Here is a 57,671-nt window from a genome sequence, read left to right as displayed (position 1 = left end):
CTAACGGTGTACATGCTGTAAATGTAAACATTAAAGGCTTGAGTTGAAAAAATACAGAAAACAACCCCTTGTTTATTTATAATTGTGAAACTGAATTTATGAAGAAAATTTATAGTGTAGGTTTATTGTTTGGAGTGGTACTATCCACGGTTGTTGGCAATAAGGCAGTATTTGCGCAAGAGGTCATCACCATTCAGGATGCCATTGATAAAACCCTCAAAAATAACCTGCAGGTTAAACAGGCTCAATTTAGTGCGGCTTTAAGCGATGAGAATTTTAAGCAATCGAAAAATGCCATATTGCCTTCATTAAATGCTAGTGCTAGTGGCAATAGAAATTTCGGACGTAGTATTGACCCTTCTACCAACCAGTACATTAGTCAGCAATTTAATTCGGCAAGTGGTAACCTTTCGGCCAGTGTTGACCTGTTTTCAGGATGGCAAAAGGTAAACCAAATTAAACAGAATAAGTTGTTGTTGGATGCCGATAAAACCAATATTGATAAAGTTAAAAACGACCTGATACTACAGGTGGTAACGGCCTACATGCAGATTTTGTTTAATAAAGATCTGCTGAAAGCGGCAGAAGCCCAGTTGGTGGTGGCAAAACAACAACTTAACCAACAACAGCAATTGCTAGAAGTGGGAAATAAAACATTGGCCGACGTTTCACAGGCTAAATCGCAGGTGGCAAGCTCAGAGTTGGAAGTAACCAATGCGCAAAATAATTTGACCATCTCTTATTTAACACTTAACCAATTGATGGAACTACCTTCAGACAACAGTTTTGAGGTGCAAGTACCACCGGTTGATGCTTTAACGGTAACAAAAAATAATTATACCGCTTCTGAGGTAGTATCTTCGGCAATGAATGCTTTTCCTGATATTAAATTGGCTTCATTAAGAACCCAAGCTGCTGAAAAAGGTATTGATGTAGCTAAAGGAACTTATTACCCACGTTTGTCTTTTGGTGGAGGTTTAGGTACAAACTATTCTAGCGGTCGTCAATATGTGGAGTCTATTGTGCCTAATGGTGTAAGGGAAATCGGTCGTACAGCTACTACCAATGAAAAGGTGGTTACCGATGCTTTTTTGACTACTTATGCCAACCAAAAGTTTTCATCGCAAATTAAGGATAACTTTAACCAATTTGTGGGTTTTAACCTCTCCATTCCTTTGTTCAACGGGTTTAATGCTCGTTCCAATGTAAGAAGGGCAAAAATCAATTACCAGAATACGCAAGTACAAGAGCAGCTTTCTAAAAATAATCTTAATAAAGTTATTTTTCAGGCGGTTGCTGATCTGAGAGCTGCCGAAAGCAAATATCAATCTACCCAAAATGCTTTTGCCGCCCAAAAAGATGCATTTTATGTTATTGAACAACGCTATAATGTAGGTTTGGCCAATTCGGTAGAATATAGCACTGCCTTAACCAATAAAAATAGGGCCGAAATAGATATGATACAGGCCAAGTATGATTTGTTGTTCAAATCAAAAGTGATTGATTATTATTTAGGAAAACAAATCGCATTTTAAAGAAATAAGAAATAAAGGCTAACGATTTTCGGTTCGTAGTTCTCGACTTTACAATATCCAACTTTTGAACCTTTCAACAATTTAACAATACAACAATTCGAAATATGAAGTTAAAACACATTTTAATAGGCGCCGGAGCAATTATCGCATTACTGATCATATTAAAATTGACAGGTGTAATTGGTAAGGAGAAGATAGAGAAAGTGACCGTGGAAAAAGCTGGGGAAAGAACAGTAATTGAAACCGTTACCGCTAGTGGTAAGATACAGCCGGAAACCGAAGTTAAACTAAGTTCCGAAGTATCGGGCGAGGTGACAGAGCTTTTGGTAAAAGAAGGCGATGTGGTAAAAAAAGGGCAATTGCTTTGTAAGGTGCGTCCAGATATTTTGCAATCGGGTTATGAAAGAGCTGTAGCTTCATATAACTCACAAAAAGCCAGCGTTGCGTCATCACAGCAGCAACTGGTGCAATCGCAAGCTAATTTTGTGAATGCCGAAGCCACCTACAAACGTAATGTGGAGCTTTATAACAAAAAGGTAATATCGGCTGCAGAGTTTGATAATGCAAAAGCAGCTTATTTAACGGCAAAATCTACTTTGGAAAGTTCTAAGGAAAATGTAACTGGCGCCAAATTCGGGCTAGAGCAATCGGCAGCAAACGTGAAGGAGGCAGGTGCAAACTTGGCCAGGACTACCATTTATGCGCCTGTTGATGGTGTGGTTTCTAAACTGTCTATTGAGCTTGGTGACCGTATTTTAGGAACTTCGCAAATGGCTGGTACCGAAATCATGCGTATTTCTAACTTGAGCAACATGGAGGTTAACGTAGATGTAAATGAAAATGACATTAACCGTGTAACCTTGGGCGATAGCGCTACCGTAGAAGTGGACGCTTTCTCGGGTAAAAAATTCAGAGGCGTAGTTACTGAAATCGCCAGTTCTTCTACCAACGTTGGAGCAGCAACTACAGCATCTGTAGATCAGGTAACCAACTTCTCTGTAAAAGTAAGGTTGTTGGCCGAATCATACAGCACGGTTAAAGGTGGCGCAAAAGATCTTCCATCGCCTTTCAGACCAGGCCTTTCGGCTACGGTTGATATTGAAAGCGAAACGGTGAAAGGTTTGGCAGTTCCTATCCAAGCTGTTTTTACCGATAACAAAAACGATAGTGGAAGTGGGGGCGGTAGTGAGGATGCCGAAAAACAAAAAAATAAATTGAACGATAAGCAGATTAAACAATATGTATACCTTTTTGATGCCAAAACTTCAACGGTTAAGAAAGCAGAGGTGAATACAGGTATCCAAAATGATCAGTATATCATTGTTAAAAAAGGATTGAAAGCAGGTGAGCAAATTGTTTCTGGACCTTATTCGGCTATCCAAAATAAATTGAAAGACGGCACCAAAGTGGAGCAAACGACTAAGGATAAGTTGTTTACTACAGGAAGTAAAAAGTAGTCGTAGCAAATCATAATATTTAGTTATTTTTGTAAAGGTTTAAGGAAGTGCGTATCGCATTTTCTTAAACCTTTTGTTTTTAGCCGATGTTTAGGCGGTAATACAACAAGACTAACAAATTGATATGAGCAGACCGAATATAGCCATGATTGGCGGAGGAAGTTGGGCAACAGCCATTATTAAAATGCTTTCTGATAATGAATCAGAAAAAGAGATTTTTTGGTGGATGCGGAACGAAGAAGCCATTAGTCATATCAGGGACTATAAGCATAACCCTAGTTATTTAAGCGCAGTTGAAATTAAGCTGAAACCCGAAAATGTTTCTTCGGATATTGAATATGTTATTTCTCAGGCTGATTATGTAATACTCAATGTGCCCGCCGCTTTTTTAAGCGATACCCTAAAGGATATTAGGCCAGCTCATTTGAAAGGCAAAAAACTGATTTCGGCGATTAAAGGTATTGTGCCCGAAGAAAACCTGATTATTGGTGATTATTTACATCAAAAGTTTGGTTTGCCTTATAAAGATATTGTAGTGATCAGCGGGCCTTGTCATGCAGAAGAAGTGGCGTTAGAAAAGCTTTCTTATTTAACCATAGCATCTACGGATGTGGCCCTGGCCGAAAATTTTGCCAATCATTTAAATACCAGATACATCAAAACCAATATCTCTGATGATATTTTCGGTACCGAATATGCTGCGGTGCTAAAGAACATATATGCTGTAGCCAGCGGTATTTGCCATGCAGTAGGTTATGGTGACAACTTTCAGGCGGTACTTATTTCAAATGCCATCCGAGAAATAGAACGTTTTGTGGGCGTAGTTCATCCTATTGAGCGAGATATCAAAGAGTCTGCCTATCTGGGTGATTTGATGGTAACTGCCTATTCCCAATTCAGTAGAAACCGTACTTTTGGTAATATGATAGGAAAGGGCTATACTGTAAAATCAGCACAATTGGAAATGGCCATGATTGCCGAAGGTTATTACGCCGCAAATTCCATGCACCATATCAATGAGAAATATGGAGTTGACATGCCAATTTCGGAGGCGGTTTATCAAATCCTATACGAAAGAAAATCTGCCCATGCTGAGATGAAAGCATTGACGGAGAAACTAAGTTAGATCTAAATCAAATCGGCTTTTAAATCTTTTTTTCATATCGATGGATGAAACATTCCCGTCATTTCGAGCGAAGAGAAACGTAGTCGAGAAATCTTTGGATTAGTATAATGAAGTTCAAAAACGTCTCTGTTGTCTTTTGCTGGTGGCAAGACTAAGCGCAAGTTTAACAAGGTATTCTGCGAGGAGTTAGATTTAACTTCGTTGATTTTCAATTCTCACATGCGTTCGAAATGACGGGAGGACTGTACGCAACTCGCAATGAAGAATAACTGCCTAATTAAAAACCTATGAGGTTTGCCCTATCTCGCCATTTTGGCGCTACGGAGACCGCGAAGCAGCTACGAGTAAAATCTGTAAAATTGGTTTTGTTGATCATATGAATAAATTGGCACTTGCTTATTTCTGAACAAGTAACAAGTGTCCCTTAAAACCAAACCATTCCCTTATTTGTTGTCCCCTCATAAAAACCAAAAGAAAATGAAAAAGGGATATATCATAGGCCTGTTTGCTGTAGCAGCATTAGGCTTGTTTTCATTGAATGTTAACGCTCAAGAAAAAAAAGAAAAGAAAACAGAGGTAGGAAAGGCACTACAGAAAACGGGTAAGGCTGTAGAAAAAGGTGCCACTGCTGTGGGAAATAAAACCGCTGAAGTTGCCGTAAAAGGTACGGCCAAGGTTGCTGATGAGACTTATAAAGGTAAAATGGCTCCAGATGGTTCCAATGTTTACATCGATGGTAAAAACCGCAAGTATTATGTAAATAAAAAAGGAGCAAAGATTTACCTAAAAGCCAGTCAGATCAGAAATAAGCCAGTTCAGTAGTTGGCAGTTTCCAATGTTTAATCGCTAAGCTGAAAATGAAATAAAAAAGCCCTAACAAACTTGTTAGGGCTTTTTTTATTATTTGTGAACTTAAAACTAAGATCTGCGTCTTCTGTCGCTTCCGCCATTTCCACCATCGCGTCTTCCGTTTCCAGCACTTCTTTCTTCACGACTACGTCCAGAGAAATCTCTGAAACCGCCTTCGCTTCCGCCATTAGAACGTCTTCCGCTTCCTCCGCCACTTCTTCTATCTCCGCCTCTGTAGCCACCGCCACCTTCGCGTCTTCTGTCTCCGCCAAATCCGCCGCGGTCACCGCCACGTCTTCCTTCTCCACGACCACCACTACGAGCAGGCTCGCCACTCACTTCAATTCTAACTTCTCTGCCGTTATATTGTACATCTTTAAAGTTAGCCAAAAGTGTTTCGGCAGTAGCGCTTTCTACTTCAACAAAAGAGAAAACACCTTTCAGGTCAATCTTACCAACAGCTTTTCCGCTAATGCGACCATGATTACAAACAAAGCTCAATAAATCACCTCTGGTGAAATCATCTACTGAACCCACATTGATGAACAAACGAGCATATCCAGCCTCAGCACCTCTACCGCCACGCTCACCACGTTCTCTTCTGTCTCCACGCTCACCTCTTTCACGCTCATCAGCACTGATGTTAAGGTCTGGAGCATTTTGATAATATTCTAAGAAACGGTTGAATTCTAACGAAGCAAATTTCTTGATTACTTCCTCTTTGCTCAAGTCAGCAAACTCATCGTTGATGCGAGACATATATTTGTCAATTTGCTCTTCGTTAACTTCCACGTTATGTACGCGGTGAATCAAACCGAACAATTGTTTTTCGCAAACATCAAAGCCAGTTGGCAAGTCAGCTTTGGTAAATTTCTTGCCAATAATTTTTTCAATTTGACGGATTTTGCCAAGCTCTTTAGAATTGATGATACAGATAGAAGTTCCAGTTTTACCAGCTCTCGCGGTACGGCCACTTCTGTGCGTGTAACTTTCAATCTCATCAGGTAAAGCAAAGTTGATTACGTGGGTAACGTCGTTTACGTCAATACCACGGGCCGCAACGTCAGTAGCAATCAATAACTGCATACTTCTTTCGCGGAAACGTTTCATTACCTTGTCACGTTGTTGCTGAGAAAGGTCACCATGTAAAGCATCGGCATTGTAGCCATCTTTAATCAAATGCTCTGCAACATCTTGGGTATCCATTTTGGTTTTGCAGAAAACTACACCGAAAATATCAGGGTTATAATCTACAATACGTTTTAGGGCAGCATACTTATCACGAGCACGCACTACATAGTATTCGTGTTCAATATTAGCATTGCCGGTGTTCTTGGTGCCCATGGTCAACTCAACAGGGTTATCCATATAGTTTTTCGCTATGCGGCGCACCTCAGGTGGCATGGTAGCAGAAAACAACCAAGTTTTTTTATCGTCTGGAGTAGTAGAAAGGATGTCGTTGATGTCTTCTTGGAAACCCATGTTCAACATTTCATCCGCCTCATCTAAAACTACATAGTTTACATTAGAGAAATCAATGGCTTTACGTCCAATGATGTCTAACATACGGCCGGGCGTGGCCACAACAATCTGCACTCCGTTTCTAATTTCGCGGAGTTGCTGCATGATGTTAGCGCCACCGTAAACGGCAACAATGCTAGCACCAGGCGTGTTCTTTGAGAAATTTCTGATGTCGTTTGCAATCTGCAAACAAAGCTCACGAGTAGGGCACAATATAAGTGCCTGTGGCTTATTGCTCTTAAAGTCGATTAATTCTAACAACGGCAAACCAAATGCGGCTGTTTTTCCTGTTCCTGTTTGGGCCAAACCAACAAAGTCGTTACTACCCTCTAACAGTACAGGAATGGCTTGCTCCTGAATAGGCGTAGGATTTTCAAATCCTAGCTCTTTAACGGCATTAACAACGTCATCACTTATCCCCAATTTACTAAATGGGTTTATCATTATAACATTTTTAAATTAAGGCGCAAAGGTACGGTTAATAATTGGTAATTTATAGTGTTAGCGTGAATTAGTTTTTTGTGTAATAAATTGTAAATAAGAAAGTTAAAAGAGTGTTCTCTCTGTTAATGCCTTTTTATATAGCCTTGGAGCGTATTTATAGGGCAATTCACGGGGGAAAGTCCCGCTTTTTGTTTCAATCTTTTTGTGATTGTGGTGCTAAACCTCGTAGGTTTTTAAAACCTACGAGGTTAGCGCATTGCCCACAACAAAAAGTATTTCCACTACAATCGGGGCTATTACAAGTTGGTCTACCTCTACTTTGTAAATTTCATTTGCATCAAGCCATTGATGAGGGGCAACCCTTCGAATAAAGGAAAGCCAGTTCATAAGGAACTGGCTTCTGTATTTTTATGGACTTGCGAAATATTTAAATTTCGAAGCCTAAAATGCTTTATTGAATAAACTTCTGAGTAACTGTTTCGGTTGCTGTGGTTAACGACGCCACATGTAGGCCGTTGGCGCCACTAAAAGGCACAGAGACATTGGTATAGCCCTTGCTTAAATTCAATTGCTGTTCCGTCAATTTGCGGCCATTTAAATCATAAATCTTAAACGAGCCCTTGCCTTCATTGGCAGCAAAAATGGTGAGTTTAACTATGCCCTCCTGTTTATTGGCAAATACCCTAAAATTACTGGCCGCTACATTGGATTTTACGGCAATAACTTCAGAATCAGAACTTTTTCCATCTGCATCAAACTGTTTTAGTTGGTAATAACTTACTCCAGGCAATGCATCTTTATCGGTAAAGGCATAGTTTTTTGCTGTACTGCTATTGCCCGCACCTTTCACTTCGCCAATTTTTGAAAATGTTTTGCCATCTCCAGAACGTAAAATGTCAAAATGGGAGTTGTCCTTTTCTGAGGCAGTGTTCCATGCTAAGTCAACGTTTTGTTGGTTGGCCTTGGCAGTGAAAGAGGTTAGGGAAACGGGGAGAACAGATGCATTGGGAGTGAATATAACATCATCTATTGCTAAGCCGTGGTCATTATTACTATCGTCAATATCTGTCCATCTAATAAAAATTTGCTCGTTAGGACCTATCAGGACGTTGAAACTAGCTGTTATAGAAGTTCTGTTGGCAGATGCGTTTCCATCAAGTGCACCAGCTGTTGAAGAATTTATTTTGCTGTCAAATTTTAGTGATGGAACAGAAGTCCAGGTTCCCGTAGTTATATCACTTAAGCTAGTGCCTAGTTGATATTGAAATGTAAGTGATTGCAGTGTAGAATTAGTTCCTCCAGACCTCCACTGTTCTCCGTTATAGCTAATAGTAACACTTTTTATCTCATTGCCGGTATTGTTAGTTAGTAACCAGCCATAATAAATAGTTCCAATAGTTCCAGCTGCTAATCCGCCAAGGGCTCTATCGGTCGAATTTGATGAACCGTAATTATACAGTGCTCCAACATTACTAGAACCTGTGTTAATCGTTAAATCTGTTTTATTACTATACCAACCAGATATTGTGGTGTTGTTTGTCCAAGTTTGATTTGAAGTGTTTGACAAGCCGTTAAAGTCCTGTTGAATTGGGCTTAAATTAGTTATGATTGTTTGCGACAAAGTTTTAGCAACAAATCCACTAATAAATAATAAAGAAAGTAAAAATTTTTTCATATAAAGGGGTTTGAGGTGAACTATTGTGATAAAGTTAACAAAAAGCTCACATTTAGTCAATTACATGAAAATATTAATTTTTTTAACGCAATCTGTCGGCAGAACGGATGAGCTTTTCGTCTTTTTTAATGCCCCTAATGGCCAGCAACGTAAAAATAATAGCGATTAACGGAAGATATATCCCCGGTTCAAAGTTAAGTACGGATACTCCGCTTATACCTTTTACAATTTGGAAAAACCATGTCGATAAAGCCAATATCAATATAATATTCAATAAGGCAATACGTATCTGTAGTTTTCTATTTCTGAAATTGAAAATGTTCATTAAACTGATCAATCCTGCGAAAGCAGTGCTGGTCAACAAAGGGATATTGGTCGGCGAATTGCCCCCCGTTGTTTTTAGACCAGAGCCATATAGTACATGGTATCCTGAGCTTGACTCAACACCAATAATAGGAATAAACAATAAACAAAAAGCGGTAAGTGCAGCGAGTAAAAACCAAATAGATTGAATTCTCTGAATCATAATGAGATGAAATTTTTTACAAACTTAACTTTTTGGGGATAAAAGAACAAAGACTGATATAGACTTTAAATTGTCTGGCAATTTGTTTTTGCACTTTGGTTCTGCGTATAATCTTTATTCATTTTTCTTTATTCCCTGTTCTTTCCTTTATTTTTGCAGCTTGGAAACAAAACGTTATTTCGTAGAGCTTAGCTATAACGGCACCGATTATCATGGCTGGCAAATACAACCTAATGGAATTACCGTACAGGAATGTCTGGATAAGGCGCTAAGTACTTATTTCAGACAGGAAATCGTTTCTTTAGGGTGCGGACGTACAGATACTGGTGTGCATGCTACGCAATTTTATGCTCATATTGATTTGGCCGATGTAAGCCCTAAGCAACTTACCAATGCTATTACAGGATTAAATGCACTACTGCCATATAGCATTGCCGTACATCGTATTTTTGAAGTTGCTGCAGATGCCCATGCTCGTTTTGATGCTACTGCTAGAGAATACAAATACTATCTTCATTTCCAAAAAGACCCATTTAAGTTGAATCGGTCATGGTTGTACAAAGGAGAATTGGATGTAGAGAAAATGAACCAGGCAGCAAAATTGTTATTGCAATACACTGATTTTTCTTGTTTCAGCAAATCGAATACCCAAACATTTACCAATAACTGTAAAATTAGCCATGCAGTGTTTGAATTACAGCCAAACGGAATTATTTTTACCATTAAAGCCGATAGGTTTTTGCGTAATATGGTAAGGGCCATTATGGGTACTTTGGTGATGGTGGGTCGTGGTGATATTGAGACGCAGGACGTTTCAAAAATCGTGGAAAGTAAAAACCGTGGCAATGCAGGCCAATCTGTGCCGGCTTGCGGACTTTATTTGGTGGCGGTAGAATATCCTTATATTAAAAATGATAAAATGAAGAAATGATAAAATGGCTGAATATGCCCCTGTGGTTTATCAATATTCAATCATTCAAAATTTAAAACATGTCAAAAGTAACAGGTGACGCATTTAATTTTAGCTTATTAAAAAGGGTAATGGCCTATGTAAGGCCTTATCGGGCTATTTTTATCTGGTCGGTGTTGCTTACTATTTTATTGGCAGCCATTGCACCTGCCAGACCACTTTTAGTGGGTTATACGCTGGATAAGCATATTCTTAAAGGCGATTATTATGGCTTGCTGAATATTACCATTTTAATGCTGGTGTTGCTGGCCTTGCAAACTATTTTTCAGTATGCGCATACACTGCTCACCAACAAATTGGGACAGTCGGCTATTAGGGATCTGCGGATTAATGTGTTTAACCACATCAGTAAGTTGCGGCTGAAATTTTTCGATAAAACTCCCATTGGTCAGCTGATTACCCGTACGGTTTCAGATTTAGAAACCATTGCAGATATCTTCTCTGAAGGATTAATTGCTATGATTGGAGATATGCTGCAGGTAATTGTGCTCATGACCATTATGTTTTGGATGGATTGGAAACTTACCTTAGCCGTCTTAATTCCAATGCCATTTTTGATCATCGCCACTAGGATTTTCCAGAAGGCCATTAAAGTGGCTTTCCAGGAAGTGAGGGCAGAGGTGTCTAACCTAAATACCTTTTTACAAGAACACATTAGCGGTATTGCCATCATTCAATATTTTGCTAGGGAAGATCAGGAATATAAGAAATTCGAAAAAATCAATTCCCGTTATCGCGATGCCAACATCCGTTCCAATTGGTATTATTCTATCTTCTTTCCGGTAGTAGAATTGATTTCGGCCATGTCATTGGGGCTACTGATTTGGTACGGTGCAAAAACCGTATTGGCCAAACCAGATTTGGATCCAGGAATCATTACCACCTTCATCATGTTCATCAACATGTTGTTTAGGCCAATTAGGGAGCTGGCAGATAAGTTTAATACCCTTCAAATGGGAATGGTAGGTGCCGAACGTGTTTTTAAAGTATTGGATACCCAAGAAGTCACCCTTAATTCGGGGACTTTGGCTCCGAAAAAATTAGAAGGAAACATTGCTTTTAAAGAGGTGTGGTTCAGCTATGATCAAGATGGCGAAGAAGATCCGAAATATGTATTGAAGGACATTTCTTTTGAAGTAAAAGCTGGGCAAACCATTGCGTTGGTGGGAGCTACGGGAGCAGGTAAATCTTCAACCATCAATATCCTAAACCGTTTTTACGAAATCCAAAAAGGAAGCATCACTATTGATCAGCAAAATATTCAGGATTACGACCTGTATTATTTACGCAGGAATATAGCGACGGTTTTGCAGGATGTTTTTCTCTTTTCAGATACTATCTTTAACAATATCACTTTAAATAATCCCGATATTGGATATGATGAAGTAGTAGAAGCTGCAAAAAAAGTAGGTGCACATGATTTCATCGAACGTTTACCAGGGGGCTATCATTATAATGTGATGGAAAGGGGGGCGACACTTTCTGCAGGACAAGCTCAGTTGATTTCTTTTATTCGAGCCTTGGTTTACAAACCAGCTATTTTAGTGTTGGATGAGGCAACTTCTTCGGTAGATACCGAAACAGAAATGCTGATACAAAATGCGATTGACAAGTTAATGCAGGATAGGACTTCCATAGTCATTGCCCATCGTTTATCAACCATCCAAAAAGCAGATTTGATCATCGTATTGGATAGGGGCGAAATCAAAGAAAAAGGAACACATCAGCAACTACTTAAATTAGATGGTTATTATAAACGCTTGTACGACTTACAGTTTTCCTCTGTAGGTATTGCGAAAGATTGATATTATTAGTTAAATTTGACTAAAATAGTAGTCTTTCTTGAAAAACAGCTGGGTAGATATTGATGATTTTGCACTTTTCTCACTTTTAAAGCAGGGGGACGAACAGGCTTTTGAGGTGATTTATAGAAGGCATTGGAAAGTGTTATTTGATGCAGCCTACAGAAGATTGCCAGTGAAAGAGAAATGTCAAGATATTATCCAGAATATCTTTGTTGATTTGTGGCATAGAAGAGATACCTTGGAAATTGAGAAGCCAATGGCATATCTGCACGGTGCAGTTCGTTTTCAGGTACTAAAGAGTTTAAGTAAAGAGCATTTAAATGCCAGTTTCTACACTTCTTTTGAAAATGATATCGTCTCTCCCCTAAATGCGGATGAAGCTGTTTTAACTAAAGAAGCAAAATATTTGCTGCAATTGTTTTTGGCTACCTTATCCAAAAAGCGAAGAAAGATATTTACCATGTATCATTTTGAAGGCTTAAAATCTTCAGATATTGCTGTCGCACTAAATATTTCAGAAAAGACAGTGAGAAATCAATTGTCGGAAGCTGGAAGATTATTGAAGCTTAGAATTACACAGCTTTTTCTGTTGTTTTTGGTGCTTATTTTTCTGTTTTAAAAAAAAATCAAAAAAAATCGGGATTATTTCGGTTTTGTTGTACTGTAATAAAAAGGAAGTACAATGATCCCTAAGATTCAATACCCTAAAGCACTCCGTAAATTAGTTGAAAAATACTTAAAGGGCTCTGCTTCTAAGGAAGAAGCAAATTTTATAGAACAATATTATCATTCTTTTGATAGTAAAGAAGGTTTCTTATCTAGCCTTAGCCAATCCGAACAAAATGAATTAGAGGAAGATGGTTTAAATGCTATCAAATCTAAATTATCCTCAGCAAAACCTAGGAGTTATCAACTGTATTACAAATTTGCAGCTGCCGCGGCTGTTTTGACTTTGGCAATAGGAACATTTTTTTATCTACAACAAAGGTCTGCTAAAAAAGAAACTATGGTAAACCCATTAGTTGCCATTGAAGGGAAACTAGACGTTTTGCCAGGAGTAAATCGGGCAACACTTACGTTAGCCGATGGTTCAAAGGTAATTCTGGGTGACAAGAAAAGTGAGGATATTTTATTGGAGGCCGGTTTAAAAGTGGCAGTAAATGCTAATGGAGAATTGATTTACCAAGTAGATCGTCAAGGTACTGCGAAAGAAGCAAAGTACCATACGTTGGAGACGACTAAAGGTAATCAGTTTCAGATTATTCTTTCTGATGGAACTAAAGTATGGTTAAATGCATTGTCTTCTCTTCATTTTCCAGAAACTTTCGGAAGCCGTCGAATTGTAGAGTTAAGCGGGGAAGGATATTTTGAAGTCGCTAAAGACGCTTCTCATCCATTTATTGTGAAAACCGATAAAAATGGAATCAAACAAGAAGTAGAGGTGCTGGGCACGAGCTTCAATATCAATAGTTATTTGGACGAGCTTGTGATTAAGACCACTTTGATTGAAGGCAGTGTGAAAATAGCTAATCAATCTGCCTCTGCCATTTTGAAACCTATGCTGCAAGCTAAGGTAAATGACCGCCAGATTTCCATGGGCCAAGTAGATCTTGATAGTGAAATAGCGTGGAAAAATGGCCTTTTCAGTTTTAACAATGCTTCTCTAAAAACCATTCTTAGTCAAATAGGGAGATGGTACAATATTGACATTGATCCTGCTAAAATTCCCCAAAAGAGATTCAATGGAGTGATTTCTAGAAATGTAAATCTTTCTGAAGTGCTACGTATGCTGTCGTTAACTGGAAATATTAGAATAGAACTTAAACAAGATAGAACGCTTTCCGTATATGAGAACTAACCACCTATAAAATAATTAATAACCTAAACACAAACTAATGTTGAAATTCTACTTAACAAACCGTAGCCCCCAAGCAAGGCAAAAGCCCTTGTCTTGCGATGCAGGTAAAACTGTGCGGAAAAAAATGATGAAAACAGCAAAACTGACGGTGATTCTAATCGCTGTCTTTTGCTTGCAGTTAAATGCTTCAGCGTTTTCGCAGAAAGTAACCATTTCTAAGAGAAACATTTCTCTGGAGCAGCTGATCAAAGAAATTAAAAGGCAAACAGGCTATTTCTTTCTCTATGATCTTGATTTGTTGCAGCAAAAATCTAAGCCTATTAGTTTATCCGTTAAGGAAGCCGAAGTGAAAGATGTGTTAACTTTAGCGCTGCAAACCCAGCCCTTTAGTTTTGAAATCAAGGAAAATACCATCCTGATCAAACCAATAGCTGCTGCAAATTTTGTCAATATTGAGGTGAATGGTGTGGTAAGAGACGAAAATAATTTGCCTTTAATTGGTGCTTCAGTAAAGGTGAAGGGAACATCCGTGGTTACTATTACAGATGTGAACGGGCGATTTTCACTTAAAAATATAGAAGAAGGCGCCATATTGGTGATTTCATATATTGGATATGCCGATCGAGAAATTAAAGCAAGCACTCAAATTGATGTAAAGTTAGTGGCTTCTTTAAATACTTTAAGCGATGTGGTAATTACAGGCTACACCAATTATTCTAGGTCGCAATCAGCCACGGCGTTATCAACTGTTAGTGCCGATAAAATTAACCAAGTTCCTGGCCTAACGATAGACCAAATCTTACAAGGAAGGGTGCCGGGAATGAGTGTAATATCCACTTCTGGACAACCAGGTAATAGTGCTTCGGTGGTAATTAGGGGGATTGGTAGCGTGAGTGGTACTACTACGCCATTATATATATTGGATGGAGTGCCCATTGAAGGCAATTATTTCCAAACAATAAACCCCGAAGATATTGAGAGTGCAACCGTTTTAAAAGACGCTTCTGCAAAAGCACTTTATGGATCAAGAGGTTCTAGTGGGGTTATTTTGTTAACTACCAAAAAAGGAAAGGCAGGTCGTTTATCTATCAATTATAATTCGCAATATGGTTTTTCTAACCTGAGCCGTCCTAATTTCGAAATGATGAACACCGCTCAACGTCTTCAATTTGAAGAAGAAATTGGGGTGGCATTTGGAAGGACTTTGGGGCCAGGTTGGACTTATTCTCCTAAAAATCCTACCTATGCTGCGGGTACTGCGGCATCACGTGCTAGGGCTGATTTTATTTTGGATAGTCTAAGCAAAATCAATGTAGATTGGAGAGACCAGTTTTTCCAAACTGGTAAATTTCAGGAACAACAAGTGGGTATTAGCGGAGGTAATGAAAAAATGCGCTATTACAACTCTTTAAATTATTACAAGCAAGAGGGAGTTGCTAAACGTACAGGCTTAGATAGGTACGCTTTGCGCAGTAACCTCGATTTCAATGATGGTAAATTCTCTGGAAATGTTAATATCTCCCTAGGTTATTCGCAATCTAGTTTTACCGAAGGTGAAGGAGGAACGGGAGCAGGTACAGCAATGGCTTCTGTTTATTATGCTTTGCCTTATGAATATCCTTATGCACCAGATGGAACGCTGATTCATCAGGGAAATAAATCTCAATATAACATTCTGGATCAACGTGAAGGAAGCCAAGGTTTGGAACGATTGTTTAATTCCTCTGATAAAACTGAACAGCTAAAATCAATCATTAGTACTTCATTTGCTTATCAAATATTGCCCAGCTTAAAAATTACCACACGTGCGGGTATCGATTATCGTAATTCTACAGACCAAGTTTTCATCAATCCAGATTCCTACTACGGTTCAAGAAGCGTTACCAATACATTGGGTGGCAAGGGCAGGTTGAGCGATATGAGCAGAAGGAACTTCAATATTGTATCTACCTCAGGTATAACTTTCAATAAAGTGTTTTCGAAAGTGCACGATTTTGAAGTGGCTGGATACTATGAGTACATTTATAATAATTACAATTCTTTTGGTTTCAACGCTTACGGTATCGATGGTCGTTTACCGGAAACACCTGCAGGTGTAACTTCAAGTGCCACGTTCTTGCCTGGCATTTTAGGGAGTAAAACTAAAAGTGCCCTGGCCTCTATTATTGGGGTGGCTAGATATACTTACGACAACAAATACACCGTGAATGCAAGTTATCGTTATGATGGTTCAACCAAGGTTGCTCCTCAAAATAAGTGGAAAGGCTTTTATTCTGTAGGTGCTAGCTGGAATGCTAAGGCAGAAGATTTCTTAAAAGATGTAAGCTTAATCTCTGATTTGAAATTTAGAACCAGTTATGGTAAAACAGCTAGTCAGTTTACTGGAGATTTTACTTACTTGCCTACGTTTTTAAGTGGTGCTAGCTATAGTGCGCTTACAGGTATTATTCCCAATAATTTAGGTAACGCAGATTACGATTGGGAATATGTAGATGAGTTTAACCTTGGTTTTGATCTGGACCTCTTTAAATCCAAAAGATTAAGATTGGTAGTGGATTATTATAATCGCAAAACCTACAATATGTTTTTTGACCAACCGGTGTCAGCTGTTGTAGGGGCAGGGGTAGGAGGTACCTTGCCAATAAGTACAGGTAAGATGCGAAATAGAGGGATAGAGTTTGAATTAAATGGCGATATCATCAGGAATAAAGATTTTACTTGGAGCTTGGGCGTAAACGCAGGATATAACAAAAACAAAATACTTTATTTAACACCATTGTCTAATCAGCTGCCTGATGGAGATACCAGGGTTTTTAAAGTTGGGTATCCAATAGGAACTTATTATGCGCCAAATTGGGCGGGTGTGAATCCGCAAACGGGAGAAGCCCAATATTATAATCCTGACGGAACGATTACCACCACTTATAATGCCGCATTGCAAAATGCCACCAACTCAGGTAGTTTGTACCCAACTTTTACGGGTGGCTTCAATACCGCATTAAGCTATAAAGGCTTTTCGTTATCGGCATTGTTCTCTTTTGTATCCAACGTGAAACGCTGGAACAACGAGGATTTTTATAACGAAAATCAACGTTACGCTACGAGTAACCAATCGGTTAGAATGTTAGAAGATAGATGGAAGAAACCGGGCGATGTGGCTACCTTGCAAAGGTTTGATATTCCGAGAAACTTCACCTCAAAAGATATACAGGATGCATCATTTTTAAGATTGAGAAATGTTAATCTTGCTTATAGTGTACCAGCTAAAGCTTTAACAAAAATTGGATTTATTAAAGGTGTTAAGGTATTTGTGCAGGGGCAAAATCTATTGACATGGACTAGCTGGAGAGGCTTAGATCCAGAAAATAATGCAGTTTATGGTAGATTCCAGTATCCAAATACGAGAACCTACACTGCTGGTCTTAATGTTAATTTTTAATGATACTGAAGATGAAAAATATATTTTATACCATCATATGCGCAGTGTTGATTTTAACATCTTCATGTGCCAAACTAGATTTGTCACCTACAGATACCATTTCGCCCGACAAGGCTTATCGTAACCTTAATGATATTAACATGGGGCTCCTTGGGGCTTATGCCGCTGTAGACTATACCCCGATGAGCATCGTCTCAACAGTATCTGATGAGGCTACTTTCCCTGTAGAAAATACAGTAGGAAATAGCGATGCCTTTAGATGGCTTTATGACCCAAGTTATGGATCGGTTACCAATTTATACTATGATTACTTTAGGGGAATTGATCGTGTGAACCGAGCACTTGCGGGTTTAAATACCATCAGTTTTTCGACATCAGAAACTGCCTTGGCGAATAGATATAGAGCAGAATTACTTGGATTGAGGGCTTTTTTCCATTTTGAATTGCTGCGAAATTACGCATCGAAATATGAAAATGGAGCTATGGGCATTCCTTACATGAAAACTTCGGAAATTGCTTACCCTGCAAGGTTAAGCTTTGAACAGGTGATTGCTGAAATCAAAAATGATTTAAGCGACGCAAAAAATCTAATGCCTGCTTCTTTTACGGATAAAACCAGAATCACCAAAACGGCCATTTCGGCCATACAGGCTAGAGCGGCATTATATGAGAAAAATTGGGCAGATGCCATTACGTATGCTACCGAAGTAATCAATGCCTCTCCATTGGCCACAAAAGCTCAGTTTCCAGGATTATGGACTGATGCCAATGACAGTGAGGTGATTTGGAAAGCAAAGAGAGTTGGAACTACAAATTCGCGCCTAGGGGATTTCTATTACAGGCAAACGGGGGGCATTGTGCTTTATGCCCCTGCAGCTAAGCTAATCAATACTTTCGACGCGGTTAATGATTTGCGTTATACGGCCTATATCAAATTTGATGCAACTAGAACTGGGACCAAATCACAGTATCTGGTGAACAAATATATTGGAGGAACAAGTTCAGCGCCAGGCTTGGTTGATTTAAAAATGTTTAGAACCGGGGAGATGTACCTCATCAGAGCTGAAGCAAGAGCCGAATCTACTGGAGATGCTGCTGGAGACATCAATACTTTGAGGGCGGCAAGAATTAACAATTACGTAAATGCCAGTTTTGCTGATAAGCCTGCGTTGGTTGATGCTATTCTGTTAGAAAGATATAAGGAGTTGGCTTTTGAGGGCCATCGTTTTTACGACTTAAGAAGAAGAAACCTACCTGTGCAACGTTTAGCCGCCGATGCGGCTAATGCTTCTGGAGCGGTATTGTTACCAGTAACTGCTGCACAATATACTTTTCCAATTCCTTTGACAGAAATCCAAATCAATAAAAACACCAAACAAAATCCAAATTATTAATCTAATCCCGAAGCGCTTTCGAGTGCTTCGGGATTTAAGTTTTTTATAAAATGAGGTATTTACTACTCGTGTTATTCATTCTTAACAGTGTCGCGTACGGCTGTGGGAAATCTGCAGACAATCCAACGGCTACCAATCCAGGTCTAAACGGCGGAGGTCAAACCGTTAAACGTAGACCAGCATCCATAGGCATTATTGGCGATACCGCAAACACCGTGAAAAGTACTACAGGTGGTTTAGTATTGATGGGTGGCAGTACTGATGTTGCTTCGGCATTTAAATGGATGATTGGCAAAAGTGGTGGAGGTGATGCGGTGGTGATCAGGGCGTCCGGAACGGATGCCTATAATAGCTATATCAATGGACTCGGTAGCCTCAATTCTGTCGAAACATTGTTGATCAATAGCAGGGAACTGGCCAATAATGATACGGTAGCCTATATCATTCGAAATGCAGAGATGGTATTTATTGCTGGCGGTGATCAATCAGACTATATGAGGTATTGGAAAGGCACTAAAGTAGATCAAGCCCTGAATTATTTGTTAAAAGAGAAAAAAGCACCAGTTGGAGGAACAAGTGCAGGCTGTGCTATTCTTGGTGGGTTTTACTATAGCGGTGAAACTGGAGGAGTAACTTCAGTGGAAGCTTTGGAGAATCCTTACAATGCTAACGTTACGCTTTATAAAAAGGATTTTTTGGAAGCCCCTTTTTTGGAGCACGTCATTACCGATCAGCATTATTTAGCTAGAAACAGAGAAGGTCGGTCCCTTGTATTTTTAGGGAGAATTTTAAAAGACTGGAACATTGAAGCAAAGGCAATAGCCGTTGATGAGCGTGTGGCCGTATGTATTGATGAAAATGGTTTGGCAAAAGTCCACGCAGATTATTCGGCCACGAGACCTTACAGCTATGCTTATTTTATCGTTGCCGATAAAAATAAGCAGCCGGAAATTTTTACCGCGAACACCAAGGTGACTTGGAGCCATCAAGAAAAAGCACTTGATGTTTACGAAATCATGGGTAAGGAAAATGGTAATGGCGAGTTCAATGTGGCCACTTTCAATATCAGTTCAGCTAAAGATGGCAACCGTTTTTGGTGGTCAATAAATAATGGTGTAGTAGTTAAAAAAGCACAATAAGCATGAAATTGAAAAATATAGCTGGTTTGCTCATTTTGTTGGTTTTCGCATCAGGCCCATTAAAGGCTCAGCAAGCAAAAGGAAAATTATTTATTATAGGCGGTGGAAGTAGGTCTGATGCATTGATTAAAGACCTGGTGACTACTTCGGGTTTAAAACCAACGGATTATGTGGTTGTGTTGCCAATGGCCAGCGAGGAGCCAGATACCGGTTTTAAGTATATTGATCTTCAAATCAAAAAACATACCCAGGCAAAAGTGAGGAACTTTGATTTTGCCAAGTTTGGAATAGGACAAAAGGGATGGGTTGATTCTTTACAAAATGCAAAGCTGATTTACATATTAGGCGGTGACCAAAATAGGTTCATGAAATCAGTTTTAAATACACCTATTTATCAAGCGATACATCAAGCCTATCAAAAAGGTGCCACTATTGCTGGAACTAGTGCAGGTGCAGCGGTAATGAGCAAGTACATGATTACTGGAAAGCAACTTTTAGTAAAGGATTATAAAGAGACCTTTAATCAGCTTTTAGATAAAAATATAGAACTAGCTGAAGGTTTAGGCCTTTTGACCCATACTGTTGTTGATCAACATTTTATTAAAAGGAATAGATATAACAGGTTGTTGTCTGCGTTAGCACTTCACCCTGAAATGGTAATGGTTGGGATAGATGAAAGTACAGCTATTGTAATACAAGGTAACAAGGCAAGGGTTACAGGGGATAGTCAAGTGGTGAGAATGGCCAAGCCTGAAAAATTAGCCACTACATCTACCGGTTTAATTAAAAGCACAAATATTCAATTTGGCTTGTTTGCCCACGGAGATGTGTTTGAGATAAAACCGTAAGCTTACTTTCTGAAATCTCTTTCAATCACGTGCGAAATTTCGTTAGAGCCAACCTTTTCTTTTCGGGTATAAACTAGTTTAAAGTAGCCCGTTCTTAAGTATTCGATATGCCAAGTGCTGTCTGGGGTGGAAGAGAATTTGATGTTTTCGCCAGTTGAATCAACTGCAAAATTTACGGAGGTTCCTCTTCTGATAAATCTGAAGTCGCTGGTAAATGAAGTAGTATCTGCAGGCGTAAAAGTAGTCGTGTCTCTACGACCCGAAGTATCGTTTGTAATCGTGCTTTTGATTTCCGCCCTCAATGGCCAATTTCCTTGAAGATAGCGCTCTACAAAAAGTTTACTGTCTACGGGTTCCTTTTTACAGGCATAACCTATTGCTCCAACTGTAAGCAAACCCATTAAAACAAACTTTAGTTTACGCATCGCCATTTGTGTATTTTATAGCAAATATACAAAAACTAAAGTTTTTAATTGGGGGTAATAGAGCGCATTAAATGGATAAAGGAGTATTGATACATATTCGAAATATGTTATTATCTTTCCAGCTTCAAACCGATACTAAACATGAAGAAAATTGTTTCCAACCTAACTTTTCAGGTCCTTGTGGCCATTTCGTTAGGTATCTTAGTGGGCGTAGTCTATCCAGGTTTTGCCCCGCATGCCGAACTCATCAGTAAGAGTTTTATAAACATGATCAGTATGCTGATCGCTCCCATCATCTTTTTCACCATTGTGCTTGGTATTGCCCATATGGGCGATATGAAAAAAGTAGGGATTGTTGGAGGTAAAGCGCTGCTTTATTTTGAAATTGTAACCACCATTGCTATTGTAATTGGTTTGGTTGTGGCCAACGTATTGAAGCCGGGAGTAGGGGTAGAAGTGCCTGCTGGCGATGTGGCCAAAATGGATGCCTATGCCAAGCAGGCGGGCTCTATCAACTGGTTAGAATTTATTGCGCATATCTTTCCTAAGAATATCTTCGAAGCCTTTTCAAAAGGCGAGATTTTACAAATACTTGTGTTCGCCATTTTGTTTGGTTACGGACTAAGCAAAATGGGGCAAACTGGACAATCGTTATTAATCACTTTTGATAAAATAGCCAAAGTGTTATTTAACATGATGAAAGTGATCATGCGTTTGGCACCGTTAGGCGCTTTTGGTGGAATGGCATACAGCGTGGGCAAGTTTGGTTTGCATACCCTATTGCCAATGGCGAAATTGATGGGAGCGGTATATTTAACCTGTTTCTTGTTTATTTTTGTGGTGCTTAATGCTATTTGCCGTTACTATAAATTCAGCTTATGGAAATACCTGAAGTTTATCCGCCAGGAAATTTTGATCGTACTGGGTACCTCATCCTCGGAATCAGTGTTGCCAAGTATGATGAAGAAAATGGAAGATATTGGCTGTAACAAATCCGTAGTAGGTTTGGTTATTCCAACGGGATATTCCTTTAACCTTGATGGAACTTCTATTTATTTGGCGATGGCAGTGATTTTTTTGACTCAGGTGTTTAAAATTGATTTAAGCATTGGCGAACAGGTTTCTATCATGATGGTGCTTATGGTAACCAGTAAAGGAGCCGCAGGGGTTACAGGAAGTGGTTTTATTGTATTGGCTAGTACACTTACGGCCTTAAAAATTATGCCGGTAGAACATATTGCTATTTTACTTGGAGTGGATAGGTTTATGAGCGAGGCCAGAGCCATTACGAACATGATTGGAAATGGTATTGCTTCCATAGTGATTGCCAAAAGTGAAAATGAATTTGATGAGGTAAAATACCTCAAAGCAACCAGTCCGGCAGCTATTGAAATGGCCGAAGAAGAGAATATTATGAAAGAATAATCAAGCGATAATTGGGTTTGGCAAGTTGATTTGGTCGATGAGCTAAACCCAATTCCATAATATCAGTTCCTTTTGATCTAAAGCCGTGGCAATGCTAGCCACATAATTTTCGCCAATGGTGAAGGTTCGCATTTTAAAAATCTCTTCGTCCCAGCGAAGCTGTTCACCCAAGCATTCTATTAAATGAAGATTATCGCTTACCCCTTCACCGCTGGCCTTTAGCAAAGCTTCTTTTCTGGTCCACATCACATAAAAGTTTTTAGCGTCTACCCGTTTCTCTCCTATGAAAGCAATTTCATTTTTAGAAAAAGTAATGTCTAAAATCGATTTGAAATCGAACTCTTCGTTTAAAAATTCAATATCAATACCTACAGCTTTTGGACTAATGGCAATCAGCACATAATCGCCAGTATGACTAATGTTAAATTCTATCCCTTTAACCGTTGGCTTCCTGAATTCGTGGAAAATGAATTCAATTTCTTGAGGACTTGTGTTTAGACAGAGAGATAAGATACTACGTAGACAGAATTTGCTAACCACATAACGTTCTTTGTCCTTTTGGGTAAACATTCTGCTGGCTTTTTCCTGTTCGCGTTCAGAAAGTACATCTGCTAGTTCTTTCTTGATTTTTTGAAAGTGATTATTGATGTCAATCTTGAAAACGTGGGTTTTGTCTGTATCTAGCGATTGTCCAGTGGAATAAGATTTCCAAGCATAATCGTAGCTCAGCAGCGTATCTATCATTTTTAATGTTTTTATAAGTTAGTCTTAGCTCAAGAACTTATGAGTAAATATCGTTAAATTTCTTTTTCGGGAGAATTTGTTGTGGGAATTTTACAAAATATCTTTTTTACGTTCGCTAATTAGCGTTGAAATGAAGCGGGGATAGTATTTAGTCGGTTTTATCTTTTAAAAACAGCAAATATTTATTGATATATAGCTGCTTTTCTCTCGATTTGTATTGTTGAATAAATCGTGGATGTTCTAATATGGTTAATTTTTCAAATAACTTTTCTTTTCGATTGATTTTTTGGATGAAATCGGCATTTTTCTTGCCTAAGATAAAAACTTCGGAAGTGTCTAAGCCCAGGCTGATATGCTTTTTTAGAGAGGAAATCATAAAGTCTTTCACTATATCGAACAGCTTGGGGTCATCGTAGTAATTAGCATTAAGCCATTTGCCATCTTTCGCCTTGCGGATAATGGCCAAAGGAAATGGGGAGTTGATGTAGAAATTTTGATAAAAGGATGTAGCTCCTCCATAAGCTTCAATCATGTCGTACATAAATACCGAAGAAATTTCGTGCGTATGGGCCGACTGCATTTTGATTCCACAAACACTTTCCAATCGTTTAGTGTCTGTGAACGGAACTCCTGTTACTCCTGCACCATGACGACTTGGGTTGATGCCTATTATAAATTTTCTTTGGGCAAAATCATCGTAATATTTGTAGTAAAACTGTTGCATCACAACCATGGTCTCAGGATTGTCCATATAGGGATTCATCACCTGAAAATCATCAGGTAATTTGCCATCGTAATGTAGGTGACGGTTGAAATCGATAACCTGGTCTGCAAAAGTTTTTTTCATGAAAGAAATAGTGCCTAAAAATAAATCGTTTTTCGTCAGATATCAATATCATACCTGTATGATTTGTAAAGAAATAACTAGATATGAAATAATATACTTTTTAGAGTTGACATTCCGTAGCATTTAACTTAAGTTTGCACAAAAAAATAGATACAATGAGTGTTTTAGTAAATAAAGATTCTAAAGTAATTGTTCAGGGTTTTACCGGAAACGAAGGTACTTACCATGCTGAGCAAATGATAGCTTACGGTACAAACGTTGTTGGTGGGGTAACCCCAGGCAAGGGCGGTCAGGAACATTTAGGCAGACCTGTTTTTAACACAGTTAAAGATGCGGTTGATAAAGCTGGCGCTGATGTATCTATTATTTTTGTACCTCCTCCATTTGCTGCTGATGCGATTATGGAAGCTGCTGAAGCTGGTATTAAAGTGATTGTTTGTATCACTGAAGGTATTCCAACTAAAGACATGATTGCGGTAAAATCTTACCTTTCTGATAAAGATTCTCGTTTAATTGGCCCTAACTGTCCAGGTGTAATTACTGCTGATGAAGCTAAAATTGGTATTATGCCAGGCTTTATCTTCAAAAAAGGTAATGTTGGCGTTGTTTCTAAATCTGGTACTTTAACTTATGAGGCAGTTGACCAAGTAGTTAAAGCTGGTTTAGGTATCACTACAGCTATCGGTATTGGTGGAGACCCAATTATTGGTACGCCTACAAAAGAAGCGGTTGAATTATTGATGAACGATCCGGAAACTGAAGGTATTATCATGATTGGTGAAATTGGTGGTGGCATGGAAGCAGAAGCTGCCCGTTGGATTAAAGAAAACGGTACTAAACCAGTAGTAGGTTTCATCGCTGGTCAAACTGCTCCTGCAGGGCGTAGAATGGGACACGCTGGTGCTATTGTTGGTGGTGCTGATGACACTGCCGCTGCTAAAATGAAAATCATGCGTGAGTGTGGTATCACTGTAGTAGAAAGTCCTGCAGAAATTGGTGCTGCAATGGCTGCATTGTTGAAAAAATAGTCTCGACAAATATATTTTTTAAAGGCGTCCCAATTTTTGGGGCGCTTTTTCTTTTTATCAGCAGCGTAAAACTTACTTCGCTATGAAAATCAACAAACGATTAATGCTTATTTTTGTTTAAGGGCATAAGCCAATAACAAATATAAACAGCCATGAAATCAATTTTTAACCGTATCACACTAATTGGCTTACTTGCATTGAGCACAGGTTTTGTGGCTTGTGCCCAACAAAAGGAAGAAAAAAAGGAAACCCCATCAAAAACTACTAAGAAAATGGAATGGAATAAGTTAACACCCGAAGAAGAGAGAATAATTGTAAATAAAGGCACTGAATATCCGGGAACGGGCAAATACGACCAGTTTTTTGAAAAGGGAACTTATATCTGCAAAAGATGTAACGCACCATTGTACAAATCAGATTCGAAATTTGATGCACACTGTGGTTGGCCAGCATTTGATGATGAAATTAAAGGCGCCGTAAAACGCATTCCTGATGCTGATGGACAACGCACCGAAATTGTATGCGCCAATTGTGATGCACATTTAGGACATGTATTTGTGGGTGAATTTTTAACGGCCAAAAACACTCGCCATTGCGTAAACTCTGTTTCCATGACTTTTGTGCCTGATAAAAAAGAATGAACGAATGATTAAATTTTGAATGAGTGAATGATGATTTGCCATTCTCTCATTCATTCACTCATTTTACATTTCTAAACCTTCTGATCAACCAATAGGCAAAAAATGATCCACTTAATGCCATGGCCGCACCAACTAGCGAAGGGTAATTGTAGCTTAGGCCATAAACTAGTGGAAAACCGCCAAATAGTGCACCTAAAGCATTGCCTATGTTAAAACTTGCTTGACTGGCTGAAGCTGCAATCATTTCTGAACCTTTTGCAGTTTTGATCATCAACATTTGAATTGGTGCTGCACAGGCAAAGGCGATGGCACCAGTTAAAAAAGTAGTAATTAATGCTAAGGTTGGGTTAGAGGAAACAAAGAAAACAATCACTAAAATGGTGCACATAGCAAGTAGTAGTGCTACGCAGGCCTTCGCAGGTGAAAACCTATCGGCCAAATAGCCACCAGCAAAATTGCCCAACAACATGCCCAACCCAGCCAACATCAAAATATAGGTTACACTGCTTTCTGCATAGCCGGCAACTTCGGTCATCAACGGCGCAATATAGCTGATCCAGCAAAACAAACCACCAGTGCCTATAGAAATCATCAAGATAATGATCCAAGCTTCACGCTTGGCAAAAAAGCTAAGTTCGCTTTTGATGTCACGGTTTTTAACTGCAGGTAAATAGGGCAACCAATATTTAAGACTAAACAAAGTGATGATGCCCACTATAGCAACAATAGCAAAAGAGTATCGCCATGAAAAGTTATGGCCGATATAAGTGCCCAATGGAACACCGAACAAATTGGCTATGGTAAGCCCCGCAAACATTAATGAAACAGCTTGAGCTTCCTTTCCTTTAGGAGCAATGCGGCTGGCTACTACAGAACCCACACCAAAAAAAGCGCCATGTGGTAAGCCAGAAAATAATCTGGCGATGAACAGTGTTGTATAACTAGGTGCAAAAGCAGATAGCGCATTAAAAACCGTAAATAATCCCATTAATGCAATTAAAATATATTTAGGTGGGTATTTGCCTGCAATAATGGCCAATAAAGGCGCGCCAATTACTACCCCTAAGGCATAGGCCGAAATTAAATGGCCTGCTTCCGGAATAGTAATAGAAAGATCTTTGGCAATATCGGGCAGTAGCCCCATCATTACAAACTCTGTAATGCCTATTCCTAAACCACCAAATGTAAGGGGAATGAGTTTTTTGTTCAATAGCATCTACTTAGTGTTTTATTTACACTAAGCAAAGGTAGCCGTTTTTATGGTAGGTTTTTGTCAGCTAGGAGTTAATTGTTGTACCTATAAAAAAAGGCCAGCATTTGCCGGCCTTTGTACTAACGCTTTTTAGCGTATTTTAAAATCTTAGCTATCGTTTCCTCTGACGGTTCTCTGTACAGCTCATCTAATTTAGGTTTAATGGCCTCGTATAATTTTTGGTCAGGGTTGTCGTCTTGTTCTAAGGTTGAGGGTTTTGATAGGTTTTTAAATCGAGTTGGAGTAAAGGTTTTTGTCATACGCATTTATATATCTTTTGTTTAGAAATTAAACGCCGACTAACAACCTTTATTTTACAGTTATGGTATTAAAATCAAAATAGTTTAGAAGTGTTTATTAAAATGGAGCTAAACCTTTGTTAAAATGGTAATAGAGGAGCTTGCCTGTCTAAAATCATTCCGCAACATTATTGTTACTTAGCCCTTGCTGATACTCACCTCTTTAATGTTCATCATTTTGCGCAAATTACTCAATGCGTAGCGCATGCGTCCCAATGCAGTATTAATGCTTACATCGGTAAGCTCAGCAATCTCCTTAAAGCTCAAATCCGCATAGTGGCGCATGATCAGTACTTCTTTTTGCTCATCGGGCAAATGATGGATCATTTTGCGCAAGTCGGTATGCGTTTGCTCTCTTAACATGCGCTCCTCAGCACTTTCTTCATGAATTTGGATAAGATTGAGTACATCTGTACCATCTGAACTGGTAATTGTAGGCGTGCGCTTTTCTTTTCGGAAATAATCGATTACTAAATTGTGGGCAATACGCATTACCCAAGGTAAAAACTTGCCTTCTTCGTTGTAACGACCAGATCGCAGCGTATTGATTACCTTGATAAAAGCATCTTGGAATATGTCTTCTGCCAAATATTGATCTTTTACCAATAAGTAAATAGAGGTGAAAATTTTGGATTTGTGCCTACGCAGAAGCTCTTCAATAACGGCTTCGTCACCACCGATATATAACTTCACCAAATCCTGATCACTAACCTGTTGTAACCTCATAGGAGTGTGTTTGATTAAACCCATCTTTATTAAATAATAAACACGTAAAAGTTTTAATCTATAGTTTTTCTCCTTTAATTTTTTGTTGGTGAATAATGAATATTAATGTGTTACAATTTCAAAAGAAACATTTTTTTGCGAGATTCAAAGAATTAAATTGTTAAAAGTTGTAAAAACACCGAATAAACATTGAAATCTCATGCTCCTTGCCAATGGTCAAATTCATTTGTCTCGTTTAAATGCGTCTAATAGATTTTCTTTATTCTGTCAAATTCTATACCAATTGTAAATTAATGATTTGGCCATCGGATTACATAAGCACTCATTAGCGCAGTTTGGAGTTAAATAAGCAAAGAAAACAACAAGAATATGGCTTAATTTTACCACTTGTTTGGATAGTTACTTTAGACTTTCGGCTCATAATTTTCAACTTAATAAGTTATCTTTGTAAATTACAGCGACGAGGTAATTCATGAGCAAGGAACTAGAGAAAGATCCACATCAACATATTCTTATTAAAGGGGCTAGGGTGCACAATTTAAAAAATATTGACGTAGCCATTCCCAAAAACAAATTTGTAGTCATTACAGGAATGTCGGGTTCAGGCAAGTCATCATTGGCCTTCGATACGCTGTATGCCGAAGGTCAACGGAGATATGTAGAAAGCTTGTCAGCTTATGCACGCCAATTTATGGGCCGTATGAATAAACCTGATGTTGATTACATTAAAGGTATTGCACCTGCTATTGCCATTGAGCAAAAAGTAATTACCTCAAACCCTAGGTCAACCGTTGGAACTTCGACAGAAATATACGATTACCTTAAGCTTCTTTATTCTCGAATTGGTAGAACCTATTCCCCAATTTCGGGTAATGAAGTAAAAAAAGATACGGTAAGTACCGTTGTTGATTTTGTGTCGGCATTGGCCGATGATGAAGTTGTGACTATTTTTTGTCCGCTACATCCCCAAAACAAAAGAACAATCAAAGAGGAATTAGCCATTTTATTACAAAAGGGCTTTTTGAGAGTTTCCTTTCAGGGGGCTATTAAAAAGATTGAAGATGTTTTAGGGGACGATGCTGTACAGGATAGAGAGTTGGAAGAAAACGATCAGGTTTTTATCTTAATCGACCGTATCGTGGTATCACATGACGATGAAACCCTAAGCCGTATTGCAGATTCGGTACAAACTGCTTTTTTTGAAGGCAAGGGCGATTGCTATGTAGAGCATAATGGTAAACAAAACTTCTTTTGTGATAGGTTTGAACTGGATGATATGAAGTTTGAGGAGCCGACACCAAACTTTTTCAGTTTCAATAATCCTTATGGGGCTTGTAAACGATGCGAAGGTTATGGTAATATTATCGGCATTGATGAGGATTTGGTGATTCCTGATAAAAGTAAGAGCGTTTATGATAATGCCATTGCCCCTTGGCGTGGCGAAAAAATGGGTGATTGGCTAAAGCAATTTGTTAAAAATGCGGATAAGTTCGATTTCCCTATTCATAGGTCTTACAGTGAGCTTACCGAAGCGCAGCAACAATTGCTGTGGACCGGAAATAAATATTTTAGAGGCCTGGATGAATTCTTTAGAGAACTGGAAGAACAGACCTATAAAATACAGTATCGAGTTATGTTATCGCGTTACCGTGGTAAAACTACTTGTCCTGATTGTAAAGGCACACGCTTGCGTAAAGACGCTTCTTATGTAAAAATAGGAGATAAATCTATTTTAGAATTGGTGTTAATGCCACTCTCTACTATTCTGCCATTTTTTGATGCCTTAGATTTAACTGTCAATGAGCAAAAAATTTCTAAGCGTTTGCTTTCGGAAATCAGCAGTCGCATTTTATATCTCAATAATGTTGGTTTAGGATACTTAACCCTTAACCGTTTGTCAAATACCCTTTCGGGAGGTGAAAGCCAACGTATTAACTTGGCGACTTCGTTAGGCAGTAGCTTGGTAGGCTCGGTGTATGTATTAGATGAACCTAGTATTGGTCTGCATCCCCGTGATACACACCGATTGATTGGCGTACTCGAGTCATTAAGAAATGTGGGGAATACCGTTTTGGTGGTGGAGCACGAAGAAGAAGTGATGAAAGCTGCCGACCACTTGATCGATATTGGCCCAGAAGCTGGTACCCAGGGTGGAAATTTGGTATTCAGTGGTACTTACGATCAGATTATTAAAGATAAAAAATCATTAACAGGGAAATATTTGTCTGGGAAGGAAAATATTGAAGTGCCTAAAAAACGTAGAAATTGGCACGACCATATTCTCATTAAAGGAGCCAGGGAAAATAATCTTAAAAACATCAACGTAAAATTTCCATTGGGAGTTTTTACCTGCGTAACAGGTGTTTCGGGATCGGGAAAAACAAGTTTGGTCAAACGGATTTTATACCCAGCCCTACAAAAAGCTATTGGTAATTATGCCGGTGAGCAAACAGGCTCTTATGACGGTATCTTTGGAAATATTGATCTGGTACAGCAAGTTGAGATGGTGGATCAAAATCCAATTGGTAGATCTTCACGTTCCAACCCGGTAACCTACGTGAAAGCTTGGGACGACATCCGGACGCTGTATTCTTCACAGGCCTCGGCTAAAGCAGCAGGATTAAAGCCCTCTGCATTTTCTTTCAACGTAGAAGGAGGTCGTTGTGATGTTTGCCAAGGAGAGGGTGAAGTGAAGATAGAAATGCAGTTTATGGCTGATATTTACCTGCCTTGCGAAACTTGTAACGGAAAAAGGTTTAAGCAGCAGGTATTGGATGTAACATATCAGGACAAAAATGTGTCTGATGTATTGGATATGACCATTGATGAAGCCGTGGCATTTTTTGCAAAAGAAACAAAGATCATGGCTAAGCTGCAACCTTTGGTTGAAGTAGGCTTGGGCTATGTGCATTTGGGGCAATCATCAAATACATTATCGGGAGGTGAGGCACAACGTATCAAGTTGGCATCGTTCCTTATTAAAGGTAATAATGCGCAAAAGGCAGTTTTTATTTTTGATGAGCCAACTACCGGATTGCATTTCCACGATATTAAAAAATTATTAAAAGCATTAAATACTTTGATAGAGCAGGGCAGTACCGTAATTGTAATTGAGCACAATATGGATATGATTAAAAGTGCCGATTGGGTGATTGATATTGGTCCAGAAGGAGGTGACAAAGGCGGGAACGTGGTTTTTGAGGGCAAACCAGAAGATTTGGTTGATGTCGAAAACTCTTACACCGGACAGTTTTTAAAAACACACCTTAAATAGTAACTTCGTAACCTATGCTTTTGCTCGAATTTCTAATTGGCGTTGCTCTTAATGCGATGGGGTATATTCCGCCAGGGAACATTAACCTTACTTTAGCCCGATTGACCATCAATAGGGGAATGCGCCAAGCTTGGGGCTTTATCCTCGCTTTTTCTTGCGTAGAGGTGTTTTTCACCTTTGGAATGATGCGTTTTGCTCGCTGGGTTTCTAGTGATGTAGATATTGAAGCTATTAAAGTAGGTCATTTTAAACTCAGCTTTTTGGTTGATGTTTTTATGATTGTCCTGTTATTGGTGATGGCGACATTGGCTTGGAAAAATAGAGACAAGGTTCATCAACCAAAAGAAAAGGAGGAGAGCAGAAGAGGTAGCGTAATCTATGGTTTGGTTTTAGGGGTACTCAATCCGGTTCAAATCCCATTTTGGCTGTTTTTTGGCAATTATATTATCCTTCACGAGTGGGTTACTATTGATTATCTTTCTTTGGTGATTTTCAGTATAGGTTCAGGTGTTGGTTCGGGGTTAGCGCTTTATGGTTACGCCTACTTCGCAAAATATATCCAAGAAAAATTTACATTAAGTAGTCGCCTTATCAATAAAGGTATCGCTATTTTTCTTTACTGCTTGGCACTTTATCTGATCGTCAAACAATTAATCGCTTACTGGTCGTAAAATTTTTGAAAAGTAAATGCCGCTTCCATCGGATGTGGTAGCCCTGCTGTACGCTATTATCTTTTTGTTGTCGTAACTACCTTTCCTATCTGTCATCATGAGCATAGCGAAGGATCTCTTGGCAAAAACGCTTCGACAGGCTCAGCGTGACAAACAAAAAGGATATTCGCTGCCATCAGGTTTAGTTACAACGTCGGGATTATTTTTAAACCTCGAAGGTTTCGAAAACCTACGAGGTTTAGTTTTTTGAGGAGTAACTGTTCTGATAAATCGGAAGAGTGAGAGCGTTTTCGATACATCCCATCTGTCTGCTGTACGGGATTTCTCCCCAAAAAGTAGAGAAAAGCAGGTATTTACGTTTTATTTGGGAATTGATTAGTAGTTAAACCTATGAGGTGATGTGGAAATCTTAAGCTATACCTTTTCCAATTTAAAAAGCCTCATCCCAAAAATTAGTAGTAGTAGAAATTTGATCCCCTCAGCAATGGCAAAATATAAATGCAGGGATGAGGGAGCGACGGGTTTCGCTTCCATATAAAGCTGTGCTCTTGCATCCAGTGCAGGTAATAGCCAAACGGTTTGTAAAATCAGTATTAGCATAGTTAAAATATAAAACGGGCTAAATTTGATTTTTCTAACGGTACTAATATTGCTGATTAAAATAGTTACGCCAAATACCCATTCCACTTTATTTAAAGCGGCGAAAACCAATCGGCCTATGCCCAAACCAATGGGTAAAGTAACTCCGGGAGCCCTAAACTTTAGCCATGCCTCCATAAAGCTAATGGCACATATAAAACCTATCCAAGTAAAGGTGCAAATGAGTGCTACAGGTTGCTCTACTTTTGATTTCATGTTGGGCTATTATAATATCGAGATTTTAGACTGAATGGATGTAAATTGGAAACTGATTACAATAAAGGCTTTGCATTATTGTTGCGGTAATAATCGATTTTGAACATAAACATTTCTGCCATTCTACTACCTCGCCATTTCGCTTCGTCCGCTTTTTCCCCTACAAAAAATTCATCGAGCGTACCATGCCAAAGCTTTAGCCAAGTGTCGAAATGAAGTTGGCTTACAGGTAATTTAGCATGCGGAGGAAAAGGGCTTCCAGAGTAGGTGGGAACTTCGAGTAAAATGGTTTGCCAAAAACGGTCCATTTTTTCCAAATGCTCGGTCCATCTATCCTTTAAAATATCATTGAAAATTGGTCCCAAAAGCTCATTTTCTCGCACTCGAGAATAAAATGTATTCACCAATAATTGGATGTCTTCTAGGTTGCTAATGTCTGCCGTTGCCATTTGTATTTTTTCTTGATTCAAAGATACGGCTTATCCAGTTTCATTTTTTCTGATAGAGGTCATGTAATTGGTTAACTGTCATCAAAATTTTGGCTTCTAAAAGACAGATTTACAAAGTTTCTAAAACTTCGTAAGTCGAAACCTCGTAGGTTTGGTCTGGAAGAAGTAATGTTTGCAATCTACTTCCTCATGAATTCCAAGCTCCATATTTTTTCTGCTTTGCGGCCAATCAACACAAAAGAGATTCCTAAAACAGTAAAGAATACCGCCTTATGCCAGCTATCCCAGAAGTATTCGAAATATCTGGTGTAGAGGTTAATAAATAAAAAGATGATTCCAAATTCCCTTAGCATGGCGTCATTTTTCTTTAAGCCAATGATGATGGCAATGACACAGACCACGGCCGAAATAATTGCCCAATAAAACAGGGAGATTTGTTTAACGTTGTACCAATCTTCTAGGCTGCCGTAGTTTCCAAAAATGGAAAGCAATAATAAGGAGGTGAACAAATAAAGCAGTCCGCCAAAGTAGGTAATGTCAAAAAAATAGGAAAGTTTTTGGTGTCTTCTCAATGATATGGATATGAAGGTAAGGCAAAGGCCAAAGGCTACAAACCTTAATGGATAATTGAGACCTAAAAAGTACCAGTTTCCTCTAGAAAGATAGCCCGTTTCGGTACCAAACCATGCCCCCAGCGCCAATAAGGCAAAGGCCCAAATCAATCTTGACCTAAAGAAGTAGGCTAGGCTTAAATAAATAATTACCGAAAAGAGGATGAGTATAGAAAAATGGTTACTGTTGCCATTTAATGCTTTGCCTAAATAGGCTACGGCATTTGCCGTAAGCATTACGCCCGAAAAGATAATGGCCTCATTACTGAATACTTGTTGAGGTTTGTGCTTCTTTCGGCGAATCCCAAAAACATAACAAGCTGCAGCTAATAGTGCCGAAACAATACTAATGATGATATTAGGAGTGTTGTACAGATTTTTTAGGTAGTCGAGCAAAGATTTATCTACCAGTAAAGCACTAAGTGCTACCACCCCACAGCCCATAGCAATCCAAAAAGAATACTGTGCCAACCGCCTCCAATCAAAAGCTTTAGGTTCATAGCTGTCTTTTAGTTTTTGTGCTTCTGCATTGGTTAGCAGTTTTTCAGATTGCCAGTAATCTAGCATCTCATCTAAAAACTCACTATGATCGCGATCTATTTTTTTCATGGAAGTGCCCCAATGTTTTAATAACATCGGTGGCATAAATATAGTTTTTCTAGTCTTATTTCAATAGCTCAGGAATACGTTTATTGTTGCCCACAATCCATACAATGTCTTCATTTTCGAAAACTAGATTGGAGTCGGGGTTTAATATACGTTGGCCATTTCGTTCTATACCTACTACTAAGCCCTGGGTTTTTTCCCTAATACCACTATCTCTGATGGTTTGACCAAATACCGGCGATTTGCTGTTAATGACAATCTTTTGTAATGACATGTCTTGTTTAGGGAAAGTTCCTTTTTCATCAATTTCAACATTATCGCCTTCAAAAAGATGCTTAACACTGGCCAACTGATCATCTGTTCCAATTACCAGAACCTTATCATTGGGATATAAACGCTCATCCCGTTTTGGAGTTGGAATCATGATCTTGCCACGCTCAATCATTGCGATATTAATCCCATATTTTTCTCTAACTGCTAAATCAACTAAGGTTTGTCCAACTAATTTCGATTCTGGTGCTACCGTAAGTTCAAGTAGGTGAGTGTCCCAAGGTAAAATTTCAGGTTGTTTTTTAGCAGCTTCTCTTGCGTTAAGGTTATAAAAAAACCTATTCTCCATGCGCTCATAAAAGCTTTGTAGCTTACGTGAGAAGATGATCATCACAAAAATAATCAAGCCTAATGCAATACCTGCAGCTATCCAGGTGTCAAAGAACTCATACATTAAAAAACCAACGAAAAAGATTCCCAATGCAATCCTAAAAATCTCAATGGCAATTAAGGGGCCACGGGTATATTTTTTATTAAGCCAAAGGTGGGAATATGCCGTTTTTTCAATCCTCTTCACCGATAGTGCCCATAAAAATGGCGCCATAATAAGGAAAGAAATTGCTACGCTGATAATTACACCATTTTTGCCATTGGTAATATTGTTTTCAATAAATGGATGTAGATAGCGAGAGGCCAAGAAAATAATAGCGATAATAATTACCGAGTGAATGATGGTATTGATGATATAAGACCGTAATAATACTTTCCAATCACTTAAAGTGGTAATTCCTTCCGTACTGTTGCTATAGCGACTAATGGCATCCAGCCATCTCTGTGGAAGTATCTTGGCTAAGAAGTTATAAAAGCTTTCAGAGTATTTGATGAGGTAGGGGGTGGTGAAGGTAGTTATGGCCGACACTGCCACGGTAATAGGATATAAGAAATCACTAGTTACTTTTAAGCTAAGACCTAGGGTGGCGATGATGAAGGAAAACTCACCAATTTGGGTTAAACTCAAACCAGTTTGCACAGATGTTTTTAAAGGCTGGCCCGATAACAATGCGCCACTTCCGGTGGTGATCAATTTACCTACAATGGTTACTCCTGTAATAATTAAAATAGGTTGCCAGTAAGCCAATAATATTTTGGGATCAATAAGCATACCTACTGATACGAAGAAGATGGCTCCAAACAAATCTTTTACGGATTTGGTAAGATGTTCTATTTTTTCCGCTTGAGTAGTTTCCGCTAAAATGGATCCCATGATAAATGCTCCCAAAGCGGGAGAGAAACCCACTTTAACAGCCAATATTACCATTACTAAACATAAAGCCAATGATACCACCAATAACATTTCATCGTTCATTAGCTTTTTGGTGAGCTTTAAAAATGTTGGAATGATGAAAATACCACCCAAGAACCAAAGAATAAGGAAAAAGCTTAATTTAAGGATAGAAATCAGCATGTCGGCACCAGCAAATTGCTGACTTACGGCTACGGTGGTAAGTAATACCATAATTAAAATGGCCGCTAAATCTTCCACAATAAGTGCCCCAAACACCAGGTTGGCGAACTTTTTATGCTTTACGCCCAATTCATCAAAAGCCCTAATGATAATGGTGGTTGAAGAAACGGATAGCACTGCGCCTAAGAAAATACTGTCCATGGTTTTCCAGCCCATGAGCTTACCCGCAAAATAGCCAATTAAACACATGCCGATGATTTCTACCAAGGCCGTAATGGAAGAAGAGCCTCCAACCTTTACCAGTTTCTTAAAACTGAATTCTAAACCTAGACTAAAAAGCAAGAAGATAACTCCAATCTCGGCCCAAATCGTAATGTTGGCATTATCGGAAACGGTTGGAATAAATTTGAAATGTGGCCCAACCAAAAGGCCTGCGATGATATAGCCCAGAACCAAGGGCTGCTTAATTTTTTTGAAAATGATAGTGGTAATACCACCTGCTGCAAGTATTAATCCTAAGTCTGCAATGAGTACCGGTAAGTGTGTCATCTAAGCTAAAAAATGTGTTGTTGAGTTGTTTACTATTTTGTTTGCAAGGGCAAAACGGTATTACCAAAACGCATGTTTAGGGAACAGATAGTTAAAAGCTACTTTGTAGTCGAAATATTTAAAAAATGAACCTCTTGGTTTAAGGTCTTCAGGCATTGAAATCTGAGGCTTTTTCTCGAAAATTTTGGGAAAGGTGTATTCCGCCAATATTGTTCTGGCTTTTTGCCATAGAACCCTCATCTTCAAAAAAACAGTTTTTTTCTTCTGGTCGAAATCTGTGCTAAATGAAATATAGCTTGAGATTTCTTTTGGCACAGATGATACATTTTCGCTGGCAGAAGACGAAAAGCAACAAATCATTAACCATCCGCAAAAGAGTAGCATAAACCTCATAGCTCACAAAATACTAAAAAATATTGATTTTTTGAGCTGTAAAATGGGTGTATGTCTCTAAAAAGACACTTGCGTGCTATTTTCCTTTGAAAAAAGCTAGGGTATCTTCCTTATCTTGTTGAAGTTGTTTGGTCAACGCTTCTAATCCTGTAAACTTTACATCTTCTCTTAAAAAGGCCAAAAAGTTCATTTTGATATTTTGACCATAAATTTCACGATTGAAGTCGAAAATGTTTACTTCGATATTGCGTGTCATTCCGTTGATGGTTGGGCGTTGGCCAATGTAAGCCATACCTTTAAAAATTGAAGGTTTAGAATTGAAAGCCGAAAGTGCGTCATTAAGTTCTGTATTTTTACTTTCCATTTCCAAGTCCATTTTTACGGTAACTGCGTAAATGCCATCGCCAGGAATGAGTTTATAGGTTTCGGGAACAAAGATATTTGCGGTAGGGAAACCAATGGTTCTGCCAATTTTATCGCCTTTAATTACGGGGCCATAAATGGAAAAAGCATAACCCAAGTATTTGTTTGCCAAGGCTACATCGCCATCTAACAAAGCCTTACGTATTTTAGTTGAACTTACGGCAACGTCATTGATATCTTGCTCGGGTATTTCTTCTACCTGATAGCCATAGGTACTGGCCTTTTCCATTAATGTAGTAATATTTCCTAATCTATCTTTGCCAAAGCGATGGTCGTAGCCAATGATGATTTTTTTAGTTCCAATAGCATCTACTAAAATATTCTTGATATAGTCGTTGGCACTTAAATTAGAAAAGTCTCTGGTAAATGGCGTAATGATCAGGTGATCAACGCCTAAACTTGCTAAGATTTGAGCTTTCTCTTCAATGGTATTGATCATCTTCAGCTCTTGGTTCTCGGGGTCGATGATCATTCTTGGGTGCGGGAAAAAAGTAAGTAGTACACTTTCTCCTCCCGAAGCTTTGGCCAATTCACAAAGTCGTTTAATGATTTTCTGATGGCCAAAGTGAACCCCGTCAAAAGTCCCAATGGTTACGATAGCGTTGTCTAATTTCTTGAAATCGGAAAGCTGATGATATATTTTCAAAGCAAAAATCTTTTAGTGGAAAGCCTGACGTTTAACTACGCCACCTTTTAGGTCGGCAATTTGTTGTTGAACTACGAAAGCGTTAGGGTCTATTTCATCGATCTTATCCTGTAGCTTGCTCAATTCTAGTTTGGTCACTACTGTGTAGATGATGTCAATGTCTTTTTTCTGCAAATAGCCACCCTCTCCTTTATAAATGGTTACGCCACGTTTCATTTCATTGATAATGAAAGCTTTAATTACTTCGTTTTCTTCTGAAATAATGGTGACGCCCGTGTATGCTTCTAGGCGGTTGACAATAAAATCGATGGTGTTGGTTGCCGAAAGGTAGGTTAATATCGCATATAGAGCTGTATCAATATTGATGAAATAAGCTGCAAAAAGGAAGATCACAATGTTGAGCATAAAGATGATATTGCCCACAGTAAGTTGGCTGTTTCGGCTAATATACAAGGCCAAAACCTCTGTGCCATCAATCACGCAGCCGCCACGCATGGCCAAGCCAATTCCACCTCCCAAGAAAAAACCACCAAAAAAGGCTACCAAAACCTTTTCGTGGGTAATGGGTTGAAAGGGAACAAAAATTAGACAAAGCGATAGCGCAGTAATGGCAATAGCTGTTTTTAAGGCAAAAACTTTTCCTATTTGCTTATAGCCCAAAATAATAAATGGAATGTTGATGACGATGATCAGGTAGGATAATTTCCACTCGCTGAGCGTACTTACCAATAAAGAAATACCTGTAACGCCACCGTCAATAAAATGTTCGGGCATTAAAAAACTCTTCAGACCAAAGCATGCGGATATGACACCAAGGCACATAAAGAGGATTTCTTTTGCGGTGCGTATTTTTTCGGCCCTACTGGTTTGCATCACGAAGGTTGATTTATATTTTTATTTTCTTCTTTCTTAGTACGAAGATAAGCAATCAGCTCTTTGAGCTCAAAAGCATTGCTTAATAAAAAGTTGCCGCTTCTGGTACGGGTTAGTTTTGAAAGGTAGGCGCCGTTATTAAGTGCTTTGCCAAAATCAGAAACTAAGGATCTGATGTACGTGCCCTTGCTGCAAACAATTCTAAAGTCTACTTCGGGTAGGGCTATTCTGGTGATTTCAAATTCACGAACAGTAACAAAGCGTTTCTTCAATTCCACTTCTTCTCCCAAACGTGCTTTTACATACAAACGTTCGCCGTTTACTTTTACCGCAGAGTGTGCCGGTGGGTATTGAGAGATATCTCCAATAAATGGTTTGGTGGCGTTGTAAATTTCTTCTTCGGTAATGTCAGAAATATCAAATTTGGCATCTATCTCTGTTTCCATATCAAAAGAAGGTGTGGTAGCACCCAAAATCAAAGTTCCCGTATATTCTTTCTCCTCAGCTTGAAAAGTGTCTATTTGTTTAGTGAGCTTACCTGTGCAAATGATCAATAAGCCGGTAGCCAAGGGGTCTAGCGTGCCCGCATGGCCCACTTTTAATTTCAGGGGTTTTAAGGTGTTCCTGATTTTTCCAACCACATCAAATGAAGTCCACTCATACGGTTTGTTGATGAGTAGAAGTTCTCCTTCTGGAAAATTAAAATCTGGAAATTCAGTATTCGAGTTTTCTTCCTTAAGCATTAAAGTATCGTAATTTCAATCCCAGCAAAGTACAATCCCAAAATAAGGATACCTATTGCAATTCTATACCACCCAAAGATACGAAAGCCATGTTTTGTTAAGAAGCTAATGAAAGACTTGATGGCGACGATGGCAACAATGAAAGCTACCACGTTCCCAAAAAGTAATATCTTGATGTTTTCGGCATTTAAAAGTTCATGACCTTTCAGCAGTTTATATCCAGTAGCGGCTACCATAGTAGGTACGGCAAGGAAAAATGAAAACTCCGCTGCGGCATTTTTGGTAAGCTTTTGTTGCATACCACCAATAATGGTGGCGGCACTTCTGCTTAAGCCTGGAAAACAAACTGCCAATACTTGGTAAAGACCAATTTTGAAGGCAGTACCATTGGTAATTTTGCTTTCATCATCTACCGTAGGGTTTTTAAATACTTTATCAATAAACAGCAGGATAATACCCCCAACTAATAGAATTACAGCAATGAAAATAGGATTACCTAGTTTATTGTCGATAAAATCGTTCAGTAAATAGCCAAAAAGAAGGGCCGGTATTACAGCAATAGCCAGTTTTACATAAAAAGCAAAACTGTTGAGGTTCACAAATTTTTTCCAGTAAACCACCACTACAGCCAAAATAGCACCAAGTTGTATGGCAATGGTGAAAAGCTTTACAAAGTCGTCGGTGGCAATGCCCATGATAGAGCTGGCAATGACCATGTGTCCAGTTGACGAAACAGGCAAAAACTCAGTTAATCCTTCAATAATAGCAAGGATGAGTGCTTGTAAATAATTCATTTAAAAATTTACGGTTTAGAAATACAATTGGCAATATGGGAGCATCGCCTTAATATTATACTATTTTTTCAGTATTGCGTAAATACCAAATACAAAGCCAAACAATACGACCACAGGAGCAATCAAAGTTCTTCTAGTGTCGTAAATGTCGCCATCAGCACCCATCATCAATACAAAGCCAAGCACTACAATAGCAATACTGATCAATAGCAATTGATAATTTTTTTTACTGAAGACCAATTCTTCTTTTTGTTTCTGCGTTGCAGAAGTTGTTTTTTGATCTGCCATTATCTATATAAGTCGTAAATTTTTAAACGTAAATATTTGCTTACTGCAAACCAAGTACTGATTGCAGTAATAAAAATGCCAATAGCGATCATACTGATAAATACCAAGCCAAATTCGGTAAAGTTTCTGAGAATGATGATTTCTGGCAATTCTTGTTGAGCGTAATATAATAATCCTAAAAGGATAATAATTGCAATAAAGGAAGCAATGATGCCGTGCAATGCAGCTACTAAAATAAATGGCTGTCTGATGAAGTTTTTGGTTGCTCCTACCAATTGCATGCTTTTGATTAGGAAACGTTGAGAGAAAATGGCCAAACGAATGGTGTTGTTAATTAAAGCAACAGCAATTATTAAAAGGATAGCAGCAAAACCCAATACAATTAAACTAATAGTATTGATGTTTTTATTCACCATGTCAATCAATGAACTTTGATAAACTACTTCTTTTACGATAGGATCTTTCTCAATGGTTTTCTTTAGGGCATCAATATTTTGATTGTTGGCATAATCTGCCTTTAAATAAACATCAATGCTAGAAAGCAAAGGGTTGTATCCTAAAAAGTTCACAAAATCTTCGCCCAAGTCTTTCGTAAGGTTGTGCTGTGCTACCTCTTTGTTTACATATTGCGTTTGTTTAACGGCAATGTTGTTATCCAAATTTTTCTTAAAAGCAAGTACTTCGGTTTCTTTGGCACCTTCGTCTACAATAATATTAAGTACAATATTTTCTTTTACGTAGTTAGATAGGTTTTTGGCGTGTACTAAGATTAAACCAAGCATGCCCAGCATTAGCAACACTAATGCAATACTGAAAATAGTGGAAACATATACCGTTTTGGTTTTTTTTGCGGCCGGGCTTACTTCGAATTCTTCCATATGTACTTAATTGTTTTTGCGAAAATAAGTAAAGATAAGCTAAAACTTAAATTATGCGCTTATTGTTTTGTCTAAACAACGTTTTTACATATTCAAAATTGTAAAAAAAATGTCTTGATTTCATGTATTTTAACATTCCTTAACCAAGTTTTTGCAGGTGCATAATCATAAGACAAGCTTTTTGCAACGCATGTTTTTTACTTTATAACTTACGAGTGGCACACTGATTGTTAACGCAATGTCATCTAAGTTGCGCAGTTAAATAACCCTAACCCGTAAAACAAATGAAAAAACAAGTTGTATTGCTAGGCGCTATCTTAATTGCTTTGGTTACTTTCGGCAGTTGTAAAAAGCAGGATGAAGCCACTAAACCCCTTTCAGAAAAGCTTTTTGGTAAATGGATGGTAGAAAAAATTGTTACCACCACCGAAACAGAAACAGGGCCTAAATCTGTCACACAAAATTATCAGTCATCTGACTACATGGATTTTAGGAAGAGTGAAAATAATGATGTTGAAGTAAAATTAGGAGCCAATACAAGTTTGGGAACCTTCGTTACTACCGTTGACCAAACCTTAAACTTGACTATTTCTGGTAAAAGTTTGGTTTGTAGAATGGACGAGATTACTAATAGTAAAGCTCAGTTTACGGGTACGGTTACAGGATCTAATCCCAAAGTAACAGAAACATATTATCTATATCGATAAAATCAAAAATAAGTTAATGAAGCACCGCTATTTTCCATAGCGGTGTTTTTTGTTTAAAGCTTTACCAAAACAGGCTTAATTTCCTTACTTTTGCAAACTATTTAGAAACAGCATATTAATGGATTATCAATTTGCAGCCATAGAGCAAAAGTGGCAGAAATACTGGGCCGATCACCAATCATTTAAAGCCGAAGCCAATTCAGACAAACCGAAATACTATGTTTTAGACATGTTTCCGTATCCTTCTGGAGCAGGTCTGCACGTAGGGCATCCGTTGGGCTATATCGCTTCTGATATCTTTGCCAGATACAAACGTTTAAAAGGTTTTAACGTGTTGCATCCTATGGGCTACGATTCGTTTGGCTTGCCTGCCGAACAGTATGCGATACAAACTGGCCAGCACCCTGCGGTAACTACTGAAACCAATATCAATACCTATCGCCGTCAATTGGACCAAATCGGGTTTTCATTTGATTGGAGCAGAGAAGTGCGTACCAGCGAGCCATCTTATTATAAATGGACGCAATGGATTTTTATGCAATTGTTTAACTCTTGGTATAATTTGGAGACAGATAAAGCGGAATCGATTTCGACCTTAATTGAAAAATTCAATGCTGCTGGTAGTGCCGACGTTAAAGCGGCTTGCGACGAGGATACGAAAACTTTCTTGCCAAGTGATTGGGCCAATTTTTCGGAAGAGGAAAAACAAGAAGAGCTATTAAAATACCGTTTGACCTACTTGAAAGAAAGTACCGTAAACTGGTGTCCAGCTTTGGGTACGGTATTGGCAAACGATGAGGTGAAAGACGGTTTTTCGGAGCGTGGAGGTTATCCGGTAGAGCAAAAGAAAATGATGCAATGGAGCATGCGTATTACCGCCTATGCGGAGCGCTTGCTGCAAGGTTTGGATACGATTGATTGGCCAGAGCCAATGAAAGAAATGCAACGTAACTGGATTGGTAAAAGCTCTGGGGCGTCTGTAAAGTTTAAAGTTGAAAACAGCGATTTACAGATAGAAGTGTTCACCACTAGGGTAGATACTATTTTTGGTGTTTCTTATTTGGTGTTGGCACCGGAGCACGAGTGGGTTGCCCAGTTGACTACACCAGAACAAAAAACTGAAATAGAAGATTATATTGCACAAACCAAAAAGAAATCGGAATTAGATCGCATGGCCGATGCCAAAACTGTTTCTGGTGCTTTTACGGGTACTTATGTTATTAACCCAGTAAGTGGCGAGTGTGTGCCATTATGGATTGCCGATTATGTATTGGCAGGCTATGGAACTGGGGCAGTAATGGGCGTACCAAGTGGCGACCAACGCGACTGGTTATTTGCAACGCATTTCAATTTACCGATTGTTCAAATCTTGGATAGTCAAAAAGATATTGATGTACAGGCAGATCCTACTAAGGAAGGAAAATATATCAACTCTGGGTTCATTAATGGGATGAGCTATAAAGAGGCGGTTGCTTTCTTGAACCAATGGTTAGAAGATCAAGGCGTAGGCAAAGCAAAAATCAATTACCGTCAACGTGATGCTATTTTTGGTCGTCAGCGTTATTGGGGCGAACCAATTCCAGTATATTTTAAAGATGGCTTACCTTACTTGTTGAAAGAGGAAGAGTTGCCGTTGTTGTTGCCAGAAATTGATAAATATTTGCCAACCGAAACAGGTGAGCCGCCACTAGGTAGGGCCGAAGATTGGAAATATGAAGGTAAATACGAGTATGAACTTTCCACCATGCCAGGTTGGGCAGGCAGCAGCTGGTATTGGTACCGTTATATGGATGCCCAAAATGATCATGCTTTTGCGGACCAAAAGGCAATTGATTACTGGAAAGATGTAGATCTTTACATTGGTGGTTCTGAGCATGCTACCGGTCACTTGTTATATAGCCGTTTTTGGAACAAATTTTTGAAAGATTTAGGTTTTGCCAAAGAAGAAGAACCTTTCAAGAAATTGATCAACCAGGGAATGATTCAAGGTAGAAGTAATTTTGTTTACCGTGTGGTGGATGAGGAGGGAAGAGGAACAAACAAATTGGTTTCATATAATCTTAGAAAAGACTATAAAACCATCGCTTTGCATGTTGATGTAAACATTGTAGAGAATGACGTTTTAAATATCGAGAAGTTCAAGGTTTGGAGAGATGAGTTTGCTAATGCAGAATTTGTATTGGAAAACGGCAAGTACATTTGTGGCGTTGAGGTTGAGAAGATGTCAAAATCTAAGTTCAACGTGGTAAACCCTGATGTGCTGATTGCACAATATGGTGCTGATACCTTAAGGATGTATGAAATGTTCTTGGGACCTCTAGAGCAAAGCAAACCTTGGAACACCAATGGTATCGAGGGCGTATTTAAGTTCTTGCGCAAATTCTGGCGTTTGTTCCATAATGAAGCTTGGGAATTTACCGTGAGCGATGAAGCGCCTAGCAAAGCCGAATTGAAATCGTTGCATAAAATCATTAAAAAAGTACAGGAAGATATTGAGCGCTTCTCGTTCAACACTTCGGTATCAAGCTTCATGATTGCCGTGAACGAATTGACGGACTTAAAATGTAATAAGCGAGCTATTTTGCAAGATCTAGTGGTTGTATTGGCACCTTATGCGCCACACATCTGTGAGGAGCTATGGTCGTTATTGGGCAATAAAGATTTATCTACTGCTCAATATCCAATTTTCAATCCGGAGTATTTGGTAGAAGACGAGTTTGCTTATCCAATTTCCATCAACGGAAAAATGAAGATGAACTTGAATTTGAGCTTAACGCTTGAAGCAAAAGAAGCTGAGGAAGCTGTTTTGGCCAACGAGCAGGTTCAAGGATTTTTGAATGGTGCAAGTCCTAAGAAAATCATTTTTGTTAAAGGAAAAATCGTAAACATTGTGATTTAGAATGTACTAAAAAATGAAAAGGGCCTCGTTTTTTAGCGAGGCTTTTTTTTGGAGCTATCTTTAGCTTCTCTATCTCCTAATATTTTGGATTACAAAATTTCTTATTAAAGAAAAAGAATGAAAACCATTCGCCGCCCGAAAAATGCCATTCACCGATAATTTTTTGCCGATGATGAAAAAATGCTTTAATGCGCTTGTAACAAAAAATACCTTTGAAAGACTAATACGTACAAACAACAAAATAATATGAAAAAACTACTACTAATTTGTGCCGCTTTATTGATGATGATGAATGCAAAAGCCCAATTCCCAATGATGGGAGGTGGCAATGCAGCTCCAAAAGTGACAGGACGCGTTTCGGCTACTATTTTAGATTCGGTAAGTAAACAACCTGTAGAATATGCTACGGTTTCTTTGATAAATGCTAAAACAGCGAAAGCAGTTAACGGTGGCCTTACCGATGCGAAAGGTAAAGTATCTATCCAGAATATAGCACCAGGTGAATACAAAATGATTATTGGTTTTATTGGTTATGCCACTAAAACAATTGCCGTGAAAACTACACCAGAAAAACCAGATAATAATTTAGGTAATTTATTCTTGGCGGGTAACTCAAGCACTTTGAAAGAAGTAACGATTGAAGGCAAGAAAAATGTGGTTGAAAATAAAATTGACCGCATGGTATATAATGCAGAGGCTGACGCTACCAATGCCGGTGGTGATGCCACTGATGTGATGCGTAAAGTACCTATGCTATCGGTAGATATAAATGGTAATGTACAGTTACGTGGAAGTGCGGTAAGGGTATTGATTAATGGTAAACCTTCTGGAACCATGGCTAACAGTGTAGCTGATGCCTTGAAGATGATCCCTGCAGAGCAAATTAAAAGTGTAGAGGTGATTACCAACCCATCTGCTAAATATGATGCAGAAGGTTCAGGCGGTATCATTAATATCATCACTAAAAAGAGCAATGCAGAAGGAGTAAGTGGTTCGGTAAATGCTTCGGCAGGTACTCGCCAAAATAACGGTAGCTTAAACCTAACTGCTAAGAGTGGTCGTTTTAGTGCTAACACGGCGTTGGGTGGCTTTTTGGCTTATCCACAGGAAACCAAAACAGCGTTCTTTAACCAAACGACAACAGGTGATGTTTTGCAAAACGGGATGTCTGACTGGAAAAGACAAGGGTTTAATGGTAGTTTAGGTTTAGATTATGATTTTAACGCTTATAATAACTTAAGTACCAACGCTAAATACAACACTTTCTATAATGGCGGAACTACTGGTTCACATATTTTTGTGAATAACACGCCTACTGGAAATATTGTTGGTGATAACGATATGTCTAATGGAAACTTGGATTGGAACTTAGATTATAGACGCACCAGTAAAAAACAAGGCGAAGAATTTTCTGTAGCTGGCCAGTTGACACTAGGTAGAAATAACAATGAGTTTGTGAACGACTATCGTACCGCTACAGGGACACCAATTAGTTTCATAGAAAGCACCAACGTAGGTAAAAATAAAGAATATACTGTTCAAACAGATTATGTTTATCCGTTTAGTAAAACGGTAACTTTTGAAGTTGGAGCCAAAGGTATTCTTAGAAATATTCAAAGTGAGTTTTCTCAAAATTCTGCACAAGATTTTGATTATGACCAAAACGTAGGTGCAGCTTATTCGACCATCGCTTTTAATTTAACCAATAAAATTAAATTTAAAGGTGGAGTAAGAGGTGAATACACTGAGATTAGTTTCACGGATGTTAACGGTAATCCAATTAAAAATGATTATTTCAACCTATTCCCAAATGCGATACTTTCTCAAGCAATTAATCCAACAACAACCTTAAAGTTAGCTTATAACAAAAGGGTACAACGCCCTAGTTTGGCTTATTTGAATCCTTTCCGTAATGAAACTAACCAGTTTAGCGTACTTCAAGGTAACCCAGATTTAAATCCAGAGTTAAGCCACAATGTGGAATTAGGTTATTCAACCTTTATCAAAGGATCAATAATCAATGCTTCATTGTTTTACAGAAATACAAAAAATGTAATTGAGAACATTAACCAAGATGATGCATCGGGTAAAATTTTAACCACTTACGCTAACGTTGGTACTACCCAAAGTTTTGGTGCTAATTTATTTGCTTCATATAACCCAACTCCAAAATGGACTTTAATGACCAATATGGGCGTAAATACTTATGAAATCAGAAAAACTGCAGGTGCCATAGGAGGGATGAATGAAGGTACTTATTTGAACTATAACTTTTTCTTGAGATCTGCTACTGCATTTAAAGGTGGTTGGAATTTAGAATTATATGGGGTAGTAAATTCACCACGTTACACTTACCAAAGTAAAACAGACCCAATGTTTTTTTACGGAGGTGCAGTGAAGAAAGACATTATGAAGAAGCAAGCCTCTATTGGCTTGAACTTGCTCAACCCTTTCAACAGAGATTTACACATCAAAACCGTAACACAGTCGGGTGATACTTATCAAACCACCAATATTTACTATCCATTACGTCAAATCAGTTTAAACTTCAGCTACAAATTCGGTAAGTTGAAATTTACTGAGAAGAAAAAAATCAAAAACGACGACATGAAGCAAGACCAACAACAAGGTGGCGGCATGGGCGGAGGCATGGGTCAAGGTAAATAAGTCAAAAGTTAAAAGTTAAAAGGCCGTTCATGATTTGAGCGGCCTTTTTTATAAGCCGTTTAAAACAAATGATTTATCTCACTTTTTCATTTTTACTCCTTTTAGTTGTTTAAAAACGTTTATTTTTGTGAACAACCAACACAACAAACATTGCTTCTTTTTCATTTGGCAGTTATTGGAGGTATATTTATATTTTCTCTAATTGTCGTTTTGCTTATTCTATTTGGGCGGGGCAGACGTTACCAAAACCTATTGCTCTGCATTGGTATTGCGGGCATTATCTGGTATGCGGTGATGTACCTTCTCACCAGCACGGGGTATATTCGTCATTACCCATATTTGTTTAATAAAGGATTGCCTTTCTACTATCTCATTGGGCCATGTTTTTATCTGTACATCAGAGGAACAATTTATCCTCAATATGCTTCTTTCCGTAAAACAGACCTACTTCATTTGTTGGTAACAGTTCCGGCCATTTGCTCTGTTATGCCTTATTGTCTTTTAGATGATGTTGGTCAGCAGTATGTTGTAGATCAAATTGCAAAAGATCAGAACTATTCCTTTAGTGGCGCAAAATATGTAGTAGGCATTTGGCATTGGTTTACTTGGCCCTTAACGGCATTGATTTACACAGTACTTCAATACCATTTAATTAAAAATGCAGCAATATCAGCAAGTTTAACCCAAAAAAGTAAGAAGTGGATGTATGGGATTACCATGATCTGTTTGATAACCTTTGGGATGATACTCACTTTAAATTTAGCGGTGTTATTTGATAAAACTTCTGCAGCAATCATCCTTAGTTCTAGCAAAATGATTGTCTTTTTGGCCCTATGTTTCTTAACCTTAGGAGGTGCTTTTTTTGTGAACCCAAACTTTATTTACGGACGTTTTGTTATGAATGGGGAAAATATTGCTCATACTGATTTAAGCGCCCTTCAGGAAAAGCCATTAAGTGAACAAAGCTTATCTAAAGAAGAAGTAACGCCGATATTGCCTGATTTTGAATTGATTGATCATTTGGAGGCATACCTTTCGAAGAGTAAGATATATTTAGAAACAGGATTAACTTTAAGCAAACTAGCGGTAGCAGCAGATATTCCCAGTTATAAACTTTCAGAATTATTAAATAGCCATTACGAACAGAATTTTAATGCTTATGTGAACGTTTGGCGTATTAAATATATTGTACAAAGGCTCGAAATAGGCGATCATAAATTTCTTACCCTCGAAGCACTAGCCAACGAAGCTGGTTTTACGTCTCGAAACTCCTTTTTTACTGCATTTAAAAAGCAAATGGGTGTATCCCCATCGGCTTATATTAGTACTATAAAGCTAAAATCAGCCTAAAAAAGATGTACTAATTTCTCGAATCTAGTACATGGAATGAGGAATAAAGACCTCATTTTTAGTGTTTATTGATGAATTTTATCCACGAAAATTAATTAACAATTTATGGAAAAATTCTACAAGAAACTTTCACTCACCTTTATTGACTTGCGATTGGCTTTATCTACACCAGTTACGCAACATCTCGGAATTTATACTAACACTAAATTACCTGGATTAATTCGTTCTACTCTATAACCTTAAATGTTGGTTATATCTTAATCAGATTCAAAAAAAGTATATGGATTTAAAAAATTACAAATCATTACTAGTGCTCGTTATGCTGTTTATTGGCTTAAAGAGTTCTGCACAAACAATAACTACTATAGCAGATGGAGGAGAAGTTTTCAGTGCTAGAGGGATGTTTATTGACAATGACAAGAACGTTTATGTTGCTTGCGACTCCAAGATGGCGCAGTTTAGAACAGGAGCGATCGTGAAAATTAAACCGGATGGCACACAAGAAGTGGTTGCTGGTGGTGTGACGCATCAGCAAGAAAATTTAAATGGCCCAGCTACAAACTGTGCTCTTGATCGACCAGTGGATGTTGTTTTAGATGGCGACGGAAACATGTACTTCGGTTGTTATGGAAATGGAAAGGTTTATAAGGTAGACGCAGTAAGTAAAAATATCACCCTGTTTAGCAACTTAGGGGTTTCATTTATGCCCGGTGGAATGGCTATTTGGGGAGGTAATCTATATATAATTTCATCAAATATTAACTCTAATCTATATAAGTTTGCACTCAATAACCCTGGTTCTGGAACGATTATTAAAGCAGGTCTTGGTAGAGGTATTGCTATTGATAATCAAGGTACAATATACGTGAGTAAATATAATGGGGCAGGTAATTTTTTTAAAATACCGGTTTCGGGTCCTGAGCAAGAAATTTCTTCAGGTTTAACCTATATCCAGGATTTAAAAGTAACTCCTTCTGGAGATTTATATTTTACTAGGCAGAATAATAATATTTATAAGTACATCAGCCCAGGGGTAAATGAGGCTTATCTAATCACTGGATCTGCTGGCTATGATTTGGATAATGGTCCAGATAACGAGCTGTATGTATCTAACTATGCTGGCAGGATTTATAAAGTTACTTTTGGTCCTTCCGCCCCATCTAACTTCGCAGCTAACGCAACTGATAGTAAAGTTGAGCTTAGCTGGAATGCAGTCAGTGGAACTACTGGGTATACTATTTATCGGGGTGCATCTTCAGCTAATACATCTGATGTGTTAGCTACAGGCTACACGGAAACAAGTTATACAGATAATACTGTAGTAAATGGTACAACTTATTATTATTCTATTACCACCACCGACGCTTTAAATAGAGTAAGTGCTAAAGCTAATGCGATTAGTGCAACTCCGTTGGCAGCGCCAACAATTACTGCTAATAGCGATTTGTTTGCCAATGTAGGTGATGCAGCCATTACCATTACCACACCAGTCAGTACGAGTAATGGTGCGTTTACTTATACCAGTAGCAATACGGCTGTAGCGACTATTAGTGGGAATAAAATCAATGTAGGTATTGTTGGCGAAGCTATTATAACAGCTACTCAAGCTGCTTCGGGCGCTTATGGCGCTGCAACTACTACTTTTAAAATTACTGTTACCGCTTTGCCAACTCCAACGTTCGGCACTTTTGCTAATATGGATAAAATGGTAAGCGATGGTAGCTTCACCATTACTCCACCAACGTCAAATAGTATGGGTGCATTTAGCTATGCAAGTAGTAATACAAATGTGGCGACTATTTCTGGGAATACAGTTACGATAAAAGGTTTAGGTACAACAACCATCACCGCAACTCAAGCCGCAAACGGAGGATATGCTTCTGGTACTATTACGGCGACCTTAACCGTAGGCATCAAGCCTCCAGGCAATGCCTTAACCTTTGATGGTAGTGGCGATTTCGTTCAGATAGGGAATGCGAATACTTTCGATGCCCGTAACATGAAAACCATTGAAGCTTGGGTAAAGTTCAATGATTTAGTTAATGAGCAGGAGATTATCAGCAAAAGTACAAACAGCAACGGTCTCGAATTGATTATTTATAACAGACAATTGGCGGTATTCGCTATGGGCGGTGGCGGACCAGATAAGAATGTTTCTTATCCAACCTCCAATTTGGTAGCCAATAGATGGTATCATGTGGCTGCTACCCACAATGGAGCGAATTCTACCTTAACCCTATATTTAAATGGCGTTGTGATAGGTACTACACAAACTCCTTCAGGTATGACTAACTCTGCTGATCCTTTGCATTTAGGCAAATGGAACAATTCCCTGGGCAACAGGTATTTTAATGGAAGTTTAGATGAAGTAAGGATTTGGAACGTTCAGCGCACCCAAGCTGAGATTCAAGCTGGAATGTACCAAGAAATTGATCCAGCTACGGTAGGACTGCAAGCTTACTATAAGTTCTCTGAAGGAATTGCCGAGGGCAATAATACTGCCATCACCACAACCTTAGATGCTACTGCAAATACTAGAAATGGAACTTTGAATGGTTTCACCAAAACGGGCTCGCTTTCTAATTATACAGAAAGCTACGCCATGGTCGTTCCGGTATTACAGGATGCCACTGAGGTTACTGGCGAAGGATTTAAAGCGAAATGGGAGACGCCAGTTACTGGTATAGTGAATGGTTATTTATTGGATGTTTCCGAAAGCTCAACCTTCGCATCTTTTGTTACTGGGTATCAAAATAAAGATGTAGGTAACGTGAATGAGTTTGCGGTTACAGGTTTGGCTGCAAATAAGACCTATTACATTAGAGTAAGAGCCAATAAAACTTCAGTAAATACGCAAGGAACTTATTCAAATGTAAAAACAGCTGCAACAACCAAGAGCAACCAAGTCATTACTTTCAATGATTTGTCTGCAAAAACTTATGGCGATGCAGCTTTTACCTTAAGTGCTACGTCGACATCTAACCTAACGGTTACTTTCGAAAGTAGCGATGAAACGATTGCGAGTGTTTCAGGGACTACGGTAACGATAAAAAAAGCAGGCGTAGTAAATATCATCGCTAAACAAGCAGGAAACAGCCTTTACAATGCTGCCACTAATGTTACCAAGCAACTGGTAATTAATAAAGCTCCACTTACAGTAACAGCGCAAAACGCTACTAAAACTTATGATAAAGTTGCGTATACAGGCGGGAATGGAATTAGCTACGCTGGTTTTGTTACTGGAGATAATGCTGTGAACAGCGTAACAGGAGCGGTTGTTTACGGAGGCACTTCACAAAATGCCATCAACGTTGCTAGCAACTACACGATTATTCCTTCGGGATTAACTTCTGCCAACTATGCCATTACTTACGCTAATGGAACTTTAACCATCAATAAAGCCCCACTTACGGTAACGGCACAAAACGTTACTAAAACTTATGATAAAGTTGCTTATACTGGTGGAAATGGAGTCAGCTATGCTGGATTTATTACTGGGGATAATGCTGCGAACAGCGTAACAGGAACAATTGTTTACAGTGGTACCTCGCAAAATGCGATCAACGTTGCTAATAGCTACACCATCATTCCTTCAGGTTTAAGTTCGGCTAATTACGCCATTACTTACGCTAATGGAACTTTGGTGATCAATAAAGCGGCTTTAACCGTTACCGCAAAGAACGACAGTAAAACCTATAACAAGGTAGCTTACACTGGAGGAAACGGAGTTGACTACACTGGTTTTGTTAATGGAGATAATGCTGCGAACAGCGTAACAGGAACAATTGTTTACGGTGGTACTTCACAAAATGCCATCAACGTTGCCATCAACTACACGATTATTCCTTCTGGTTTAAGTTCAGACAACTATGCCATTACTTATGCTAATGGAACTTTAGCTATTAATAAAGCTACATTAACCGTAACTGCGCAAAATGCAACCAAAACTTACGATAAAGTAGCTTACACTGGTGGAAACGATGTTGCCTATGCAGGTTTTATCGCGGGCGACAATGTTGCAAATAGCACCACTGGTACCATTGATTATTCAGGTACCTCACAAGGGGCTATTGCTGCAAATACTTACACGATCATTCCTTCTGGTTTAAGTTCGGCCAACTATGCGATTACTTACATTAATGGAACCTTAGTGATTAACAAGGCTACTTTAACGGTAACCGCTCAAAATGCGACCAAAACTTACGATAAAGTAGCCTATACTGGTGGAAACAATATTACTTATTCAGGTTTTATTACTGGCGATAATGTTGCAAATAGTGTAACAGGTACGGTTGTTTATTCAGGTACTTCGCAAGGAGCTGTTGCTGCAAATACTTATACTATTATTCCTTCTGGTTTAAGCTCAGCTAACTACGCTTTTACCTACGTAAATGGAACTTTGACTATTAATAAGGCGGCGCTTACTGTAACGGCACAAAACGCTACAAAAACTTACAACGGCCTACCATACACGGGCGGTAACGGCGTTACTTATGCGGGTTTCATCTCTGGAGACAATGAAACAAATAGCGTAACTGGAACCATTAATTACGGAGGTACTTCACAAAATGCCATCAATGCAAATAGCTATGTTATTACCCCTTCTGGGTTAACTTCGGCAAACTATAACGTGAGTTATGTAAATGGAACCTTAGTCGTAAATAAAGCGGCGCTTGTAGCCATCGCAGAAAACAAAGCACGTTGTTTCGGAATTGCAAATCCAGCCTTAACGGTTAGGTATACTGGTTTTGTAAATAATGAGACCGCTACAGCTTTAACCACTGCACCTACGGTTACCACTACGGCAACTGCTAATTCGGCAGCAGGTAATTACACTTTAGCCATTACGGGAGGCACAGCCGCTAACTACACCCTAACTTATCAGAACGGCCAATTAACGGTTTACGCGTTGCCAGTAATTAACATTGCTGCTGGAAAAACTACCATCAGTAGAGGTGATCAAATCCAATTGGTGGCTACTGGCGGGACCACTTATAGCTGGGCCAATGCCAACGGAATTATTGCGGGTCAAAACGGTTCAACACTAACTATCAGGCCGTCTTTAACTACGACTTACCAAGTAACTGTTACCAATGCCAACGGTTGTACCGATACCAAATCTATTACCATTGAGGTGGTTGAAGATTTTAAGATTACGGGAACAAATTTGTTAACGCCTAATGGTGATGGCTATAATGATTTCTTCGTGTTAGAAAACATCGATTTATATCCAAACAACGTCGTGAAAATCTTTGATAAGGCAGGCCGTTTGGTTTACTCAAAAGTAAAATACGATAATACTTGGGATGGAACTTTTAATGGTGCTCCATTAGCAGAGGGCACCTATTACTACATCGTTGATTTCGGTAAAGGCAATTCCGTGAAGAAAGGTTTTATCTCTATTGTTAGAAACGGAAAATAAGTAAGGAGAAGTTTAACCATAAATCGCTCTAAAAAGAACAAAAATGAAAATAAACATTAAATATATCGTCACCGCGTTGTTCCTCTGCCTAGGCCATTCGCTTTATGCCCAGCTGGACCCTTTATCGGCGCAGTATTTCAATAACCGTTATATCGTCAATCCTGCGTTTGCAGGATTGGAAAACGAAACCAATTTGAACTTAGCTTATCGTAGCCAATGGAATAATGTTCCAGGAGCACCTGTAGCACAAAATTTAACCTTAGACCATGGTTTTAATAAAGTAGGTTTGGGCCTCAACTTTGTAAATGATAAATCTGGATTAACCAGGCAGACCAGAGTAGTAGGTACTTTTGCCTACCATTTGCCAGTGGGTTCAAATGATAATAAATTAAATTTTGGTGTATCTGTTGGAATGATGAATCAAAGATTGAACAACTCCGACATTGTTGGTAATGTTAATGATCCGGATGCCAATAGGTACAATGAAAGGGAAACCTATTTAGATGGCGATTTTGGAGTGGCCTATACCGATAAGCGTTTAACTATACATGCAGCGTTCCCTAATTTAAAACGCATATTGGATAGCAAAGAAGATCGTTTCGCAGACATTCCAAGATTTTTCACTTCTGCTAGTTATAAATTTTTGTTTGGTACTGGTATAGATGCAGTAGTATTGGAGCCGCAGGTAGCTTTTAGAGCAATCAAAGGCTTAGATAATATATGGGATGCAGGTGCTCAGGTTGCCATTATTGATAGACAGATTTTGTTTTCTGGAATGTACCACAGCACCAAAAATGCAACATTTGGTTTGGGAATGGATTTCAAAAAGAAATATTTGATTTCCGGCCTTTACACCTCTAATACAGCCCCGCTTAATGGTTATACCACAGGTAATTTTGAGGTAAATTTAAGGGTTAAATTTTAACAGCTCTCGACCCCCGGTATAACGGAAAACTTTCCTTATACCTAAAGCCCCGAAATTTATTTCGGGGCTTTTTCATGCTTTTAAGTTACCGAAGGAAAAGATATGCCTTTGATTTTGCTATAAAGCTCCACGGCATATAAATCGGTCATGCCTGATACAAAGTCTAATACACTTTGCACTCGCGAATAAAGATCTTCCTTTTCTGTATGGAATTGTTTTGGGATGAGCTTCACCAGTTTTTTGTAGTAGTGCGTATCATTATGTACTAAAGCAGGTACAAACTCTTCCAACAGACCAGCCATTACCTTATATCCGGAAACTTCTTTTTGTATTACCGATTGGTAGTTGTAGATTTTTTCAATGGAAATTCTCTCTATTTCTTTCCATGCATCTGAATATTGCTTAGGCAGGGAATCTGTTAGGCTTTTATTGAATGTGCCACTGAGAATTGCTTCTTGCTCTTTGTAAAAAATATGGGAACATTCATAGATCAAAGTACTGATTGCTTTGGCCCTTAATAAACTTACCTTGGCATCATCATCCTCCAAATCATTCTCCAGTCTTTCCGCTAAATTTTCACCCTTGCAAAGCGGTAGCAAAAGGTTTTTTACTTCGTCAAAACTTAATATTTGTAAGCGATGTGCATCTTCCAAATCAATAATGCCATAACAAATGTCATCAGCAGCTTCTACCAAAAAGCTCAATGGATGGCGGAAATAACCTAATGGCTTTTCACTATCGGAAATCATGCCTAATTCGGTAGCAATAGTTCTGAAAATTTCCTTCTCTGATTGAAAAAAGCCATATTTTTTACGATGCAACAAAGGTTTTTGATGACCTAAGATGGATTCGCAAGGGTATTTTCCAATAGCTGCCAAAGTAGCATAAGTTAAGGCGTAAGCTCCATTGCCTTTCCCTTCAAATGGATGTGTTAAAATACGAATAGCATTAGCGTTACCCTCAAAATGTGTAAAATCTTTTTTTTGTTCTTCGGTAAGTTGATCTAGATAGGTTTTGCCTTCTCCATTAGTAAAATACCTTGAAATGGCGGCTTCTCCTGAATGTCCAAAAGCGGGATTTCCTAAGTCGTGCGCCAGTGCAGCAGCGGCTACAATGTTGCCTACCTCACTCATTAACGGTACTTCCGTATCAATATTAGGATTGTCTTTTTTGGTCTGGTTGTAGAATATACGCCCTAAAGAGCGACCCACACTGGCTACCTCTAAGCTGTGTGTTAAACGGTTATGTACAAAAACACTTCCTGGCAAGGGAAATACCTGAGTTTTGTTCTGTAATCGTCTAAAAGGCGAAGAAAAAATCAATCTATCATAGTCAATCTGAAATTGAGATCTAGCTTCATCTGTATCCCTAATTGGCTTTTGCTCGTGCCCCCAACGTTTTGCAGATAACAATTTTTTCCATTCCATCATCACTATCCAATTACATAAGTAGCCAGTACTTTTTGTACTTCGTAAACATTTACAGATTTATTGAATTTCTTTTTGATGCTTGGAAGAACTTCACTTGAAATCCAGATTTTTAGCTCTGCATCTAGGTCGAAGGTGCCTGCGGTTTCTACACTGAACCTCGAGATGCTTTTATAGGTAATAGAAAGATATTCTGTTTTGCTGCCGGTAAGCCCTTGTATATCAACAATAATTAGTCGTTTATTGGTGAACATAAAGGTGTCTCTGAACAATTTGAAACCTAATTCGATTTTTTCGTTATCGATAAGTAGCTGTCCGTAATTCTTTAAAAGATCGTCTTGGCTAACGGTAGAAGCGTTGCCCATTAAGTTTGAAAAAAGTCCCATTATTTTTGATGAATATTTTTTGCGATGTTAAGTAAAATTTCAAATAATAAGGACTTATTTAGAAAGAAACTTATCGCCCACCAAATTAAGTTTTAGCCCATGTTCCAAATAGGCTTTGCAAGCATCT

The 57,671-nt window shown here is 38.6% G+C and carries 47 protein-coding genes (2 of these 47 cut by a window edge); 23 read left to right on the top strand and 24 right to left on the bottom strand.

Annotated features, from left to right (window positions below):
* Nucleotides 1-14, bottom strand: the 5' portion of a protein-coding gene (locus ABDV71_RS18230) for a polysaccharide deacetylase family protein (protein ID WP_343535113.1). It extends 646 nt beyond the left edge of the window; 14 of the gene's 660 nt are visible here — the first part of the coding sequence; the start codon lies at nt 12-14; its stop codon lies beyond the left edge, outside the window.
* Between the two features lie 84 nt (nt 15-98).
* Between ABDV71_RS18230 and ABDV71_RS18225 the strand changes: the two genes are divergently transcribed.
* From ABDV71_RS18225 to ABDV71_RS18210, 4 genes are all read left to right on the top strand, one after another.
* Nucleotides 99-1,535, top strand: a complete 1,437-nt coding sequence (locus ABDV71_RS18225) for a TolC family protein (protein ID WP_343535112.1) — start codon at nt 99-101, stop codon at nt 1,533-1,535.
* Between the two features lie 104 nt (nt 1,536-1,639).
* Nucleotides 1,640-2,992 (top strand): efflux RND transporter periplasmic adaptor subunit, encoded by a 1,353-nt coding sequence (locus ABDV71_RS18220; RefSeq protein WP_343535111.1) that lies wholly within the window; start codon nt 1,640-1,642, stop codon nt 2,990-2,992.
* Between the two features lie 124 nt (nt 2,993-3,116).
* Nucleotides 3,117-4,118, top strand: a complete 1,002-nt coding sequence (locus tag ABDV71_RS18215; protein WP_343535110.1) for an NAD(P)H-dependent glycerol-3-phosphate dehydrogenase — start codon at nt 3,117-3,119, stop codon at nt 4,116-4,118.
* 477 nt (nt 4,119-4,595) lie between these two features.
* Nucleotides 4,596-4,940, top strand: a complete 345-nt coding sequence (locus ABDV71_RS18210; RefSeq protein WP_343535108.1) for a hypothetical protein — start codon at nt 4,596-4,598, stop codon at nt 4,938-4,940.
* 96 nt (nt 4,941-5,036) lie between these two features.
* Here the strand turns inward: ABDV71_RS18210 and ABDV71_RS18205 are convergent, their stop codons facing one another.
* The 3 genes from ABDV71_RS18205 to ABDV71_RS18195 form a co-directional block, all read right to left on the bottom strand.
* Complete coding sequence (locus tag ABDV71_RS18205; RefSeq protein ID WP_343535106.1) at nt 5,037-6,932, bottom strand: DEAD/DEAH box helicase; 1,896 nt, start codon at nt 6,930-6,932, stop codon at nt 5,037-5,039.
* 451 nt (nt 6,933-7,383) lie between these two features.
* A complete protein-coding gene (locus tag ABDV71_RS18200; RefSeq protein WP_343535104.1) occupies nt 7,384-8,607 on the bottom strand; it encodes a T9SS type A sorting domain-containing protein in 1,224 nt (407 codons plus the stop codon).
* 82 nt (nt 8,608-8,689) lie between these two features.
* On the bottom strand, nt 8,690-9,133 hold the full coding sequence (locus ABDV71_RS18195) for a DUF4293 domain-containing protein (protein WP_343535102.1): 444 nt from the start codon (nt 9,131-9,133) through the stop codon (nt 8,690-8,692).
* Nucleotides 9,134-9,293: 160 nt separating this feature from the next.
* Here ABDV71_RS18195 and truA point away from each other — a divergent pair, with 160 nt between their 5' ends.
* From truA to ABDV71_RS18155, 8 genes are all read left to right on the top strand, one after another.
* The gene (gene truA / locus ABDV71_RS18190; protein ID WP_343535100.1) at nt 9,294-10,064 is read left to right on the top strand and encodes a tRNA pseudouridine(38-40) synthase TruA; all 771 of its coding nucleotides are present in this window, start codon (nt 9,294-9,296) and stop codon (nt 10,062-10,064) included.
* 59 nt (nt 10,065-10,123) lie between these two features.
* The gene (locus ABDV71_RS18185; protein WP_343535099.1) at nt 10,124-11,908 is read left to right on the top strand and encodes an ABC transporter ATP-binding protein; all 1,785 of its coding nucleotides are present in this window, start codon (nt 10,124-10,126) and stop codon (nt 11,906-11,908) included.
* Between the two features lie 37 nt (nt 11,909-11,945).
* Nucleotides 11,946-12,527, top strand: coding sequence for a sigma-70 family RNA polymerase sigma factor (locus tag ABDV71_RS18180; RefSeq protein ID WP_343535098.1), 582 nt, complete (start codon nt 11,946-11,948; stop codon nt 12,525-12,527).
* A gap of 63 nt (nt 12,528-12,590) precedes the next feature.
* Complete coding sequence (locus tag ABDV71_RS18175) at nt 12,591-13,766, top strand: FecR domain-containing protein (RefSeq protein WP_343535097.1); 1,176 nt, start codon at nt 12,591-12,593, stop codon at nt 13,764-13,766.
* Between the two features lie 124 nt (nt 13,767-13,890).
* Nucleotides 13,891-17,205 (top strand): TonB-dependent receptor, encoded by a 3,315-nt coding sequence (locus tag ABDV71_RS18170; RefSeq protein ID WP_343535096.1) that lies wholly within the window; start codon nt 13,891-13,893, stop codon nt 17,203-17,205.
* Nucleotides 17,206-17,216: 11 nt separating this feature from the next.
* Nucleotides 17,217-18,599 carry a RagB/SusD family nutrient uptake outer membrane protein gene (locus ABDV71_RS18165; protein WP_343535095.1) on the top strand — a complete coding sequence of 461 codons (1,383 nt, stop codon included), beginning with the start codon at nt 17,217-17,219 and terminating at the stop codon, nt 18,597-18,599.
* Between the two features lie 50 nt (nt 18,600-18,649).
* Nucleotides 18,650-19,738, top strand: coding sequence for a cyanophycinase (locus tag ABDV71_RS18160; RefSeq protein WP_343535094.1), 1,089 nt, complete (start codon nt 18,650-18,652; stop codon nt 19,736-19,738).
* A gap of 2 nt (nt 19,739-19,740) precedes the next feature.
* Nucleotides 19,741-20,586 (top strand): cyanophycinase, encoded by an 846-nt coding sequence (locus ABDV71_RS18155; RefSeq protein WP_343535093.1) that lies wholly within the window; start codon nt 19,741-19,743, stop codon nt 20,584-20,586.
* A 2-nt stretch (nt 20,587-20,588) separates the two neighbouring features.
* Here the strand turns inward: ABDV71_RS18155 and ABDV71_RS18150 are convergent, their stop codons facing one another.
* A complete protein-coding gene (locus ABDV71_RS18150; protein WP_343535092.1) occupies nt 20,589-21,011 on the bottom strand; it encodes a hypothetical protein in 423 nt (140 codons plus the stop codon).
* A gap of 141 nt (nt 21,012-21,152) precedes the next feature.
* Here ABDV71_RS18150 and dctA point away from each other — a divergent pair, with 141 nt between their 5' ends.
* Entirely contained in the window at nt 21,153-22,436 is a 1,284-nt protein-coding gene (dctA, locus tag ABDV71_RS18145; protein WP_343535091.1) for a C4-dicarboxylate transporter DctA, read from the top strand.
* Nucleotides 22,437-22,478: 42 nt separating this feature from the next.
* On the opposite strand, the gene ABDV71_RS18140 is transcribed toward dctA, so the two are convergent.
* Nucleotides 22,479-23,180: a 4'-phosphopantetheinyl transferase superfamily protein gene (locus ABDV71_RS18140; RefSeq protein ID WP_343535090.1), complete on the bottom strand. Its 702-nt coding sequence runs from the start codon at nt 23,178-23,180 to the stop codon at nt 22,479-22,481.
* Nucleotides 23,181-23,328: 148 nt separating this feature from the next.
* Complete coding sequence (locus tag ABDV71_RS18135) at nt 23,329-24,027, bottom strand: SMUG2 DNA glycosylase family protein (protein WP_343535089.1); 699 nt, start codon at nt 24,025-24,027, stop codon at nt 23,329-23,331.
* A 155-nt stretch (nt 24,028-24,182) separates the two neighbouring features.
* Between ABDV71_RS18135 and sucD the strand changes: the two genes are divergently transcribed.
* Together sucD and ABDV71_RS18125 are read left to right on the top strand one after the other, a co-directional pair.
* Nucleotides 24,183-25,055 carry a succinate--CoA ligase subunit alpha gene (gene sucD / locus ABDV71_RS18130; RefSeq protein WP_113663783.1) on the top strand — a complete coding sequence of 291 codons (873 nt, stop codon included), beginning with the start codon at nt 24,183-24,185 and terminating at the stop codon, nt 25,053-25,055.
* A 152-nt stretch (nt 25,056-25,207) separates the two neighbouring features.
* Nucleotides 25,208-25,696: a methionine-R-sulfoxide reductase gene (locus ABDV71_RS18125; RefSeq protein WP_343535086.1), complete on the top strand. Its 489-nt coding sequence runs from the start codon at nt 25,208-25,210 to the stop codon at nt 25,694-25,696.
* Nucleotides 25,697-25,754: 58 nt separating this feature from the next.
* Here ABDV71_RS18125 and ABDV71_RS18120 read toward each other — a convergent pair whose 3' ends face one another.
* The 3 genes from ABDV71_RS18120 to ABDV71_RS18110 form a co-directional block, all read right to left on the bottom strand.
* Nucleotides 25,755-26,912 carry an MFS transporter gene (locus tag ABDV71_RS18120; protein ID WP_343535084.1) on the bottom strand — a complete coding sequence of 386 codons (1,158 nt, stop codon included), beginning with the start codon at nt 26,910-26,912 and terminating at the stop codon, nt 25,755-25,757.
* A 116-nt stretch (nt 26,913-27,028) separates the two neighbouring features.
* Nucleotides 27,029-27,208: a hypothetical protein gene (locus ABDV71_RS18115; protein WP_343535082.1), complete on the bottom strand. Its 180-nt coding sequence runs from the start codon at nt 27,206-27,208 to the stop codon at nt 27,029-27,031.
* A gap of 177 nt (nt 27,209-27,385) precedes the next feature.
* Nucleotides 27,386-27,973: a sigma-70 family RNA polymerase sigma factor gene (locus ABDV71_RS18110; protein ID WP_343535080.1), complete on the bottom strand. Its 588-nt coding sequence runs from the start codon at nt 27,971-27,973 to the stop codon at nt 27,386-27,388.
* A 472-nt stretch (nt 27,974-28,445) separates the two neighbouring features.
* Between ABDV71_RS18110 and uvrA the strand changes: the two genes are divergently transcribed.
* Nucleotides 28,446-31,247 carry an excinuclease ABC subunit UvrA gene (uvrA, locus tag ABDV71_RS18105; RefSeq protein WP_343535078.1) on the top strand — a complete coding sequence of 934 codons (2,802 nt, stop codon included), beginning with the start codon at nt 28,446-28,448 and terminating at the stop codon, nt 31,245-31,247.
* 14 nt (nt 31,248-31,261) lie between these two features.
* Nucleotides 31,262-31,918, top strand: coding sequence for a LysE family transporter (locus tag ABDV71_RS18100; protein WP_343535076.1), 657 nt, complete (start codon nt 31,262-31,264; stop codon nt 31,916-31,918).
* 414 nt (nt 31,919-32,332) lie between these two features.
* Here the strand turns inward: ABDV71_RS18100 and ABDV71_RS18095 are convergent, their stop codons facing one another.
* The 11 genes from ABDV71_RS18095 to ABDV71_RS18045 all read right to left on the bottom strand — a co-directional run bounded on the left by ABDV71_RS18095 (nt 32,333) and on the right by ABDV71_RS18045 (nt 41,761).
* Nucleotides 32,333-32,773, bottom strand: coding sequence for a hypothetical protein (locus ABDV71_RS18095; protein WP_343535075.1), 441 nt, complete (start codon nt 32,771-32,773; stop codon nt 32,333-32,335).
* A 56-nt stretch (nt 32,774-32,829) separates the two neighbouring features.
* Nucleotides 32,830-33,222 carry a group III truncated hemoglobin gene (locus ABDV71_RS18090; protein ID WP_343535073.1) on the bottom strand — a complete coding sequence of 131 codons (393 nt, stop codon included), beginning with the start codon at nt 33,220-33,222 and terminating at the stop codon, nt 32,830-32,832.
* A 179-nt stretch (nt 33,223-33,401) separates the two neighbouring features.
* The gene (locus ABDV71_RS18085) at nt 33,402-34,442 is read right to left on the bottom strand and encodes a DUF2157 domain-containing protein (RefSeq protein WP_343535071.1); all 1,041 of its coding nucleotides are present in this window, start codon (nt 34,440-34,442) and stop codon (nt 33,402-33,404) included.
* Nucleotides 34,443-34,497: 55 nt separating this feature from the next.
* Entirely contained in the window at nt 34,498-36,723 is a 2,226-nt protein-coding gene (locus tag ABDV71_RS18080; RefSeq protein WP_343535069.1) for a cation:proton antiporter, read from the bottom strand.
* Between the two features lie 60 nt (nt 36,724-36,783).
* A complete protein-coding gene (locus tag ABDV71_RS18075) occupies nt 36,784-36,963 on the bottom strand; it encodes a hypothetical protein (protein WP_343535067.1) in 180 nt (59 codons plus the stop codon).
* Between the two features lie 229 nt (nt 36,964-37,192).
* Nucleotides 37,193-38,185: a bifunctional riboflavin kinase/FAD synthetase gene (locus ABDV71_RS18070; RefSeq protein ID WP_343535065.1), complete on the bottom strand. Its 993-nt coding sequence runs from the start codon at nt 38,183-38,185 to the stop codon at nt 37,193-37,195.
* Nucleotides 38,186-38,197: 12 nt separating this feature from the next.
* Nucleotides 38,198-39,058 carry a YitT family protein gene (locus tag ABDV71_RS18065; protein WP_343535063.1) on the bottom strand — a complete coding sequence of 287 codons (861 nt, stop codon included), beginning with the start codon at nt 39,056-39,058 and terminating at the stop codon, nt 38,198-38,200.
* The gene (truB, locus tag ABDV71_RS18060) at nt 39,058-39,801 is read right to left on the bottom strand and encodes a tRNA pseudouridine(55) synthase TruB (RefSeq protein WP_343535061.1); all 744 of its coding nucleotides are present in this window, start codon (nt 39,799-39,801) and stop codon (nt 39,058-39,060) included. The genes ABDV71_RS18065 and truB overlap by 1 nt, the downstream gene beginning before the upstream one ends.
* Entirely contained in the window at nt 39,801-40,595 is a 795-nt protein-coding gene (locus ABDV71_RS18055) for an undecaprenyl-diphosphate phosphatase (protein ID WP_343535059.1), read from the bottom strand. The genes truB and ABDV71_RS18055 overlap by 1 nt, the downstream gene beginning before the upstream one ends.
* A gap of 60 nt (nt 40,596-40,655) precedes the next feature.
* The gene (locus ABDV71_RS18050; protein WP_343535058.1) at nt 40,656-40,883 is read right to left on the bottom strand and encodes a DUF3098 domain-containing protein; all 228 of its coding nucleotides are present in this window, start codon (nt 40,881-40,883) and stop codon (nt 40,656-40,658) included.
* A complete protein-coding gene (locus ABDV71_RS18045) occupies nt 40,883-41,761 on the bottom strand; it encodes a permease-like cell division protein FtsX (RefSeq protein WP_343535057.1) in 879 nt (292 codons plus the stop codon). Before ABDV71_RS18045 ends, ABDV71_RS18050 begins: the two co-directional genes overlap by 1 nt.
* Before the next feature lie 284 nt (nt 41,762-42,045).
* On the opposite strand from ABDV71_RS18045, the gene ABDV71_RS18040 reads away from it, so the two are divergent.
* From ABDV71_RS18040 to ABDV71_RS18015, 6 genes are all read left to right on the top strand, one after another.
* Entirely contained in the window at nt 42,046-42,468 is a 423-nt protein-coding gene (locus ABDV71_RS18040) for a hypothetical protein (protein ID WP_343535056.1), read from the top strand.
* A 118-nt stretch (nt 42,469-42,586) separates the two neighbouring features.
* Nucleotides 42,587-45,367: a leucine--tRNA ligase gene (gene leuS, locus ABDV71_RS18035; RefSeq protein ID WP_343535055.1), complete on the top strand. Its 2,781-nt coding sequence runs from the start codon at nt 42,587-42,589 to the stop codon at nt 45,365-45,367.
* A gap of 246 nt (nt 45,368-45,613) precedes the next feature.
* Nucleotides 45,614-48,034: a TonB-dependent receptor gene (locus ABDV71_RS18030; RefSeq protein WP_343535054.1), complete on the top strand. Its 2,421-nt coding sequence runs from the start codon at nt 45,614-45,616 to the stop codon at nt 48,032-48,034.
* Between the two features lie 210 nt (nt 48,035-48,244).
* Entirely contained in the window at nt 48,245-49,384 is a 1,140-nt protein-coding gene (locus ABDV71_RS18025) for an AraC family transcriptional regulator (protein WP_343535052.1), read from the top strand.
* A 280-nt stretch (nt 49,385-49,664) separates the two neighbouring features.
* Nucleotides 49,665-54,806, top strand: coding sequence for an MBG domain-containing protein (locus ABDV71_RS18020; RefSeq protein WP_343535050.1), 5,142 nt, complete (start codon nt 49,665-49,667; stop codon nt 54,804-54,806).
* Between the two features lie 43 nt (nt 54,807-54,849).
* Nucleotides 54,850-55,731 (top strand): type IX secretion system membrane protein PorP/SprF, encoded by an 882-nt coding sequence (locus ABDV71_RS18015; RefSeq protein ID WP_343535049.1) that lies wholly within the window; start codon nt 54,850-54,852, stop codon nt 55,729-55,731.
* Between the two features lie 80 nt (nt 55,732-55,811).
* Here the strand turns inward: ABDV71_RS18015 and ABDV71_RS18010 are convergent, their stop codons facing one another.
* The 3 genes in view from ABDV71_RS18010 to ABDV71_RS18000 are tightly spaced (at most 54 nt apart) and all read right to left on the bottom strand, a layout consistent with a single transcriptional unit that may run on beyond the window.
* Nucleotides 55,812-57,158: a deoxyguanosinetriphosphate triphosphohydrolase gene (locus tag ABDV71_RS18010; protein ID WP_343535048.1), complete on the bottom strand. Its 1,347-nt coding sequence runs from the start codon at nt 57,156-57,158 to the stop codon at nt 55,812-55,814.
* 5 nt (nt 57,159-57,163) lie between these two features.
* Complete coding sequence (locus ABDV71_RS18005) at nt 57,164-57,544, bottom strand: PH domain-containing protein (protein WP_343535047.1); 381 nt, start codon at nt 57,542-57,544, stop codon at nt 57,164-57,166.
* Between the two features lie 54 nt (nt 57,545-57,598).
* A protein-coding gene (locus tag ABDV71_RS18000; protein WP_343535045.1) for an SRPBCC family protein crosses the window boundary here: on the bottom strand, nt 57,599-57,671 show its final stretch. Its footprint extends 383 nt past the window's final position; the window shows 73 of its 456 coding nt (coding positions 384-456); the start codon falls outside the window, past its right edge; the stop codon is at nt 57,599-57,601.

Source organism: Pedobacter sp., from assembly GCF_039594775.1.
Taxonomy (GTDB): domain Bacteria; phylum Bacteroidota; class Bacteroidia; order Sphingobacteriales; family Sphingobacteriaceae; genus Pedobacter.
The sequence above is the reverse complement of the archived record's forward strand: the minus strand, read 5'-3'. Positions and strand labels throughout refer to the sequence as shown.

Excerpts from the sequence above, each read along its gene's own strand:
- ABDV71_RS18225 (WP_343535112.1), top strand. The coding sequence starts at position 99 with ATGAAGAAAATTTATAGTGTAGGTTTATTGTTTGGAGTGGTACTATCC.
- ABDV71_RS18220 (WP_343535111.1), top strand. The coding sequence starts at position 1,640 with ATGAAGTTAAAACACATTTTAATAGGCGCCGGAGCAATTATCGCATTA.
- ABDV71_RS18215 (WP_343535110.1), top strand. The coding sequence starts at position 3,117 with ATGAGCAGACCGAATATAGCCATGATTGGCGGAGGAAGTTGGGCAACA.
- ABDV71_RS18210 (WP_343535108.1), top strand. The coding sequence starts at position 4,596 with ATGAAAAAGGGATATATCATAGGCCTGTTTGCTGTAGCAGCATTAGGC.
- ABDV71_RS18205 (WP_343535106.1), bottom strand. The coding sequence starts at position 6,932 with ATGATAAACCCATTTAGTAAATTGGGGATAAGTGATGACGTTGTTAAT.
- ABDV71_RS18200 (WP_343535104.1), bottom strand. The coding sequence starts at position 8,607 with ATGAAAAAATTTTTACTTTCTTTATTATTTATTAGTGGATTTGTTGCT.
- ABDV71_RS18195 (WP_343535102.1), bottom strand. The coding sequence starts at position 9,133 with ATGATTCAGAGAATTCAATCTATTTGGTTTTTACTCGCTGCACTTACC.
- ABDV71_RS18185 (WP_343535099.1), top strand. The coding sequence starts at position 10,124 with ATGTCAAAAGTAACAGGTGACGCATTTAATTTTAGCTTATTAAAAAGG.
- ABDV71_RS18175 (WP_343535097.1), top strand. The coding sequence starts at position 12,591 with ATGATCCCTAAGATTCAATACCCTAAAGCACTCCGTAAATTAGTTGAA.
- ABDV71_RS18170 (WP_343535096.1), top strand. The coding sequence starts at position 13,891 with ATGATGAAAACAGCAAAACTGACGGTGATTCTAATCGCTGTCTTTTGC.
- ABDV71_RS18165 (WP_343535095.1), top strand. The coding sequence starts at position 17,217 with ATGAAAAATATATTTTATACCATCATATGCGCAGTGTTGATTTTAACA.
- ABDV71_RS18160 (WP_343535094.1), top strand. The coding sequence starts at position 18,650 with ATGAGGTATTTACTACTCGTGTTATTCATTCTTAACAGTGTCGCGTAC.
- ABDV71_RS18155 (WP_343535093.1), top strand. The coding sequence starts at position 19,741 with ATGAAATTGAAAAATATAGCTGGTTTGCTCATTTTGTTGGTTTTCGCA.
- ABDV71_RS18150 (WP_343535092.1), bottom strand. The coding sequence starts at position 21,011 with ATGCGTAAACTAAAGTTTGTTTTAATGGGTTTGCTTACAGTTGGAGCA.
- dctA (WP_343535091.1), top strand. The coding sequence starts at position 21,153 with ATGAAGAAAATTGTTTCCAACCTAACTTTTCAGGTCCTTGTGGCCATT.
- ABDV71_RS18140 (WP_343535090.1), bottom strand. The coding sequence starts at position 23,180 with ATGATAGATACGCTGCTGAGCTACGATTATGCTTGGAAATCTTATTCC.
- ABDV71_RS18135 (WP_343535089.1), bottom strand. The coding sequence starts at position 24,027 with ATGAAAAAAACTTTTGCAGACCAGGTTATCGATTTCAACCGTCACCTA.
- sucD (WP_113663783.1), top strand. The coding sequence starts at position 24,183 with ATGAGTGTTTTAGTAAATAAAGATTCTAAAGTAATTGTTCAGGGTTTT.
- ABDV71_RS18125 (WP_343535086.1), top strand. The coding sequence starts at position 25,208 with ATGAAATCAATTTTTAACCGTATCACACTAATTGGCTTACTTGCATTG.
- ABDV71_RS18120 (WP_343535084.1), bottom strand. The coding sequence starts at position 26,912 with ATGCTATTGAACAAAAAACTCATTCCCCTTACATTTGGTGGTTTAGGA.
- ABDV71_RS18115 (WP_343535082.1), bottom strand. The coding sequence starts at position 27,208 with ATGACAAAAACCTTTACTCCAACTCGATTTAAAAACCTATCAAAACCC.
- ABDV71_RS18110 (WP_343535080.1), bottom strand. The coding sequence starts at position 27,973 with ATGAGGTTACAACAGGTTAGTGATCAGGATTTGGTGAAGTTATATATC.
- uvrA (WP_343535078.1), top strand. The coding sequence starts at position 28,446 with ATGAGCAAGGAACTAGAGAAAGATCCACATCAACATATTCTTATTAAA.
- ABDV71_RS18100 (WP_343535076.1), top strand. The coding sequence starts at position 31,262 with ATGCTTTTGCTCGAATTTCTAATTGGCGTTGCTCTTAATGCGATGGGG.
- ABDV71_RS18095 (WP_343535075.1), bottom strand. The coding sequence starts at position 32,773 with ATGAAATCAAAAGTAGAGCAACCTGTAGCACTCATTTGCACCTTTACT.
- ABDV71_RS18090 (WP_343535073.1), bottom strand. The coding sequence starts at position 33,222 with ATGGCAACGGCAGACATTAGCAACCTAGAAGACATCCAATTATTGGTG.
- ABDV71_RS18085 (WP_343535071.1), bottom strand. The coding sequence starts at position 34,442 with ATGAAAAAAATAGATCGCGATCATAGTGAGTTTTTAGATGAGATGCTA.
- ABDV71_RS18080 (WP_343535069.1), bottom strand. The coding sequence starts at position 36,723 with ATGACACACTTACCGGTACTCATTGCAGACTTAGGATTAATACTTGCA.
- ABDV71_RS18075 (WP_343535067.1), bottom strand. The coding sequence starts at position 36,963 with ATGAGGGTTCTATGGCAAAAAGCCAGAACAATATTGGCGGAATACACC.
- ABDV71_RS18065 (WP_343535063.1), bottom strand. The coding sequence starts at position 39,058 with ATGCAAACCAGTAGGGCCGAAAAAATACGCACCGCAAAAGAAATCCTC.
- truB (WP_343535061.1), bottom strand. The coding sequence starts at position 39,801 with ATGCTTAAGGAAGAAAACTCGAATACTGAATTTCCAGATTTTAATTTT.
- ABDV71_RS18055 (WP_343535059.1), bottom strand. The coding sequence starts at position 40,595 with ATGAATTATTTACAAGCACTCATCCTTGCTATTATTGAAGGATTAACT.
- ABDV71_RS18050 (WP_343535058.1), bottom strand. The coding sequence starts at position 40,883 with ATGGCAGATCAAAAAACAACTTCTGCAACGCAGAAACAAAAAGAAGAA.
- ABDV71_RS18045 (WP_343535057.1), bottom strand. The coding sequence starts at position 41,761 with ATGGAAGAATTCGAAGTAAGCCCGGCCGCAAAAAAAACCAAAACGGTA.
- ABDV71_RS18040 (WP_343535056.1), top strand. The coding sequence starts at position 42,046 with ATGAAAAAACAAGTTGTATTGCTAGGCGCTATCTTAATTGCTTTGGTT.
- leuS (WP_343535055.1), top strand. The coding sequence starts at position 42,587 with ATGGATTATCAATTTGCAGCCATAGAGCAAAAGTGGCAGAAATACTGG.
- ABDV71_RS18030 (WP_343535054.1), top strand. The coding sequence starts at position 45,614 with ATGAAAAAACTACTACTAATTTGTGCCGCTTTATTGATGATGATGAAT.
- ABDV71_RS18020 (WP_343535050.1), top strand. The coding sequence starts at position 49,665 with ATGGATTTAAAAAATTACAAATCATTACTAGTGCTCGTTATGCTGTTT.
- ABDV71_RS18015 (WP_343535049.1), top strand. The coding sequence starts at position 54,850 with ATGAAAATAAACATTAAATATATCGTCACCGCGTTGTTCCTCTGCCTA.
- ABDV71_RS18010 (WP_343535048.1), bottom strand. The coding sequence starts at position 57,158 with ATGGAATGGAAAAAATTGTTATCTGCAAAACGTTGGGGGCACGAGCAA.
- ABDV71_RS18005 (WP_343535047.1), bottom strand. The coding sequence starts at position 57,544 with ATGGGACTTTTTTCAAACTTAATGGGCAACGCTTCTACCGTTAGCCAA.